The sequence below is a fragment of the Sphingobium sp. TomTYG46 genome, from assembly GCF_055396345.1.
Window position 1 is genome coordinate 110,094 of record NZ_AP027324.1, and the last position, 52,884, is coordinate 162,977.

At 62.2% G+C, this 52,884-nt stretch carries 61 protein-coding genes and 1 pseudogene (2 of these 62 running past the window's edge); 33 read left to right on the forward strand and 29 right to left on the reverse strand.

All coding sequences use genetic code 11. The annotated features are described in order from the left end of the window. The 3 genes from ACZ5YV_RS00550 to nadC form a co-directional block, all read left to right on the forward strand. Positions 1-430, forward strand: the final stretch of a protein-coding gene (locus ACZ5YV_RS00550; protein ID WP_464788119.1) for an MBL fold metallo-hydrolase. It extends 449 nt beyond the left edge of the window; only the last 430 of its 879 coding nucleotides appear in the window; its start codon lies beyond the left edge, outside the window; its stop codon occupies positions 428-430. A 73-nt stretch (positions 431-503) separates the two neighbouring features. Then, a complete protein-coding gene (gene nadA, locus ACZ5YV_RS00555; protein ID WP_464788120.1) occupies positions 504-1,490 on the forward strand; it encodes a quinolinate synthase NadA in 987 nt (328 codons plus the stop codon). A 157-nt stretch (positions 1,491-1,647) separates the two neighbouring features. Beyond that, positions 1,648-2,496, forward strand: a complete 849-nt coding sequence (gene nadC / locus ACZ5YV_RS00560; protein ID WP_464788121.1) for a carboxylating nicotinate-nucleotide diphosphorylase — start codon at positions 1,648-1,650, stop codon at positions 2,494-2,496. A 6-nt stretch (positions 2,497-2,502) separates the two neighbouring features. Here nadC and ACZ5YV_RS00565 read toward each other — a convergent pair whose 3' ends face one another. Both ACZ5YV_RS00565 and ACZ5YV_RS00570 read right to left on the reverse strand, forming a co-directional pair. Beyond that, complete coding sequence (locus tag ACZ5YV_RS00565; protein WP_464788122.1) at positions 2,503-2,925, reverse strand: DUF4112 domain-containing protein; 423 nt, start codon at positions 2,923-2,925, stop codon at positions 2,503-2,505. 18 nt (positions 2,926-2,943) lie between these two features. Continuing rightward, positions 2,944-4,425 carry an ABC transporter substrate-binding protein gene (locus ACZ5YV_RS00570; RefSeq protein WP_464788123.1) on the reverse strand — a complete coding sequence of 494 codons (1,482 nt, stop codon included), beginning with the start codon at positions 4,423-4,425 and terminating at the stop codon, positions 2,944-2,946. 334 nt (positions 4,426-4,759) lie between these two features. Between ACZ5YV_RS00570 and ACZ5YV_RS00575 the strand changes: the two genes are divergently transcribed. From ACZ5YV_RS00575 to ACZ5YV_RS00585, 3 genes are read left to right on the forward strand one after another with little or no spacing between them, the layout of a single operon-like run. Next, the gene (locus tag ACZ5YV_RS00575) at positions 4,760-5,698 is read left to right on the forward strand and encodes a right-handed parallel beta-helix repeat-containing protein (protein WP_464788124.1); all 939 of its coding nucleotides are present in this window, start codon (positions 4,760-4,762) and stop codon (positions 5,696-5,698) included. A gap of 45 nt (positions 5,699-5,743) precedes the next feature. Continuing rightward, a complete protein-coding gene (locus ACZ5YV_RS00580) occupies positions 5,744-5,947 on the forward strand; it encodes a hypothetical protein (protein WP_464788125.1) in 204 nt (67 codons plus the stop codon). 29 nt (positions 5,948-5,976) lie between these two features. Continuing rightward, the gene (locus tag ACZ5YV_RS00585; protein WP_464788126.1) at positions 5,977-6,387 is read left to right on the forward strand and encodes an STAS/SEC14 domain-containing protein; all 411 of its coding nucleotides are present in this window, start codon (positions 5,977-5,979) and stop codon (positions 6,385-6,387) included. 38 nt (positions 6,388-6,425) lie between these two features. Here ACZ5YV_RS00585 and ACZ5YV_RS00590 read toward each other — a convergent pair whose 3' ends face one another. Then, positions 6,426-7,826 (reverse strand): helix-turn-helix domain-containing protein, encoded by a 1,401-nt coding sequence (locus tag ACZ5YV_RS00590; RefSeq protein ID WP_464788127.1) that lies wholly within the window; start codon positions 7,824-7,826, stop codon positions 6,426-6,428. Between the two features lie 142 nt (positions 7,827-7,968). Between ACZ5YV_RS00590 and ACZ5YV_RS00595 the strand changes: the two genes are divergently transcribed. From ACZ5YV_RS00595 to grxD, 8 genes are all read left to right on the forward strand, one after another. Then, a complete protein-coding gene (locus tag ACZ5YV_RS00595) occupies positions 7,969-9,561 on the forward strand; it encodes an isocitrate lyase (RefSeq protein WP_464788128.1) in 1,593 nt (530 codons plus the stop codon). A 23-nt stretch (positions 9,562-9,584) separates the two neighbouring features. Continuing rightward, a complete protein-coding gene (locus tag ACZ5YV_RS00600) occupies positions 9,585-9,737 on the forward strand; it encodes a hypothetical protein (RefSeq protein ID WP_196225318.1) in 153 nt (50 codons plus the stop codon). Between the two features lie 157 nt (positions 9,738-9,894). Continuing rightward, a complete protein-coding gene (locus ACZ5YV_RS00605; RefSeq protein ID WP_464788129.1) occupies positions 9,895-10,581 on the forward strand; it encodes a glutathione S-transferase family protein in 687 nt (228 codons plus the stop codon). A gap of 95 nt (positions 10,582-10,676) precedes the next feature. Then, entirely contained in the window at positions 10,677-12,131 is a 1,455-nt protein-coding gene (gene leuC / locus ACZ5YV_RS00610; protein WP_464788130.1) for a 3-isopropylmalate dehydratase large subunit, read from the forward strand. 109 nt (positions 12,132-12,240) lie between these two features. Beyond that, positions 12,241-12,834, forward strand: coding sequence for a 3-isopropylmalate dehydratase small subunit (gene leuD, locus ACZ5YV_RS00615; RefSeq protein WP_449471147.1), 594 nt, complete (start codon positions 12,241-12,243; stop codon positions 12,832-12,834). Between the two features lie 58 nt (positions 12,835-12,892). Next, entirely contained in the window at positions 12,893-13,216 is a 324-nt protein-coding gene (locus ACZ5YV_RS00620; protein WP_196225322.1) for a DUF1476 domain-containing protein, read from the forward strand. Between the two features lie 18 nt (positions 13,217-13,234). Then, positions 13,235-13,468 carry a BolA/IbaG family iron-sulfur metabolism protein gene (locus tag ACZ5YV_RS00625; RefSeq protein WP_460987459.1) on the forward strand — a complete coding sequence of 78 codons (234 nt, stop codon included), beginning with the start codon at positions 13,235-13,237 and terminating at the stop codon, positions 13,466-13,468. 64 nt (positions 13,469-13,532) lie between these two features. After that, complete coding sequence (gene grxD, locus ACZ5YV_RS00630) at positions 13,533-13,865, forward strand: Grx4 family monothiol glutaredoxin (RefSeq protein ID WP_449471149.1); 333 nt, start codon at positions 13,533-13,535, stop codon at positions 13,863-13,865. A 17-nt stretch (positions 13,866-13,882) separates the two neighbouring features. On the opposite strand, the gene hemW is transcribed toward grxD, so the two are convergent. Next, complete coding sequence (hemW, locus tag ACZ5YV_RS00635) at positions 13,883-15,058, reverse strand: radical SAM family heme chaperone HemW (RefSeq protein WP_464788131.1); 1,176 nt, start codon at positions 15,056-15,058, stop codon at positions 13,883-13,885. On the opposite strand from hemW, the gene ACZ5YV_RS00640 reads away from it, so the two are divergent. Continuing rightward, positions 15,057-15,725, forward strand: coding sequence for a CAP domain-containing protein (locus ACZ5YV_RS00640; RefSeq protein WP_464788132.1), 669 nt, complete (start codon positions 15,057-15,059; stop codon positions 15,723-15,725). The genes hemW and ACZ5YV_RS00640 overlap by 2 nt on opposite strands. A 4-nt stretch (positions 15,726-15,729) precedes the next feature. Here the strand turns inward: ACZ5YV_RS00640 and rdgB are convergent, their stop codons facing one another. Next, positions 15,730-16,359: an RdgB/HAM1 family non-canonical purine NTP pyrophosphatase gene (gene rdgB / locus ACZ5YV_RS00645; protein ID WP_464788133.1), complete on the reverse strand. Its 630-nt coding sequence runs from the start codon at positions 16,357-16,359 to the stop codon at positions 15,730-15,732. 99 nt (positions 16,360-16,458) lie between these two features. Next, the gene (rph, locus tag ACZ5YV_RS00650) at positions 16,459-17,175 is read right to left on the reverse strand and encodes a ribonuclease PH (RefSeq protein WP_464788134.1); all 717 of its coding nucleotides are present in this window, start codon (positions 17,173-17,175) and stop codon (positions 16,459-16,461) included. Between the two features lie 96 nt (positions 17,176-17,271). On the opposite strand from rph, the gene ACZ5YV_RS00655 reads away from it, so the two are divergent. The 5 genes from ACZ5YV_RS00655 (at position 17,272) to ACZ5YV_RS00675 (ending at position 19,909) form a co-directional block, all read left to right on the forward strand. After that, positions 17,272-17,781, forward strand: coding sequence for a DUF6438 domain-containing protein (locus ACZ5YV_RS00655; protein WP_464788135.1), 510 nt, complete (start codon positions 17,272-17,274; stop codon positions 17,779-17,781). A gap of 43 nt (positions 17,782-17,824) precedes the next feature. Next, the gene (hrcA, locus tag ACZ5YV_RS00660; RefSeq protein WP_464788136.1) at positions 17,825-18,868 is read left to right on the forward strand and encodes a heat-inducible transcriptional repressor HrcA; all 1,044 of its coding nucleotides are present in this window, start codon (positions 17,825-17,827) and stop codon (positions 18,866-18,868) included. Next, entirely contained in the window at positions 18,865-19,419 is a 555-nt protein-coding gene (locus ACZ5YV_RS00665) for a nucleotide exchange factor GrpE (protein ID WP_464788137.1), read from the forward strand. Before hrcA ends, ACZ5YV_RS00665 begins: the two co-directional genes overlap by 4 nt. A gap of 89 nt (positions 19,420-19,508) precedes the next feature. Further along, entirely contained in the window at positions 19,509-19,634 is a 126-nt protein-coding gene (locus ACZ5YV_RS00670; RefSeq protein WP_464788138.1) for a hypothetical protein, read from the forward strand. Beyond that, positions 19,631-19,909 (forward strand): DUF2218 domain-containing protein, encoded by a 279-nt coding sequence (locus ACZ5YV_RS00675; RefSeq protein WP_464788139.1) that lies wholly within the window; start codon positions 19,631-19,633, stop codon positions 19,907-19,909. The genes ACZ5YV_RS00670 and ACZ5YV_RS00675 overlap by 4 nt, the downstream gene beginning before the upstream one ends. A gap of 67 nt (positions 19,910-19,976) precedes the next feature. Here the strand turns inward: ACZ5YV_RS00675 and ruvC are convergent, their stop codons facing one another. From ruvC to ACZ5YV_RS00700, 5 genes are all read right to left on the reverse strand, one after another. After that, positions 19,977-20,468 carry a crossover junction endodeoxyribonuclease RuvC gene (gene ruvC, locus ACZ5YV_RS00680; protein WP_464788140.1) on the reverse strand — a complete coding sequence of 164 codons (492 nt, stop codon included), beginning with the start codon at positions 20,466-20,468 and terminating at the stop codon, positions 19,977-19,979. Between the two features lie 142 nt (positions 20,469-20,610). Next, on the reverse strand, positions 20,611-21,354 hold the full coding sequence (locus ACZ5YV_RS00685) for a YebC/PmpR family DNA-binding transcriptional regulator (protein WP_449471164.1): 744 nt from the start codon (positions 21,352-21,354) through the stop codon (positions 20,611-20,613). A 64-nt stretch (positions 21,355-21,418) separates the two neighbouring features. Beyond that, positions 21,419-21,745 carry a heavy metal-binding domain-containing protein gene (locus ACZ5YV_RS00690; protein WP_174525906.1) on the reverse strand — a complete coding sequence of 109 codons (327 nt, stop codon included), beginning with the start codon at positions 21,743-21,745 and terminating at the stop codon, positions 21,419-21,421. 90 nt (positions 21,746-21,835) lie between these two features. Continuing rightward, positions 21,836-22,078 carry a DUF2312 domain-containing protein gene (locus ACZ5YV_RS00695; protein WP_449471166.1) on the reverse strand — a complete coding sequence of 81 codons (243 nt, stop codon included), beginning with the start codon at positions 22,076-22,078 and terminating at the stop codon, positions 21,836-21,838. 45 nt (positions 22,079-22,123) lie between these two features. Then, complete coding sequence (locus ACZ5YV_RS00700) at positions 22,124-22,411, reverse strand: DUF1244 domain-containing protein (RefSeq protein WP_464789114.1); 288 nt, start codon at positions 22,409-22,411, stop codon at positions 22,124-22,126. 119 nt (positions 22,412-22,530) lie between these two features. Here ACZ5YV_RS00700 and pyk point away from each other — a divergent pair, with 119 nt between their 5' ends. After that, the gene (gene pyk / locus ACZ5YV_RS00705; RefSeq protein WP_464788141.1) at positions 22,531-23,982 is read left to right on the forward strand and encodes a pyruvate kinase; all 1,452 of its coding nucleotides are present in this window, start codon (positions 22,531-22,533) and stop codon (positions 23,980-23,982) included. Here the strand turns inward: pyk and ACZ5YV_RS00710 are convergent. Then, the gene (locus tag ACZ5YV_RS00710; protein WP_464788142.1) at positions 23,966-24,598 is read right to left on the reverse strand and encodes an HAD family hydrolase; all 633 of its coding nucleotides are present in this window, start codon (positions 24,596-24,598) and stop codon (positions 23,966-23,968) included. The two genes, pyk and ACZ5YV_RS00710, sit on opposite strands and share 17 nt — an antisense overlap. After that, positions 24,599-24,724 carry a type B 50S ribosomal protein L36 gene (gene ykgO, locus ACZ5YV_RS00715; RefSeq protein WP_004210176.1) on the reverse strand — a complete coding sequence of 42 codons (126 nt, stop codon included), beginning with the start codon at positions 24,722-24,724 and terminating at the stop codon, positions 24,599-24,601. A gap of 200 nt (positions 24,725-24,924) precedes the next feature. On the opposite strand from ykgO, the gene ACZ5YV_RS00720 reads away from it, so the two are divergent. Next, the gene (locus tag ACZ5YV_RS00720) at positions 24,925-25,521 is read left to right on the forward strand and encodes a hypothetical protein (protein ID WP_464788143.1); all 597 of its coding nucleotides are present in this window, start codon (positions 24,925-24,927) and stop codon (positions 25,519-25,521) included. Next, positions 25,518-26,648, forward strand: coding sequence for a M14 family metallopeptidase (locus ACZ5YV_RS00725; protein WP_464788144.1), 1,131 nt, complete (start codon positions 25,518-25,520; stop codon positions 26,646-26,648). The genes ACZ5YV_RS00720 and ACZ5YV_RS00725 overlap by 4 nt, the downstream gene beginning before the upstream one ends. A 25-nt stretch (positions 26,649-26,673) precedes the next feature. Here ACZ5YV_RS00725 and ACZ5YV_RS00730 read toward each other — a convergent pair whose 3' ends face one another. The 4 genes from ACZ5YV_RS00730 to ACZ5YV_RS00745 form a co-directional block, all read right to left on the reverse strand. Continuing rightward, positions 26,674-27,393: a dienelactone hydrolase family protein gene (locus ACZ5YV_RS00730; RefSeq protein ID WP_464788145.1), complete on the reverse strand. Its 720-nt coding sequence runs from the start codon at positions 27,391-27,393 to the stop codon at positions 26,674-26,676. A 147-nt stretch (positions 27,394-27,540) separates the two neighbouring features. Beyond that, positions 27,541-28,068: a porin family protein gene (locus ACZ5YV_RS00735; RefSeq protein WP_464788146.1), complete on the reverse strand. Its 528-nt coding sequence runs from the start codon at positions 28,066-28,068 to the stop codon at positions 27,541-27,543. A 202-nt stretch (positions 28,069-28,270) separates the two neighbouring features. After that, on the reverse strand, positions 28,271-29,269 hold the full coding sequence (locus tag ACZ5YV_RS00740; protein WP_464788147.1) for a 50S ribosomal protein L11 methyltransferase: 999 nt from the start codon (positions 29,267-29,269) through the stop codon (positions 28,271-28,273). A gap of 81 nt (positions 29,270-29,350) precedes the next feature. Beyond that, positions 29,351-30,682 (reverse strand): methyl-accepting chemotaxis protein, encoded by a 1,332-nt coding sequence (locus ACZ5YV_RS00745; RefSeq protein WP_464788148.1) that lies wholly within the window; start codon positions 30,680-30,682, stop codon positions 29,351-29,353. 168 nt (positions 30,683-30,850) lie between these two features. On the opposite strand from ACZ5YV_RS00745, the gene sdhC reads away from it, so the two are divergent. The 5 genes from sdhC (at position 30,851) to ACZ5YV_RS00770 (ending at position 34,414) form a co-directional block, all read left to right on the forward strand. Then, on the forward strand, positions 30,851-31,246 hold the full coding sequence (gene sdhC, locus ACZ5YV_RS00750) for a succinate dehydrogenase, cytochrome b556 subunit (protein ID WP_464778948.1): 396 nt from the start codon (positions 30,851-30,853) through the stop codon (positions 31,244-31,246). Beyond that, a complete protein-coding gene (gene sdhD, locus ACZ5YV_RS00755; protein WP_464788149.1) occupies positions 31,246-31,635 on the forward strand; it encodes a succinate dehydrogenase, hydrophobic membrane anchor protein in 390 nt (129 codons plus the stop codon). The genes sdhC and sdhD overlap by 1 nt, the downstream gene beginning before the upstream one ends. Then, a complete protein-coding gene (sdhA, locus tag ACZ5YV_RS00760; protein WP_464788150.1) occupies positions 31,635-33,449 on the forward strand; it encodes a succinate dehydrogenase flavoprotein subunit in 1,815 nt (604 codons plus the stop codon). The genes sdhD and sdhA overlap by 1 nt, the downstream gene beginning before the upstream one ends. A 91-nt stretch (positions 33,450-33,540) precedes the next feature. Next, a complete protein-coding gene (locus ACZ5YV_RS00765; protein ID WP_464788151.1) occupies positions 33,541-33,963 on the forward strand; it encodes a GFA family protein in 423 nt (140 codons plus the stop codon). A gap of 43 nt (positions 33,964-34,006) precedes the next feature. Continuing rightward, positions 34,007-34,414, forward strand: a complete 408-nt coding sequence (locus ACZ5YV_RS00770) for a VOC family protein (protein WP_464789115.1) — start codon at positions 34,007-34,009, stop codon at positions 34,412-34,414. Between the two features lie 27 nt (positions 34,415-34,441). Here the strand turns inward: ACZ5YV_RS00770 and ACZ5YV_RS00775 are convergent, their stop codons facing one another. After that, the gene (locus tag ACZ5YV_RS00775; RefSeq protein ID WP_464788152.1) at positions 34,442-35,107 is read right to left on the reverse strand and encodes an FMN-binding negative transcriptional regulator; all 666 of its coding nucleotides are present in this window, start codon (positions 35,105-35,107) and stop codon (positions 34,442-34,444) included. A gap of 172 nt (positions 35,108-35,279) precedes the next feature. Between ACZ5YV_RS00775 and aat the strand changes: the two genes are divergently transcribed. Beyond that, a complete protein-coding gene (aat, locus tag ACZ5YV_RS00780) occupies positions 35,280-36,035 on the forward strand; it encodes a leucyl/phenylalanyl-tRNA--protein transferase (protein ID WP_464788153.1) in 756 nt (251 codons plus the stop codon). Between the two features lie 35 nt (positions 36,036-36,070). Here aat and ACZ5YV_RS00785 read toward each other — a convergent pair. From ACZ5YV_RS00785 to ACZ5YV_RS00800, 4 genes and pseudogenes are all read right to left on the reverse strand, one after another. Next, a pseudogene (locus tag ACZ5YV_RS00785) lies at positions 36,071-36,478 on the reverse strand (DUF2155 domain-containing protein); the annotation flags it as partial. Further along, on the reverse strand, positions 36,475-36,873 hold the full coding sequence (locus tag ACZ5YV_RS00790) for an NADH:ubiquinone oxidoreductase subunit NDUFA12 (protein ID WP_464788154.1): 399 nt from the start codon (positions 36,871-36,873) through the stop codon (positions 36,475-36,477). The gene ACZ5YV_RS00790 and the pseudogene ACZ5YV_RS00785, both read right to left, overlap by 4 nt. A 51-nt stretch (positions 36,874-36,924) precedes the next feature. Then, complete coding sequence (locus tag ACZ5YV_RS00795) at positions 36,925-37,452, reverse strand: DUF192 domain-containing protein (RefSeq protein WP_464788155.1); 528 nt, start codon at positions 37,450-37,452, stop codon at positions 36,925-36,927. A 65-nt stretch (positions 37,453-37,517) separates the two neighbouring features. Then, positions 37,518-38,042, reverse strand: coding sequence for a regulatory protein RecX (locus ACZ5YV_RS00800; RefSeq protein WP_464788156.1), 525 nt, complete (start codon positions 38,040-38,042; stop codon positions 37,518-37,520). Positions 38,043-38,243: 201 nt separating this feature from the next. On the opposite strand from ACZ5YV_RS00800, the gene ACZ5YV_RS00805 reads away from it, so the two are divergent. Further along, positions 38,244-39,965, forward strand: coding sequence for a fatty acyl-AMP ligase (locus tag ACZ5YV_RS00805; RefSeq protein WP_464788157.1), 1,722 nt, complete (start codon positions 38,244-38,246; stop codon positions 39,963-39,965). Between the two features lie 116 nt (positions 39,966-40,081). Here ACZ5YV_RS00805 and ACZ5YV_RS00810 read toward each other — a convergent pair whose 3' ends face one another. From ACZ5YV_RS00810 to cysS, 4 genes are all read right to left on the reverse strand, one after another. Then, the gene (locus ACZ5YV_RS00810) at positions 40,082-40,843 is read right to left on the reverse strand and encodes a ParA family protein (protein WP_464788158.1); all 762 of its coding nucleotides are present in this window, start codon (positions 40,841-40,843) and stop codon (positions 40,082-40,084) included. Between the two features lie 160 nt (positions 40,844-41,003). Beyond that, positions 41,004-42,374, reverse strand: coding sequence for a class II 3-deoxy-7-phosphoheptulonate synthase (locus tag ACZ5YV_RS00815; RefSeq protein ID WP_460987484.1), 1,371 nt, complete (start codon positions 42,372-42,374; stop codon positions 41,004-41,006). 155 nt (positions 42,375-42,529) lie between these two features. Next, complete coding sequence (locus ACZ5YV_RS00820; protein WP_464788159.1) at positions 42,530-42,886, reverse strand: Rap1a/Tai family immunity protein; 357 nt, start codon at positions 42,884-42,886, stop codon at positions 42,530-42,532. A 107-nt stretch (positions 42,887-42,993) separates the two neighbouring features. After that, the gene (gene cysS / locus ACZ5YV_RS00825; protein ID WP_464788160.1) at positions 42,994-44,511 is read right to left on the reverse strand and encodes a cysteine--tRNA ligase; all 1,518 of its coding nucleotides are present in this window, start codon (positions 44,509-44,511) and stop codon (positions 42,994-42,996) included. A gap of 286 nt (positions 44,512-44,797) precedes the next feature. On the opposite strand from cysS, the gene ACZ5YV_RS00830 reads away from it, so the two are divergent. The 3 genes from ACZ5YV_RS00830 (at position 44,798) to ACZ5YV_RS00840 (ending at position 47,342) form a co-directional block, all read left to right on the forward strand. Then, positions 44,798-45,508: a Bax inhibitor-1/YccA family protein gene (locus tag ACZ5YV_RS00830; RefSeq protein ID WP_464788161.1), complete on the forward strand. Its 711-nt coding sequence runs from the start codon at positions 44,798-44,800 to the stop codon at positions 45,506-45,508. 2 nt (positions 45,509-45,510) lie between these two features. Then, a complete protein-coding gene (locus ACZ5YV_RS00835) occupies positions 45,511-45,792 on the forward strand; it encodes a TFIIB-type zinc ribbon-containing protein (protein ID WP_464788162.1) in 282 nt (93 codons plus the stop codon). Between the two features lie 92 nt (positions 45,793-45,884). After that, positions 45,885-47,342, forward strand: coding sequence for a mannose-1-phosphate guanylyltransferase/mannose-6-phosphate isomerase (locus tag ACZ5YV_RS00840; RefSeq protein ID WP_464788163.1), 1,458 nt, complete (start codon positions 45,885-45,887; stop codon positions 47,340-47,342). 116 nt (positions 47,343-47,458) lie between these two features. Here the strand turns inward: ACZ5YV_RS00840 and polA are convergent, their stop codons facing one another. From polA to accC, 3 genes are all read right to left on the reverse strand, one after another. After that, on the reverse strand, positions 47,459-50,245 hold the full coding sequence (gene polA / locus ACZ5YV_RS00845; protein ID WP_464788164.1) for a DNA polymerase I: 2,787 nt from the start codon (positions 50,243-50,245) through the stop codon (positions 47,459-47,461). Between the two features lie 1,289 nt (positions 50,246-51,534). After that, positions 51,535-51,882 (reverse strand): arsenate reductase (glutaredoxin), encoded by a 348-nt coding sequence (gene arsC, locus ACZ5YV_RS00850; protein WP_464788165.1) that lies wholly within the window; start codon positions 51,880-51,882, stop codon positions 51,535-51,537. Continuing rightward, on the reverse strand, positions 51,879-52,884 hold the 3' portion of the coding sequence (accC, locus tag ACZ5YV_RS00855) for an acetyl-CoA carboxylase biotin carboxylase subunit (protein WP_464788166.1). It continues 347 nt past the right edge of the window; 1,006 of the gene's 1,353 nt are visible here — the last part of the coding sequence; the start codon falls outside the window, past its right edge; its stop codon occupies positions 51,879-51,881. Before accC ends, arsC begins: the two co-directional genes overlap by 4 nt.

Below are 52,884 nucleotides of genomic sequence, written 5' to 3' on the forward strand. Positions count from 1 at the left end.
CACCTCCAACCATCTCTGCTTCGCCTTGGCGGAGGAAAACGCCCTTTTCACCGGCGATCATGTTATGGGCTGGTCCACCAGCGTCATCTCGCCCCCGGACGGGGACATGGCCGACTATATGCGCTCGATGCAGCGGCTGCTCGATCGGCACGATGCCATCTATTATCCCGCCCATGGCGATCCGGTGCCCAATCCGCGCCGTCTGGTGCGTGGCATGATGGGGCATCGCAAGCAGCGGGAAGGGCAGATCATGCGCTTCCTTGAGCGCAACGGCGCATCCGAAATCCCGGCGATGGTGGCGGAGATGTACAAGGGCATCGATCCGCGCCTTCATCCCGCCGCCGGGCGATCGGTCCTTGCCCACCTTATCGACCTGGATGGGCGGGGCATGGCGGAGGTCGCAGGGGATGGCCGCTGGCAATTGCGCTAGCGGGAAACAGTTACTGGCCAACCGCGGCGCAGCCCGCTAGGGGCGCGGTCAAAGGCCGTGAGGAGTTAGGGACATGAACGCCATCACCGGAATCCCGCAGGGGACCGACCTGCGTGCGGAGATCGACCGGCTGCGCAAGGAACGCAACGCCGTCATCCTCGGCCATTATTATCAAAAGCCAGAGATTCAGGACCTGTCCGATTTCGTGGGCGACAGCCTGGAATTGTCGCGCAAGGCGGCGGAAACCGACGCCGACGTCATCGCCTTTTGCGGCGTCCGCTTCATGGCCGAAACCGCCAAGATATTGAGCCCGGAAAAGATCGTCGTCCTGCCCGACATGGACGCCGGCTGCTCGCTGGAAGACAGCTGCCCGCCAGCCCAGTTCAAGGCGTTCCGCGAAGCCCATCCCGATCATATCGCCTTGAGCTACATCAACTGCTCGGCCGAAGTGAAGGCGCTCTCCGACATCATCGTCACCAGCTCGTCCGCCGAAACGATCCTCAGCCAGATTCCCCGCGGCCAGAAGATCATCTTCGGTCCCGACAAGCATCTGGGCGGTTACCTCAAGCGCAAGTTCAACCGCGACATGCTGCTGTGGCCCGGCGTCTGCATCGTCCACGAAGCCTTCAGCGAGACGGAGTTGCTGAAGCTCAAGGCCCAGCACCCCGACGCGCCCATCGCCGCGCACCCCGAATGCCCGCCCTATATCGTGGATCATGCCGATTATGTCGGATCGACCAGCGGTATCCTGCAATATGCCAAGACGATGACCGGCGACACGCTGATCGTCGCCACCGAACCGCACATCATCCACCAGATGCGCAAGTCGGTGCCGGACAAGAATTTCATCGGCGCCCCCGGGGCGGACGGCAACTGCAACTGCAACGTCTGCCCCTATATGGCGCTCAACACGCTGGAAAAACTTTACCTCGCCCTCCGCGACCTCCAGCCCCGCATCGAAATGGAAGAAGGCCTGCGCCTCGCCGCGAAAAAGAGCCTCGACCGCATGCTGGAACTCGCCAGCGGCACGGTGGGGAAGGGCGACGTCGGCAACCGCTGACGTATAACCGCATCCTTCCGTCACCCCGGGCTTGACCCGGGTCCCGCTCCAGCTCCAACCGCTCAGAAGCGGGATCCCGGCTCAAGGCCGGGATGACGAGGGGGTGAGGTTCATCACCAGCTTCGCTATTCCGTCTCGATCAATATAAAGAGGGCCAATGACCTTCACCTTGCCCGGCTTCGACCTCGAGGCCTTCATCGCCTCCACCCTCGCCGAAGACCTTGGCCCGGATGGCCGCGACGTCACCAGTGAAGCGGTGATCCCCGCCGATGCGATCTTCGAAGGCGCGATGGACAGCCGCGACGCGGTGACGCTGGCGGGCCTTCCCATCGCCGCCGCCTTCTTCCGCGCCCTTGACCCGGATGTGGAGGTCGAATTGCTCAAGCAGGACGGCGACCGCGTCCCCGCTGGCACCGACATCATGCGCATCCGGGGCAAGGCCCGCGCGATGCTGACGGCGGAGCGATCCGCCCTTAACACCGTCCAGCATCTGACCGGCATCGCCACCATGACCCGTGCCTATGTCGACGCGATTCTGGGCACCGGCGCGACTCTGCTCGACACGCGCAAGACGATCCCCGGCCTGCGCACCCTGGAGAAATATGCGACGCGGCAGGGCGGCGCGACCAATCACCGCATGGGCCTGTGGGATGCAGCGATGATCAAGGACAATCACGTCGCGGTCGCAGGGTCGGTAGAGGAAGCCGTCCGCCGCGCCGCCGCCGCCGGGATCGCAAGCATCATCGTCGAGGTCGACCGCATCGACCAGATCGAACCCGCTCTCGCCGCCGGGGCCACGCACCTGCTGCTCGACAATATGGACGCACCCACCTTGCGCGGGGCCGTGACACTGGTGGGAGGACGGGTGCCGACCGAAGCCTCGGGCGGCGTCACGCTTCAGACCATCCGTGCCAAGGCGGAAACCGGCGTCACCTATATCAGCGTCGGTCGCCTCACCCAGTCCGCCCCCGCTGCCGACATCGGCCTGGACTTCGCCTTTGCGTAAAGCCTCTTAACCCTCGATCGTCACGGTCGAAGGATGATGCTTGTCCAGATGCTTGCGGATGATCCGCAGGTTCTTCGTATTGGACTTGAACAGAAAGTCGAACACATCGCCCGCGAAGGGAATCGCGCCCACGACCGTGTCGAACCCCACATTGGCCGCCATACGCGTCAGCTGCCATTTCGACATGCCCAGATTACGCGCTTCCCACACGATCCAGGCGCCCATAGCCGCGGTCGCCAGATCACCGACCACCGGGATCAGCCCGACCAGACTGTCCAGCCCCACGCGCCGGTTGGTGCCGGGAATGACGAACAGTCCTTCCAGCATCGCCTCCATCGCTTCGATCCGCCGTCGCACCGAAGCGGGATCGCGGCCGAAACCCGGCATGTCACGCACCACACGGTCAAACTGGTCTTGCGATAACGCCATGCTGTTCCTCCTGCCCCCTTAATTGGGGCTGCGGAACAGATGGTTCAATGGATGCCGCGCGCGGGGCGAAGGCATGAATCCGGTCAACCGACGCGATACCAGCGACCAGCGCACCGGCGCGCCCAAGGCGATATAGCCGTTATGCGCCTGCATCAGCGCCTCGGCCTGCGCCACCCGCGCCATCCGCTCGGCCGCGCTGCCCGCCATGCTCGCCGCCCGCAATTGGGCGTCGGCCTCTGCCGAACAATGCACCTTGCGCGCGCATCCGGCGCGGCCGAGATACCAGAGCACGCTGTCATAAGCGGCGACTTCATCGATCAACCGCAGGTCGGCATCATCCTTCATGCCCACCCGATCGACCCGCAATCCGATCAACGCCAGGTCATGGCGGACCAGCGCGAACAGGCTCGTCGCGCCCGGCCCTTGCGGCAAAGCCACCCGCAGCACCGGAGCGTCGCCATTGTCGCTGCGCCACCGCGCGATGACCGCACTGGCAGCCGCCCGCCGGTCCTCCAGCGACATGGCGGACCAGTCCGGCGCGGTCGGCGGCCGTGGCAGGTCCAGCTGCGCGGGCACAATCTGGTCGGTAATCGCCCACCCTCCCAGTGGGAACAATATGGGCAACTGGCTGCGATCGATCGCCATGTTGATCGCCCGCCGCACGCCGTCATCGTCCAGCAGCTTGCTCTTGCCGGTCACCGCAAATCCCAACAGGCCCTGCACCGGGTCGATCCGCACCGCATCGCGATCAACCCCGGCCGGCACCAGCAGCGGCAGGTCGGCGAACCGTCCACCCAGCACCGCCGCCGCCTTGCCCTCACGAAAGCGAATGATCGCCAACGCGGCTCTGTCCGCGCGCAGGATGCGTGTTTCCCACGCCGCGGCCTTCGCCTCTTCCCCATCGTCGTCCCTGGGTGCCTTATCGACCGGCGTCAGCGTCAGCGCCTTGCCCCAAGCCTCGCGCCGGTAAGGCCCGGTGCCGCCCTGCCGCGACAACAGCGCCATTTGTGGCTGTGCCAGCATCTGCAACAAATAGGGACGGGGATAGGCAAGGCGGATTTCGATCACCTCGCCGGTCATCGGCACGACCGCCTCCACCGCGTCCAGCGGCCCGTCCGGGTCCAGCCGCCGCAACGTCTCGATCCGCGCCATCAACAGCGCCGCGACATCCTTCGCCGTCACCTTCGTCCCATCGGCCCACTGCGCGCGCCGCAGGCGAAAGATATAGCTGCGCCCATCCTCCTCGACGATCCAGCGTTGGGCGAGCGCGGGCAATATCTCACCGCTGGCGTCAAAGGCGACCAGCCCCTGCGCCGTGGCCTCCAGGATCAGCTTGGCGCCCGGATTGGGCAGGTTCTCGATCGGTTTGGCGAAATCGCCGGGTGATCCGATAACGCTCACCACCACCGGCCCGCTTGCCTCCTGCGAACAGCCCGCGATCATCGCGGCCGCGCCCAGCAGGACAGCCATCGATCGAAGCAGGGGAGCAGCCACGGTCATGCGTATGACAGGCTTAGGGTTTATCAGGCTCAAGTTGAAGCTTTTAGAGCGTGATCGTCTTACATGGAAGCATTGGTACTAAGGTTGATCTTCCGTCACCCCGGGCTCGACCCGGGGTCCCGCTGCCTCAGCAGCGTCGGAAAAGAAGCGGGACCCCGGATCAAGTCCGGGGTGACGATTACTCGAACATGACCATGCTCTAAAATCGAGCCTCCGCCAGATCGTTTCAGCAGGGCGAGCGAGGGGAAGGGCGATCGCATCTGTCCCGGAACAGGATTTCATTAACCACGACTCCGCATTGGCCGCCCTTTCCCAACCGTCTATGTCTTTAGTTATGCGTATCCTTTCGACGATCCTGCTCGTTTCCGCCGCCGCTGGCGCGGCTGCCCTGGCACAGGGGATGCCGACGCCCTTCACCGTGGTCGAAAGCGGACGCGGCTACACCTCGCTGAAAGATGCGGTGGCGGCGATCGGCAATGGCAAGGGCACGGTCCTGATCGCGCCCGGCACCTATGCGCAATGCGCGGTGCAGCAGGGCGGGGACGTCGCCTTCCGCGCCCAGACGGCGGGCAGCGTCATCCTCGACGGCATGCCGTGTGAGGGCAAGGCGGCGCTGGTCTTGCGCGGCCGGTCCAGCAGCGTGGACGGTATCGTGTTCCAGAATCTGCGCGTGCCCGATGGCAATGGCGCGGGCATCCGGCTGGAAGGCGGCAACCTCACCGTCACCAACAGTCTCTTCCGCAATAGCGAAGAAGGGATTTTGAGCGGCGATGCGCCGGGCAACAGCGTCACCATCGACAAATCCACCTTTCGCCATCTTGGCCGGTGCGACCGCGATCTGGATTGCGCCCATGGCATCTATATCGGTCGATATGGCAAACTTACCGTCACGCGGTCGCGATTCGATCAGGGCGATGGCGGCCATTATCTGAAAACGCGCACGCCCCGCGTCACCATCACCGGTAACAGCTTCGACGACAGCCACGGCCGCCTCACCAATTATATGATCGACCTGTCCAACGGGGCGAGCGGAGAGATCAGCGGCAATGAAATGGTGCAGGGCCGGGACAAGGATAATTACAGCGCCTTCATAACCGTCGCCCCGGAAGGGCGCGAACATGACAGCAGCGGCCTGTCGATCGCTGGCAACAGCGCCTCTTTCGTGCCGGGCCTGCAACGCAACAGCAGCTTCGTCGCCAATTTCACCGGCGACGCGGTGAAGATCGGCGCGAATCGCCTGGGCGCCGGTATCAAGGTCGCCGATCGTCGCTGACGGCCCCCGCTTGCGCGCGCGTCTGCCCCGCCCGATAATGGCGTCATGCGCAGCACCTATGATTCCGCCACCGTCCGCCTTTATCATCTAAGCGACAGCGAAGAAGGCGGCGCCGCGACTACCCTCTTTTACGGCCCGTTAAGCGAAGCTGTGCATATAGCGCGGCAACAGCCCCAGGAAATCCAGGACGGGCTGTTCATCGCCACCGACAATGACGTGGTTGCCTGGCTGGATTTGCAGGAGGACTGAACCTGGCCCTCCTGGATTAGGAGGGGTTTGTGCAGAAGTTGGAAGGCTTTTTCGAGGTCGGCTATGACCGCGATCGCAAGCTCCTACGTATCACCACTTACGGCTTCTGGAATCTGGATGCGGTCGGTCAGTTCGGCCGCGCGCTCGAGGAAGAAGTCCGCGAGGCGGATCCGTCGTGCGACGTCCTGGTCAATACCTGCCGCACGGAAATCCACACCCCCGAAGTCAGCGAAGCGCTCGGTCGCCTCTCCTACAGGCACAAGGATTCCGATACTGGCCGCATCGCCGTAGTTTCGCCTTCGGTGCTCCTGCGCATGCAGACGAGACGGCTGCAAAATATGAACACAACCTACGGCTATTTCGAAACCGAGCAGGAGGCTCTCGACTGGCTCGCGACTCCTGCCGATTCGTCGGCACCGCAGACGCGCGCCGCTGGCTGAAGCGACCGGGATCGCTCGTGCGGCGGTTGCGGCGCTGCTCAACCGTCCGCAAAGCCGAAAGGCGCATAGCCCCGGCGATAGTCCTCGGGCAGCATTTCACGGCCGATGGGCGGCGCGGATCGCGCCATGCACTGGCTCCGGTGGCACAGGCGGCATGTCAGTCCGATCGGCGTAGGCTCGGACGGCCCCAATCCCTGCGTATAAATCAGCCGATGGGCATGTTCGGCCGCGCAGGCGAGCGCGATCGCCCGCTCCACACGCGGCGCGCCCCAGCCGCCGCCGCCCGCCGTCACCCTCCGCGCGATCGAGAAAAACCGTTGTCCGTCGGGCAGTTCCAGCCATTGCGGCACCACCTCGCCGGGGCGCTCGAACACATGATGGATCGACCAGAGCGGGCATGATCCGCCATGCCGCGCAAAGGGAAAGCCCGCGCCGTCCAGCCGCTTGCTGACATTGCCCGCCTTGTCGACGCGCAGGAAGAAGAAGGGCACGCGTTCGTGCCCCGGCTTTTGCAGCGTGGTCAGCCGGTGCGCCGTCTGTTCAAAACTTGTCCCGAACTGCCGGGCCAACGCTTCGACATCATAGCGCCGCGCCTCCACCGCCTTGGCAAAGGCGCCATAGGGCATCAGGATGGCGGCGGCGCCATAATTGGCGAGGCCTTGGCGGGCCAGCTGGCGTCCGCTCGCGCTGGAAAACTGCCCGTCCTTCAGCAGCGACTCCATCTCGCTGCGCATTTCCAGATAGGCGATCTGTATTGCCAACTGAAAGGCGGTACTCGCGCCGTCCAGCGCATCGTCGATCAGTACCGCGTCGCGATGCCGGTCCAGCCGCCGCATTGACCCCGCCATGACATCGGGCGGCAGGCGCCGGACGCGCAGGCCATGCTTGCTTTTCAGCCATGCCGCCGTGCCGCCTGCTTGTTCGATTTGCGCGGCGATCCTTTCTCCCGCATCGTCCAGCGGCGGAAAACTATTGCGTCGCGCGCCCAGGAACCGGCGCGCCTCGGCTGCCGGGTCGGGCGCTTCGTCGGGTGCGTCGGCGCGATCGCCGCTCCGATCCGCGAGCGCCAACTGCTCCTCGCGATAGGCGGTATGCAGCCGCAATAACGCTTCGCTGAAGCCCGGATAATTGATCGCGACGTCCTGCATCGCCAGCGCGGGAAGGTCGATGTCGGTAAACATCGGGTCTTTCAGCGCCGCCTGCAACCGGGCCGTCTGCTCCGCCCCGCCGTCGCCCGCCAGCTCGCTCATGTCCATGCGATAGGTGCGCGCCAGCCGCAGCAGCATGTCGGCGGTCAAGGGCCGTTGGTTCCGCTCCAGCAGCGCGACATAGGAAGCGGAAATCTCCAGGTCAGCCGCCATGTCCGACTGCGTCAGCCCCAATTCCCGCCGCAACCGCCGCAAGCGGGGGCCCATATAGACGGGACGATCCTTGGCCATGTTCGCGTGCGCTCCTGTGCAGACATTACAACTATACAGAGAAAGTTTGTAAAGATCGACAATTGAACCTCACACCCCCTCCCGCCACAGGTCATCCTCCCCCAAAACGTTTTTAATTCGCCAATTCATTCAGGGGATTTCCATGACCTACGCCCAACAAATCACCCGCGCCTCCACCCTGCTGGGGGAAGAACCCAACTGGAACGGCATCGCCGCCGATTCGGTCGCCAGAATGCGCCTCCAGAACCGTTTCCCCACCGGCCTCGACATCGCCCGCTACACCGCCGCGATCATGCGCCGCGACATGGCCGCCTATGATGCTAACCCGGCGAACTACACCCAGTCGCTAGGTTGCTGGCACGGCTTCATCGGTCAGCAGAAGATGATCAGCATCAAGAAGCATTTCGGCACGACCAAAGGCAAATATCTCTATCTCTCCGGCTGGATGATCGCGGCGCTGCGTTCCGAATTCGGCCCTCTGCCCGACCAGTCGATGCACGAAAAGACCAGTGTTCCCGCGCTGATCGAGGAACTCTACACTTTCCTGCGTCAGGCAGACGCCCGTGAACTGGGCATGCTGTTCCGCGACCTCGACAAAGCGCGCGACGCCGGCAACGAGGTTGAGGTTCATCGCCTGACCAGCGCGATCGACAATCACGAAACCCACATCGTCCCGATCATCGCCGACATCGACGCAGGCTTCGGCAATGCCGAAGCGACCTATCTGCTCGCCAAGAAGATGATCGAGGCAGGCGCCTGCGCACTCCAGATCGAGAATCAGGTCTCGGACGAAAAGCAGTGCGGCCATCAGGACGGCAAGGTCACCGTTCCGCACGAGGACTTCCTCGCGAAGATCCGCGCCTGCCGTTATGCCTTCCTCGAACTGGGTATCGATGACGGCATCATCGTCGCGCGTACCGATTCGCTGGGCGCGGGCCTAACCAAGCAGATCGCCTTCAGCCGCGAGCCGGGCGACCTTGGCGACCAGTATAACAGCTTCCTTGATGTCGAAGAGGTCGCCGATCCGTCGCTTCTGCGCGGCGATGTCGTCATCGCCCGCGACGGCAAGCTGCTGCGGCCCAAGCGCCTGGCGTCCAACCTCTTCCAGTTCCGTCCCGGCACGGGCGAGGACCGGGTCGTCCTGGACTGCATCACCTCGCTTCAGAACGGCGCCGACCTACTGTGGATCGAAACCGAAAAGCCCCATGTCGAACAAATTGCGGGCATGGTGGACCGTGTCCGCGAGGTCATTCCGAACGCCAAGCTTGTCTACAATAACTCGCCGAGCTTCAACTGGACGCTGAACTTCCGTCAGCAGGTATTCGACAACTGGCAGGCCGAGGGCAGGGACGTTTCCACCTATGATCGCGCCCGGTTGATGAGCGCGGACTATGACGCGACCGAACTCGGCCGCGAGGCTGATGAAAAGATTCGCACCTTCCAGAAGGACGCCGCGGCGCGGGCGGGCATCTTCCATCACCTCATCACGCTGCCGACCTATCACACGGCCGCCTTGTCCACGGACAATCTGGCGCGGGAATATTTCGGCGACGCCGGGATGCTCGGCTATGTTGAGGGCGTCCAGCGCCGCGAAATCCGCGAGGGTATCGCCTGCGTGAAGCACCAGAATATGGCGGGCAGCGACATTGGCGATGATCACAAGGAATATTTCGCCGGTGAGGCCGCACTTAAGGCGGGTGGCTCACATAATACGATGAACCAGTTTGCAGCTTGAAGAACCAAGGAAAGGAGGACGAAATGACTGAACCTGCAAGGTCCCGCGCGGTTTTCTCGACCGAGGATTTCTCGCTGCTCAGGACGGCGGTGGCTGATTATCTGCAGAAGGTGAAGGACACGCCGGATTCGGTGAAGTTCGCCAACCTCTATCATCGGCTCGGCCGCCTGCGCTGATTGCCTGCACCGATGACAGGAAGCCCCGCCGCCGACGGCCCCCGGCGGCGGGCTTTTTGTCGATCGCCTTAGCAAGCGCATACAAGCCCGCTTTGCGCTTTCGCCCGAACGGCCGGGCGCTTATCCTGGAGGTGTCAGACCCGACGGGAGAGCCTCCATGCCCTACACGCTCATTACCGCGAACCGGAATTATTCCAGCTGGTCCTTGCGTCCCTGGGTATTGATGAAGGCGCTCGGCATTCCCTTCACGGATAGGCTTGAGCCATTTGTGCAGAGCATAAATTACTCTGCCTTCCGCAACTTTTCACCGACCGGGCAGGTGCCTGCCTTGATCGACGGCGATCGAACGGTGTGGGATTCGCTCGGCATCACCCTCTATCTCGCCGATCGCCACCCTGCCGTATGGCCACAGGAGGAATCCGCCCGCGCCTTCGCCCAAAGCGCCGTCGCGGAAATGCACAGCGGTTTTGCGACCTTGCGCAGCGAATGCCCCATGAATGTCGGCGTGCGAGTCGAAGGCGACCTGCCCTCGCCACAGCTGAACCGCGACATAGCGCGCCTTTCGGAATTATGGGGGGAGGGGCTGAAGCACTTTGGCGGTCCCTTCCTCGCCGGGCCAGCCTTCACCGCGATCGACGCCTTTTACGCGCCCGTCGCATTCCGGGTACGGACCTATGACCTGAATGTCGGGCCAGTGGCACATGGATGGGTCGATCACATGCTGGCCCACCCCGCAATGCAGGAATGGGAGGCCGCTGCCCTTGCCGAAACCTGGCGCGAGGAAAGCCATGAGGCGGATGTCGGCGCCGCTGGCCGCATCATAAAGGATTACCGCGCGTCCTGACCTGCCTTTGGCAAGCATGCTATCGGCGTAGACAGCAAATATTGGTCCCATGCCCCCTTTCGCCGCGCCCGCTCTGGGTCTAGGGGGAGAGGGTTATGGTCAAGCCCCGCACGCTGTACGAGAAGATTTGGGACGCGCATGTCGTTGAACGCCGTCCCGATGGAACCTGCCTCATCTATATCGACCGCCACCTCGTTCATGAGGTGACGAGTCCTCAGGCTTTCGAGGGTCTAAGGATAGCGGGCCGCCCGGTGCGTCGCCCCGATCTTACGCTTGCGGTGCCGGATCACAATCTGCCCACGACGCCCCGCCGCGACGCGCAGGGCAATCGCATCCCCATCGCCGATCCCGAAAGCGCGCAGCAGCTTGCCGCGCTGGAGCGGAACGCACCGGAGTTCGGCGTTCGCCTGATCGGCGACGCTGACCGGGAACAGGGGATCGTCCATGTCGTGGGACCCGAGCAGGGCTTTACCCTGCCGGGCACAACGCTGGTCTGTGGCGACAGCCACACCAGCTCGCACGGGGCGCTAGGCGCGCTGGCCTTCGGCATCGGCACGTCGGAGGTTGAGCATGTGCTCGCCACGCAGACACTGCTGCTGAAGCAATCGAAAACGATGGAAGTGGTCGTCGAAGGCGAATTGGGCTTTGGCGTTACGCCCAAGGATGTGGCGCTGGCGATCTGCGGCCGTATCGGCACGGCGGGCGGCACCGGCTATGTCATGGAATATCGCGGCTCTGTCTTCCGCGACATGTCGATCGAAGGCCGTCTGACCGTCGCCAACATGTCGATCGAGGCGGGCGCGCGCTCCGGTCTTTTCGCGCCGGACGAAAAGACTTTCGCTTACCTGAAGGGCCGTCCCATGGCACCCAAGGGTGCCGATTGGGATGCCGCCGTCGCCTATTGGAAGACGCTGGCGACGGACGAAGGCGCGCAGTTCGACAAGACGGTCGTCATTGATGCTGCCGATATCGTACCCAACGTGACTTGGGGCACGAGCCCCGAGGACGTCGTGCCGGTGACCGGCGTCGTCCCCGATCCAGAAAGCTTCGCCGACGCGTCCAAGCGCGCCGCCGCGCAAAAGTCCCTCGACTATATGGGCCTCACCGCCGGACAGCGGATGGAGGATGTAGCCGTCGAGCATATCTTCATCGGCAGTTGCACCAACAGCCGGATCGAGGATTTGCGCGCCGCCGCTGCCCTGCTGAAGGACAAGCATATCGCCAGCGGCATCAAGCAGGCGCTGGTCGTTCCCGGATCGGGCCTTGTGAAGCAGCAGGCGGAGGCCGAAGGGCTCGACCGCATCTTCACCCAGGCGGGCTTCGAATGGCGCGAACCGGGGTGTTCGGCGTGTCTGGGCATGAATCCCGACAAGGTGCCAGCCGGAGAACGCTGCGCATCCACCAGCAACCGCAACTTCATGGGCCGTCAGGGACCGGGGTCGCGCACTCATCTCGTCTCCCCAGCCATGGCAGCCGCTGCCGCCATTACGGGGCATTTGACCGACGTGCGGGAATTGCTGAACGAAAAACAGGGAGAGGTGGTCGCATGAAGAAGGTATTCTGGGTGCTGGCGCTCGGCGCGCTGGCCAGTGCCGCCATGGCGGCGACCCTCGGGCGTGCGGAAGATAGCCGCCGCCTGGAGACCAAGCGGGCGCATTGATGGACAAGCTGAATATCGTTGAGGGCAAGGCCTATCCGTTCGGGATGAAGAATGTCGATACCGACATCGTCATTCCGGCGCATTGGCTGAAGACCATTTCGCGCTCGGGCCTTGGCAAGGGCGCGTTCGAGGTGCTGCGCAAGGAGCCGGGCAACGTCTTTGACGATCCGGAATATGCTGGCAGCCCCATCCTGATCGCGGGCGACAATTTCGGCTGCGGCTCGAGCCGCGAACATGCCGCCTGGGCGCTTGCTGACCTTGGCATCAAGGTCGTGATCGCGCCGAGCTTCTCTGACATTTTTTCCGGCAACGCGTTCAAGAACGGCATCCTTACCGTGGTTCTGCCGCAGGAAGCGATCGACCGGCTGATGGAGGTCGCGAAGACCGATCCCATCCATGTCGATCTGGAGCATCAGACCGTTACCACGCAGTTTCAGGACCGGTTCCAGTTCGAAATTGATCCGTTCCGCAAGCATTGCCTGCTTGGCGGGCTGGACGAGATCGGGCTGACTTTGGGGCAGGCCGATACGATCAGCCAGTTCGAGGCGAAGGATGCCGGGCTGCGGCCCTGGCTCGTTCCCGCCGTTGCGTAACCGTCCCGATCTTCCTATCTCATCCCAGACTTCAGCTTCTTTTTGACAAGGCACAGGCATGACGACTTTCGACGACCGCGAAAAGGCCTTTGAAAATATGTTCGCCCATGACCAGGAAATGCAGTTCCGCATCCAGGCGCGGCGGAACCGGCTGCTTGGCGAATGGGCCGCGGTCAAGATGGGCCTGACCCCGGAAGAAACCGATGCCTACGCAAAATCCGTAGTGCAGGCCGATTTCGAGGAAGCGGGCGACGAGGATGTCATTCGCAAGCTGGTGGGCGACATGACCCAGGCGGGCGTAGACATTGACGAGCCCGGCGTGCGAGCGGCTCTGGAAGAGCAGCAGGTGATCGCGCGCCGCCAGTTCATCGAAGCCCAGTAAGCAGGACGGACACGCCCCATGCCGATGGCTGCGCAAGACATTGCGGACATGATCCGGGCGGCTATTCCGGACGCGGAGGTGGAAATTACCGACCTCGCCGGGGATGGCGATCATTATGCGGCGCGCGTCGTGGCGGAAAGCTTCCGGGGCATGAGCCGGGTCGCCCAGCAGCGCGCGGTCTATGCTGCGCTTGGCGGTCGGATGGGTGGGGTGCTCCACGCCTTGCAACTGACGACTGCCGTTCCCAACTAACCGCTATCATTTTTCATGCGCGCTGCTTGCCATTTTTACAGCGCCCGACAGGACTGGACCGACCATGACCGACGCCGTGCATCAGCGGATTGCCGATATTGTGAACAGCAATGACGTCGTGCTTTTCATGAAGGGGACGCCCCTGTTCCCCCAATGTGGTTTTTCCAGTCGTGCGATTGCCATCCTCGATCATCTGGGCGTTGCCTATGAGTCGGTGGACGTGTTGCAGGATCAGCTGGTGCGGCAGGGCATCAAGGCTTTTTCGGATTGGCCGACCATCCCTCAGCTCTATGTGAAGGGTGAATTTGTCGGGGGCAGCGACATCATGATGGAAATGTATGAAGCCGGTGAGCTTCAGCAGTTGATGACCGACGAAGGTGTCGCAGCGGCCAACTGACTTCCGGCCCGCTCCAACTAGACCCTGACGATCTCGGGAAGGATGGCGTCCAGCAGCAGCATGGCTGCTGGCGTGATCCGCAGATGTTGCCCTTTGCGCTCGATCAGGTCCAGCTGGGCGAGCCGCGCAATGGCAGCTTCATCGATCAACTGCTCGACGGGGATACCGGATAGCGCCGAGATGCGATCAAGGTCGACGCCCTCCGCAAGCCGCAATCCCATCAGCAGCGCTTCACGCCCGCGATCCTCTGGCGTCAACGCTTCCTCGCTCTGAAGTCCATGGCCGTTGCGCTGCACGGCGCCCATCCAGTTTTCCGGCTTCTTATGCCTTAGCGTTGCCATCCCCTCGCGCCGCCCATGCGCGCCGGGACCGATCCCGGCATAGGTGCCATATCGCCAATAGGTAAGGTTGTGGCGGCTTTCCTGACCGGGCTTCGCATGGTTGCTGATTTCATAAGCGGGCAAACCGGCGGCAACGGTCATGTCCTGTGTCTGCTCGTACAGGGTTGCGGCATGGTCCGGGTCGGCAGGCGTCAGCTTGCCTTGAGCAACGAGCGTGGCGAACCGCGTGCCCGGTTCGATCGTCAACTGATAAAGCGACAGGTGATCGGTGCCAAAGGACAGGCCGCGCGCCAGTTCCGCCTCCCAGTCCGCCTCACTCTGCTCAGGACGGGCATAGATGAGATCGAGGTTTACCCGCCCGAATACCGATTGGGCGACATCCAGCGCGGCCAGCGCCTCGCCCACATCATGCGCCCGGCCCAGAAAATGCAGCGCCTGATTATCCAGCGCCTGCACCCCCAGTGACACCCGGTTCACCCCCGCACGCGCCAGATCGGCAAACCGCGCCGCTTCCACTGAACTCGGATTGGCCTCCAACGTGATTTCCATGTCCGCCGTGGGCCGCCAGTAGCTGGCAGCAGCGTCGATGATGTTCGAGACGATCTCCGGCGGCATCAGCGATGGCGTGCCACCGCCGAAAAAGATGGATGAGAGTGGTCTCCCGCCAGTCAGCCCCGCTTCATGAGCCAGGTCGTCCAGCAGCGCCGCCCGCCACGCATCGATATCGATCTCCGCACGGACATGGCTGTTAAAATCGCAATAAGGACATTTGGAAACGCAAAATGGCCAATGCACATATAAGGCCATAGGTTCAGGCGCGGGGGCCGGGGAATCGATCAGGGGAAGGGGCATGAGTGGGGGCGTCCTTAGACGGCTTTGGGCCGAACGGCTAGCAATGGCAGCTCTGGCGATCACGGGTATTATCGCCGTGCAGCCCGTCAAAGCCTCCCCGTCGAGCCGGACGGCGCCCACCCAGACGATCATGCCCGCCGCCTATTACGGCATGGAGGAGGCGGAACGTGGCAACATATTGCTGCGCGACGTGGTGCTGGGCATGCACAATGACGAGCGCGAATCGCTGGGCCTTACGCCGCTCGCATGGGACAGTGACCTCGCGCAGGACGCTGCTCGATATGCCCGGCAGATGGCCGTGACCAACCGCTTCCAACATTCCCCGCGTGCATCCCGCGCTGTTACCAGCGGTGAAAATCTCTGGATGGGTCCGCGACGCCTCTACGGGTATGAGACGATGATCGGCGCTTTCCTCGATGAAAAGCGCTTGTTCCGGCGTGGAGGCAAGCTGCCGGACATCAGCATGTCTGGCCGCTGGGAAGATGTCGGCCATTACACGCAGATGATCTGGCGCGGCACGCAAAAGGTCGGCTGCGCCCTCGCTGAAGGGCAGAATTACGATTATCTCGTCTGCCGCTATTTCCCAGCGGGCAACGCTTTCGGAAAAGGCCCGCTGGACGCAGACGACAGCCCCTTCGGCTCCCGTCTGGCCAGCATCGGCGAATAAGCCTTTAGAAAACCGCCGCGACCAGCTGCGCGAAGGCATCCGCGCGATGGCTCATCGCATGTTTCTTTTCAGGCTCCATCTCGCCAAAGCTGATCGTGTGGCCCAAGGGCTGGAACATCGGGTCATAGCCAAAGCCCTTGTCCCCGCGCGGCGGCCAGCTGAGGATGCCGTCAACCCGCCCCTCAAACGCCTCGACATGACCATCGGGCCAAGCCACCGCCAGCGCGCAGATGAAATGCGCGCCATGCCCGGCGTCAGGCCCCTTGGCCTCGATCGCATCCCATACGCGCTGCATCGCGATGTTGAAATCCTTCGTCTCGCCTGCCCAGCGAGCGGAGAAGATGCCCGGATCGCCATTCAGCGCCTCGACGCACAGCCCGCTATCGTCGGCCAGCGCGGGGAGCCCCGACAGGTCGGCCGCCTGCATCGCCTTCAGCTCTGCATTGGCGATGAACGTCGTGCCGGTTTCTTCCGGCTCAGGCAGGTCCAGCGCCGCCGCTGACACAGTCTCGATCCCGAAGGGCGCCAGCAGTTCGCCGATTTCCCGCACCTTGCCCGGGTTATGGCTGGCGATCACCAGCTTGCCCGGCCCCAGCTTGCGGATCGCCTGTTCCTGTCCGAAATCGTCGCTCATGATTATGTCATTCTCCCCGTTCGCTTCGAGCATAGTCGAGAAGCGCGTAGTGCATAGATAGCATTTCTCGAAACGCTCGAAACGAACAGACGAATGCGCTTAGCGGCCCGTCGCCTTGTCCTGCGCGGCGAAGATCTGCGAGCAACCGATGCGCGCCAGACGCAGCAGGCGCAGCAGCTCTTCCTCGTCATAGGCGGCGCCCTCGGCCGTCGCCTGCACTTCGGCAAACTTGCCGTCGCCGGTCAGGATCAGGTTGGCGTCAGTCTCGGCATTGCTGTCCTCGGCATAGTCGAGGTCCAGCACGGGTGTGCCATTATAGATGCCGCAGCTGATCGCGGCGACCTTCTGGATGATCGGGTCTTCAGCCAGCGCGCCCGAAGCGATCAGCTTGTCGATGGCAATGCGCAGCGCCACCCAGCTACCGGAAATCGCGGCAGTACGCGTCCCGCCATCGGCCTGGATCACGTCGCAATCGACGACGATCTGCCTTTCGCCCAGTTTTTTGAGATCCACGACGGTGCGGAGCGACCGGCCGATCAACCGCTGGATTTCCTGCGTGCGCCCCGACTGCTTGCCCTTGGCTGCCTCACGGCTGCCGCGCGTGTGGGTGGCGCGGGGCAGCATGCCATATTCGGCCGTGACCCATCCCGACCCCTTGCCGCGCAGGAAGGGCGGCACCTTCTCCTCGACCGAAGCGGTGCACAGCACCCGCGTATCGCCGAAGCTGATCAGGCAGCTGCCCTCGGCATGAATGGTGAAGCCGGGCTCCATGGTGATGTCGCGCATCTGGTCGGGCGCGCGGCCGGAAGGACGCATAAAATTATTTCTCCGAAGCGTTCAGTCGGTGGGGCTTAGCGCCGGGCGCGGCGTCATGCCAGTGGCGATACGCGTGAAAGATGATAGGAAGCCTGCATGCAGTTGCGTTGGATGATGATTTTGGCGGGCGTTGCCCTGACGGCTGGTTGTGCGGCGGAAAGGGCCGAACTTGAAAAGCCCACCGCCGCCGGAGACACGATCCGTTTTTCGGCGGGTCCCTGTTTCGGCATTTGCCCCAGTTACAGTCTGCAGGTGACGCCTGATGGTTCGGGCCTGCTGGAGCCGGAGCGGTTCACCACCGTTCCGGGCGCGACGCGCTTCACTGTCACCCCAGCGCAATATCGCCGTTTCCGCGCCGCGCTGGCGCAGTTCCGGCCTCCCGCAGGAACAGTCCGGCGCATCACCCATGGGGAGAATTGCACCCGATTCGCGACCGACATGCCCGGCTACACCATCGAATGGACCAGGGATCAGCAGCCGACCACCCGACTGGAGTTTCAGTCGGGGTGCATGGACGCCAGCTATGGCAAGCTGCGTGCTACCATTGCGGCCGTTCCCCGGATGCTGGACATCGACGCGATGGTGAAGCCGTCCGCCGTCAGATAGCCCCGGCTTGAGTACGGCCCTTCGCTCGCCTAGATAGGGGCGCATGGCGGTCACACCGGTTACCGAACTCAATGAGCGGGCGCGCGACGTTTTCCGGGTGGTGGTCGAAAGCTATCTCGGCACCGGCCTGCCTGTGGGTTCGCGCACCATCAGCAAGATCGCCTCGCTCAGCCTGTCGCCCGCATCGATCCGCAACGTCATGCAGGATCTGGAGGAGCTGGGATTGCTGGCCGCCCCGCACACTTCGGCAGGGCGCATGCCGACCGAAACCGGTTTGCGCCTTTTTGTCGATGGCATGATGCAGGCAGCCGAACCCTCGGTCGAGGAACGCCGTGCGATAGAGGCAGGCATTGCCGAGGGTGGCCCGATCGAGGAAGCATTGTCCGCAGCGACTGCCGCGCTATCGGGCCTCTCTGCCTGCGCGGGCATCGTCATGGTGCCCAAGCGCGAGCCGGTTATGCGCCAGTTCGGCTTTGTGCCGCTCAATGGTCGTCAGGCGCTGGCCGTGCTGGTGGGACAGGACGGCTCTGTAGAAAACCGCGTGCTCGACATGCCGGCGGGGGTGACGCCCGGCATGCTGAACGAGGCCGCCAACTTCATGTCGGCGCGCTTCGCGGGCCTGACGCTCAGGGAAGCGGGCGAAGCGTTGCGCCGCGAGATGGAGGGCGAGCGAACCGCGCTTCAGGGTGCGGCGCGGGAACTAGTGGCGCGCGGCATTGCTGTCTGGTCGCAGGATGCGGATGACCGTCCGGTACTGATCGTTCGCGGTCAGGCGCATCTGCTGGATGACGGCACTGCCGCCGATCTTGAACGGGTGCGCCAGTTGCTCGAACAACTGGAAGGCAAGCAGGAGATTTCGCGCCTGCTGGAAGGTGCGTTGGCGGGCAGCGCGACGAAAATCTTCATCGGGTCGGAAAACAAGCTCTTTTCCCTCTCCGGTTCTTCGGTCATAGCCGCGCCTTACCGTGGCGGCGATGGCCGTGTTGTCGGCGTGGTCGGCGTCATTGGCCCAACGCGCTTGAACTACGCGCGGGTGATCCCCATGGTGGATTTCACTGCGCAGACGTTATCGAGATTGATGAGATGAGCGAAGACAAGCTGAATATCGAAAATACTGAAGTCGTTGACGAACTGCCCGAGGACGCAGCGCCTGCGGGCGATGCGGCTGCCGAACGCCTTGCCGCCCTGGAAGGTGAGCTGGCGGCGGCGAAGCAGGACGCGCTCTACGCCCATGCCGAAACGCAGAATGTCCGTCGGCGGCTTGAAAAGGAACTGGCCGACACGCGCGCCTATGCGGCAACCTCGTTCGCGCGCGATATGCTGTCGGTCGCGGACAATCTGGGCCGCGCGCTGCAAGCTATCCCGGCGGAACTGCGTGACGATGAAAAGTTCAAGGGACTGGTCGCTGGCCTCGAAGCGACGGGCCGCGAACTGGAAGGCGTCTTTGGTCGCAACGGCATCGAAAAGCTCGTGTCGGTTGGACAGCTGCTCGATCCCAATAAGCATCAGGCGATGATGGAAGTGCCGTCGGATGATGTTGAGCCGGGGACCGTGCTGGTAGAAATGCAGGCGGGATATACGATCCGCGATCGCCTGCTGCGTCCGGCCTTGGTGAGCGTTGCCAAGAAACCCGACTGACGACCATTCGTTAGCCAATCCAAAAACCCGCCGGGCTTGATCCGGCGGGTTTTTTCACATGCGGAAGGGCAGAAGGCTCTGCTGAGGTGATGCACAATCCTTCCATGGACGTGGGTGGGCGGCTTGAAAGGGAAGGCGCCGGTTCCCAAAGCATGTTCGACGTCGCCGCGCTGATCGACGAAGCGGCCAGCAAAATCGAAAGGCTCGACCCATGACCCTGACCGCCAATGTGCCGACCCAAAATGCCAGTCGCTATCTCCAGCGGCTTTGCAAGCATTGGAGCCACAAGTTTGAAGCCGACTTCGATGCGCAGCAGGGCGTGATCGCCTTTCCTATGGGTCCGATCCGAATGGCGGCCGGTGACGAGGCGTTGACGGTGACTATCGACCCGGCGGAGGGTGCTGACGTGGATCGTTTCAAGAAAGTTGTGGCCGACCATCTCGACCGCTTTGCCTTTCGGGAAGCGCCGCTGCCCTTCGACTGGCAGTGACCGCCTTATAACACATCCGTCATCCCGGACTTGATCCGGAATCCCGCTTCCAGGCCTATCTGCTCTCTCAGCGGCGCGGAATGCGACGGGCGCTGGCAAGGTGATGGGCATGCGTTATCGCCACGGCGAGCGCATCGGACGCATCCGGCCCGGCCACCTTGGCTCCCGGCAACAGCCGCGAAACCATGGCGTGGACCTGATCCTTCGATGCGTTGCCAACGCCGACGACGGATTTTTTGACAAGCCGCGCCGCATATTCGCCAACCTCCATCCCCGACCGGGATGCCGCAAGCAGCACGACGCCGCGCGCTTGCCCCAGCTTCAGCGTTGATTGCGGGTTCACATTAACGAACACTTCCTCGACCGCTGCGCCATTGGGCTGATGTTCAAGGATGAGGTCGGTCAGTGCAAGATCAAGTGCGAGCAACCGCGTTGCCAGTGCCATGTCGGCGTCGGTCTTGATCTGCCCGTTGGCGATGTGCGTGAGGCGATTGCCGTCAGCCGCGATCAAGCCCCAGCCAGTGGTGCCAAGCCCGGGGTCGAGTCCAAGGATGATCATGGATTTGTCCTCGCCCCTTCAGGGGAGAGGATAGGGAGGCTTACTGGCTTGCCGGTTAGCCGGACTTGGAGAGGGGAAGGTAGCAGCCGTATTCTCGACGCCGAGCAACCCTCTCCCCGCCGGGGAGAGGGGAGGGTGTTTATCAACCCAGCTTCTCCATGACCTCGTCGGACACTTCATAATTGCCCCAGACGGTCTGAACGTCGTCATCATCTTCCAGAGTATCGACCAGCTTCATCAGGGTCGCAGCGCTGCCTTCATCGACTTCGACGGTCGTCTGCGGCTTCCAGGCGAGCTTCGCGCCTTCGGCCGGGCCAAGCTTGCCTTCCAGCGCCTTGGCGACTTCGTGCAGCGCGTCCATGGCGGTCCAGATTTCATGTTCGTCTTCGTTCGACGACACATCGTCCGCGCCCGCTTCCAGAGCGGCTTCAAAGATCGCATCGGCATCGCCAGCGCTCGCCGGATAGGTGATCAGGCCCATGCGGTCGAAGCCATGGCTGACCGCGCCAGACGCGCCCAGATTGCCGCCATTCTTGGAAAAGGCGGTGCGGACGTTGGTCGCGGTACGGTTGCGGTTGTCGGTCAGCGCCTCGACGATGATCGCCACGCCGCCCGGGCCGTAGCCTTCATAGCGGATTTCTTCGTAATTTTCCGTGTCGCCGCCGATCGCCTTGTCGATGGCGCGCTGGATATTGTCCTTGGGCATGGACTGCGCCTTGGCCGCGTTGATCGCGAGGCGGAGGCGGGGGTTCATGTCCGGGTCGGGCATGCCCATCTTCGCCGCCACGGTGATTTCGCGGCTGAGCTTGGAGAACATCGAGGAACGCTTTTTGTCCTGCGCGCCCTTGCGATGCATGATGTTCTTGAATTTGCTATGGCCGGCCACGGCCTGCTCCTAATCTTGTCTGATCCGAAGCGCGCTCTCTAGCGGGCGTCCTGCCCAAGCGCAACTAGACGAGGATCGCGGTGCCGGATGCCGACACCATCAGCATCGACCCGTTCGAACCCAGCACTTCATAATCGAGGTCGACCCCGACCACGGCATTGGCGCCCAGCGTCGCCGCCCGCATCCGCATCTCCCCGATTGCCTGTTCACGGGCGCGTTGGAGGACATCCTCATAAGCGCCCGAACGGCCCCCGACGATATCCCGCACGCTGGCGAACAGGTCACGGAAGAGGTTGGCGCCGACGATCACCTCACCAGTGACGATGCCGAGATATTCCTTTGCCGGACGCCCTTCGAGGCGGCTGGTGGTGCTGACGATGATCTCGGACATGATGTGTCTCCCGCGCCTTGCTTGTCGAAGGTCCTTCTTGAAGAAAGAAGGGGCCTTCGACAAGCTGAGGGCGAACGGAAGACGAGCGCGTTATTCCATGCCCAGGGCGGACAGGTAGGTCTGGAGGATGGCTTCCATTTCCTGCCGGTCATGCTGCGGCATTTTGCGCAGGCGGACGATCTGGCGCATGATCTTCGGATCGTAGCCGGTGGCCTTGGCCTCCAGATACACGTCCTTGATATCGTCGCCGATGCCTTTCTTCTCTTCCTCGAGCCGCTCGATGCGTTCGATAAGAAGGCGTAGCTGATCGGCGGCGACGTTGCCCTCGCTCATATAATGTATCTCCGGATAGAATGTGAATCGGGTTGGCGCACGCTCCTAATGATTGTCAGCGTTCTTCGCCACACTCTCCTGCATCTTTGCGATCTGTTCCGGCGTCGCCTCGCTCTGATGGCGCTGCTTCCAGTCCGAAAAGGGCATGCCGTGGATGATTTCCCGCGCTTGGTCCTTGCTCAGATTGCCGTCGGCTTCCGCAATCCAGTCGGCGAGGCAATTGCGGCAGAAGCCCGCCGTTCCCATCAGATCGATGTTCTGGACGTCGGTCCTGTGCTGCAAATGCGCAATCAGGCGGCGGAAGGCGGTTGCGGCAACCGCATCGTTGAGCATATTGTCGGCCAAGGCGAACCTTTCGCTGATCTACATCATCCTGTCGTGCAGTAGGGATAATCGAAAACGGCGCTCTGGCAAGCCAGGGCGCGACCATGACGGCCAGGAGCTTTTTGAGAATGACGAAACTGCCGCCCCGTTCGCGCAAGGTCCGGATTTTGGCTACCCTTGGCCCCGCGAGCGACACGCCGGAAGTGATCCGCGCGCTGTTCATCGCCGGGGCAGACGCTTTCCGCATCAACATGAGCCATGGAGCGCATGAAGAGCATGCGGCGCGTATCGCGTCCATTCGGGCGCTGGAAAAGGAATTCGGGCGGCCGACGACCATATTGGGCGACTTGCAGGGGCCAAAGCTGCGCGTCGGTACGTTCAAGAGCGGCCTTGCCGTTCTGGAGGTGGGTGCATCCTTCATACTCGACCGCGACGAAACGCCGGGGGATGCACGGCGCGTGAACTTGCCGCATCCGGAAATCTACGCGGCGTTGGTGCCTGAAACGCGGCTGCTGCTGGACGACGGCAAGCTGGTGCTCCGGGTGAAGAATGTGTCCGATGACCGGATCGAAACGGTGGTAGAGGTCGGCGGCACCCTGTCGAACCGCAAGGGCGTCAACGTGCCCGATGTGGTTGTGCCCGTCCCCGCCTTGACGGAAAAGGACCGGCGCGACCTCAGCTTCGCGGTGGAGCAGGGCTGCGATTGGATCGCATTGAGCTTCGTCCAGCGTCCTGAAGACCTTGCGGAAGCGCGCAAGCTGATGGGCGGCCATGGCGCGCTGATGGCCAAGATCGAGAAGCCTGCCGCGGTCCAGCGGCTGGAGGAGATATTGGAACTGGCCGATGGCGTGATGGTCGCGCGCGGCGACCTGGGCGTCGAACTGCCGCCCCAAGCCGTGCCGCCGCTTCAGAAGCAGATCGTCGCGACGGCGCGGCGCATGGGGCGGCCCGTGGTGGTCGCGACGCAGATGCTCGAATCCATGATCAAGGCGCCGACGCCCACCCGCGCGGAAGTGTCGGACGTCGCCACTGCCGTCTATGATGGCGCGGACGCGATCATGTTGTCGGCGGAAACGGCGGCGGGCGATTGGCCTGAAGAGGCGGTCGCGATGATGGACAGCATCGCCCACAGCGTCGAGCGTGACCCCGGCTATGTCGCGCGGCTGCATTTCACCGAAACAAAGCCCGACGCGACCACCGCCGACGCGCTGGCGGAAGGGGCGGCGGGTATCGTCTCGGTCGTTGGGGCCAGCGCGATCACCTGCTTCACTTCATCAGGCAGCACGGTTCGCCGTGTGGCGCGCGAGCGTCCACTGACGCCAATCCTGGCGCTCACCCCTCGGCTGGACACGGCGCGCAAGTTGGGCCTGACCTGGGGCGTGCATGCGGTGCGCACCAAGGATATCGACACGTTCGAGGAAATGGTCGGCAAGGCCCGGCGCATGGCGCTGCGGCATAACATGACCCAGAAGGGCAGCAAGATCGTGGTGCTGGCAGGCGTCCCCTTCGGCACTCCGGGGTCGACCAACGTGCTGCATGTCACCGCCATTCGCGGTGATGAGCTTACAGGGCGGGATTAAGCTGTAGCAGGCCTTGCGCTGCCAGATCGCGGCGCAAGGTCTTTGCGTCGCGAAAGAGGTGGCTGCGAATGCCCAGCGCTTCCGCCGCCGCGACATTTTCTTCCCGATCATCGATGAAGAATGTTTCCTCGGCGCGCAGGCCAAACCGGCTGAGCGCCAGGCGGTAGATGGCAGGGTCGGGCTTCACTAACCCTTCAGCGCCAGAAACCAGAATGTCGCGGAAGTTAGCGAAGAAGTCCGCCTCCCGCGCATGGAATGGCTTCCAGAATTCGGCGCTGAAATTGGTGAGGCCGTAGAGCACTACGCCCCGCGCACGTAATTCGCCGACCAATTCCGCCATGCCCGCAACGGCGGGCTGGACGCTATCGTTGAAACGCTCGCCCCATATCCGAATCAGCGCTTCATGTTCCGGATGGCGGTCGATCAGTTCAGCGCTGGTTTCCGCGAAGGGGCGGCCCATGTCGTGCTGGCAATGCCATTCCATCGACACGACATCGCGCAGAAACGCGTCGAGCGCCCGATCATCATCGATCAGGCGCTCGTAGAGGAGCCGGGGCTCCCAATGGTACAGAACCTGTCCGACGTCGAATATGACGGCGGAGATCGGCTCGCTCAATCAGCCCTGGCGGGCCTTGAAGCGGCGATTGGTCTTGTTGATAACATAGGTACGGCCGCGACGGCGGATCACGCGGTTGTCCCGGTGACGGCCCTTAAGCGACTTGAGCGAGTTGCGGATCTTCATGGAAGTCAGCCTTCTAAGAATCTTGCGTGATCGGAAAATCGAAGCGCAGCCCCTATGGGTGGGGCGGCTGAAAGTCAAGGGCGGCTGGCCGCACTTTTGCCCCGTTCATGCCATATGCAGCAAAGACATGGCTTCAACTGTTGAAGGAATATCCGGTTCGGCATCGTCTATGGACTGCGGCATCTTTGTCGGAGATTAGCATGATCAAGCAGATACTCCTTCCCTCATTCCTTGCCCTGTCACTCGCCGGATGCGCAACGGCGGTGCCGCCCGTCGAGGTAACCCGCTTCCATGTCGGAAATCCGGCGCAAAGCGGAACGTTGGCGGTGGAAGAAATGGCCGCGAATCCCGATGCAGGGCTGGAGTTCCGGACCTATGCCGCCGCTGTCGAGCAGGAGTTGCAGCGTGCGGGCTTCAGTGCCCCACCTGCTGGAGCGCGCAGCGACTATGTCGCATCGGTCGGCTTCCGCCGATCTTTCCGTCCGACCGGTTACGGCAATGACGGCAGGCCCGTGAGTGTAGGCGTTGGCGGTGCGGTGGGCAGCGGCGGCTATTCGGGGCTGGGCCTGGGCATCGGCATCAACCTCTCGGGGCGGCCGAAGGATATGGTGACGACGGAGTTGCAGGTGCAGATCCGCAGGCGATCCGATTCGACGACGATCTGGGAGGGGAGGGCACTGACCCAGGCGCGCGAGGGTACGCCCGCCGCTCAGCCCGGTATCGCCGCGCAAAAGCTCGCCAGTGCGTTGATCGGGGGCTATCCGGGGGAATCGGGGCGCACTATAACCGTGAAATGACCATCTCGATCAGTAATGCCTTCGACAGCGGCAATATTCGCGTTCTTTCCATAATCGATACTGGCGATCGGGTCCGGGCCGAGCTGGAGATCGTCAAGGACAGGCAAAGCGATTTCTACCAATGGTTCCACTTTCGCATCGCGGGCGTTGCCGGGCGCGAAGTGGAACTGGCTATCGTCAATGGCGGGACCTCCGCCTATCCCGATGGCTGGCCGGGCTATAAGGCGCGGATCAGCGAGGATCGGGAAGTCTGGACGCAGGCGGATACCAGCTATGCCGACGGCGTCCTCACCATCAGCCTCTCTCCGGATCGCAACGTGCTGTGGGTCGCCTATTTCGCGCCCTATTCGATGGAGCGGCATCATGACCTGATCGCCTGGGCGGGTTGCCAGCTCGGGGTCGAGCATCGGGAATTGGGCCTGACGCTCGACAAGCAGCCACTCGACCTTCTGACGCTGGGCGACGGGCCAAAGCAGGTCTGGCTCTACGCCCGCCAGCATCCCGGCGAGACGATGGCCGAATGGTGGATGGAAGGCGCGCTGGAACGGCTTTGCGACGAGGAGGATGCCGTCGCCCGGCTGCTCCGCGCCAAGGCGACATTCCACATCGTTCCCAACATCAACCCTGATGGCAGCCGCCGGGGGCATCTGCGCACCAATGCGGCGGGCGTGAACCTCAACCGTGAATGGCACGAACCGTCGATGGACCGCAGTCCGGAGGTCTACCTTGTCCGGCAGGAGATGGACCGGACGGGTGTCGATTTCGCCATGGACGTGCATGGCGACGAAGCCATAGCCGCAGTCTTCCTGGCGGGCTTTGAAGGCATCCCTTCACTCAGCGAGCGGCAACTCGCCCTCTATAATCGCTTTCGGGATACGCTCGCGGCCCGGACGCCTGATTTCCAGACGACGCGCGGCTATCCTTCATCGGCGCCGGGCAAGGGCAATCTGACCATGTCCACCAATCAGGTCGCCGAACGTTTCGGCGCGGTCGCGATGACGCTGGAAATGCCCTTCAAGGACAATGACGATTTGCCCGATCCCGAATTTGGCTGGTCCCCCGCACGGTCGAAGCAGCTTGCCAAGGACTGCCTTGCGGTTTTGGCGGAGATGATCGGGGAGCTTTGAGCTGGATGCCCTGAAGGGGGTCAGCCTAGTTAAACAGGTCGGCGAGAAAGTCTCTCATCGACCGGAAGCTGCGGTGGTCTGCGTCAGGGTTGTAGACGAGGCCCTTGTCCGGCATGTTGACCGCATGATCGGTGAATGCGTGCCCGGTATGGCCATAGGCATGGATCTGCCAGTCGCATCCGGATTTCGTCAGTTCGTCGGCCAAGGCCACCGTGGCTGCTGGAGGAGCCAAGGGATCGTCCCAACCGTGGCACACCAACAGCTTCGCCCTGATGGCGGCGTTGGGAAAAGGTGGCGCGTCATAAATTCCATGGAAGCTGACGCCGCCGACGATGTCGGCTCCGCTGCGCGCAAGGTCTAGCACGCATTTGCCGCCGAAGCAGAAGCCGATCGCGGCCGTCCGGCTCGCGTCCGCTTCGGGAAGTGATTTGAGGACGGAATGAGCCGCGTTGAGCCGGTCGCGCAGCAGGGCGCGGTCGGCGTTCACCTCGTTCATGTAGCGCCCCATGTCGGGGTCATCGCGGCTGGCTCGCTTGCCCTGACCATAGATGTCCGCGACGAATAGCGTGTATCCCAGTTCCGCGACCTTCTCGGCGTAGGCGAAGTCCGCTTCTTTGGTCCCCAGTGCATTAGGGAAAAGCAGGATGCCGGGCCGGGGTGCGCCTGCGGCTTTGTCGAAGACGGCCATGCTCTCGAAGGTTCCACCGGGGCCTTCATGAACCGTGACGCGGCGAGTGATAGTCATGGCAAGCCTCGCTGATGAGAGTGGCAAGGCAACATTAGGCCGCTGGGAGTGCGTGGCAAGCGTTGCCCTGCCCAACACTCCGAGCGCATAAGAAAAGGGCGCCCCTGATGAGAGGGACGCCCTTCTTTTTTCTGCTACAGCCGTGTCTTAGAAACGGTAGCCGAGGATCAGTGCGCCCTGATGACGCTCGGGGTTCACGCCACCGATCTGCTCGTAACGCGAATAGCGATATTCAGCGCGAACGATGAAGCCCTGGACCGTCGTTTCCAGACCGGCGCCCAGACGGTAGCCGTCCAGCTTGATGCTGTTGTCCAGAGTGTCTTCCAGACGGGCGTTGGTGTAGCCGCCCTTGGCATAGGCCAAGACGTTCGGCACCACTTCGCCGCCGATGCGGACGCCGGCATAGAGGTCACGGTCAGTGCGGACGATGCCTTCCTTGACGTCGGAATCGGCATATTCGCCTTCGATGCCGAACACGGCGCCGTTGACGTTGACGTCATAGCCGATCACGCCGCCATACAGCAGGCCGCTGTCATGGTTGACCGAGTCGAAATCGACATGGTCCACACCGACGACTGCGCCGACATAGGGACCGGAAAAGGGCACGGCGTCCTGAGCGAAGGCCGGTGCGGAAACGCTGGCAAGCAGTAACGCCGAAGCGATCAGTTTTTTCATGGGGGACTCCTTTTCTGGGGTAACCGGATGTTGTCTGAGCGCGCTTTAGGGAGCCTGAGCGGGAAGAGTAAAGCATCACAAACAACGACATACCGCATTGCACAACGCGCTGTGACAATGTTGCATCACGTCTTGAAATGGATTCGCGGCGCCCTAGTCAGTCGGATGACCGCGCCAGGGCCATCCGTTGCTCCGTCCGGTTTTAGAGGCTGCCGAACCCCGGCGCCTCACCGCGCGCCTGCCTGTCCAGCCGGGTTGGGCGTTTCCAGCCGATGCGCGGACGCTTGCGCAGCCGCAGCGTCGGCCAGTCGCCATTGTCCATGCGCTCGGCCAGCCGCACGCCCTGAGCGCGGTAGGCTGACAGAACGGCATACGCTTGTTCCTTCAGCAATCCGGCGAGCAGGATCGTGCCCCCTTCCTCCACTAATGCGCAAAGTGAGGGCGCGAGTTCGATCAACGGGCCAGCGAGTATGTTCGCGATCAGCAGATCATAAGGCGCGCGCGTCGCGATGGCGGGGTGATCAACGCCCGCCGCGACATACAGCGCCAGTTGGCCTTGACCCTTGCCAACCGCGATGTCGTTGGCCGCGGCATTTTCCGCGCTGATGTCGACGGCGACCGGGTCGATGTCCGAAGCGGTGGCATAGGCGTGGGGCCACAAATGGAGCGCTGCGAAGGCGAGCAATCCGGTGCCAGTGCCAATATCCGTCACATTGCCAAAGCGCATGCCGACGCGCCGCATGCGGTCCAGCATCAGAAGGCAGCCTGCGGTGGTCTCATGCTGCCCGGTGCCAAAGGCGCGGCTCGCTTCGATCAGGAAATTGACGTGGCCCGGCTGCTCCGCATCGCTGGCAAGATTGCGGATGTGGAAGCGTCCGGCCGTGACTGGCTCCAGTCCCTGCTGGCTCAGGGTTACCCAATCCTCATCGGGCAACTGTTCGATCTGCGGCTTGGTCCCACTCGCGCTGGGGACGAGGGTACGGAGCAGCTTGATCGCGGCTGGGCTGGGCTTGCCTTCAAAATAGGCATCAAGCTGCCATGCATTTTCATCATCCGGCGCTGCTTCGCTGGTCATCAGCACCGGCGGCTTGTCCATGAGCGCGAAGCCCGCGATGTCACCGTCCAACGCCTCCGCCTCCGCACGTGTGCAGGGCAAGGTCACTTTCCAGCTTTGGACGGAAGAGGGCGCGGCATCAGTCATGCCGCGCCCTTTAGAAGCTTCAAGCGGGAAGGGGAAGTCGAGAGGGCATCAGTCGCTCTCCGGCTGCCTTTTCCCTGAAATTCAGGCCACCTGTCGTCCAAAATCGGAGGATGCGGCCCGCAGGCTGGCAAGCTTGCCCTCGACGCTCATGAAGCCGCGCTCCAGCTGGTCGATTTCGGAAGCAACGACTTCCGTATCCTGACGGATGGCGGAAATGGTGCTCGACATGGAGTCGGCTGCCAGCGCCGTCTCATCGACAGCGGCGGTGATCATGGTGACCGTCTGCGCCTGGGCGTCCATGGCATGACGGATGCGATCGGCGCTCGACTGCACTTCCCCAACCGTATCGCGGATTCGTTCATTGGTTTCCACCGACTGCCGCGTCGAAGCCTGAATATCCGCGATCTTGCCCGCGATTTCATCGGTCGCACGTGCGGTCTGGTTCGCAAGGCTCTTCACTTCCTGCGCCACGACGGCAAAGCCGCGTCCCGCGTCGCCCGCGCGCGCCGCTTCGATGGTGGCGTTGAGAGCGAGCAGGTTCGTCTGGCCCGCGATGTCGCGGATCAGGCCCAGGATCGACTCGATCGATTTCGCATGTTCAGTCAGAGTTGCCGACATCGTCACCGCATCGCCCGACTGCCGGGCGGCACGCTGGGCGACATCTGCGGCGCTTTCGACTTCCGTGCGGGCATCCTCGATTGCCCGGATCAGCCCTGCCGACGTGCGGGCTGCTTCGCGCATCGCGATTGCCGATTGTTCGGCGGCGGCGGCGACTTCCGAAGCCTTGCCCAACATGCCGCGTGTGGCGGCAGAGGCATCCTTCGCCTGTTCGCGCAGCGATTCGCCGAGCTGGGAGGCGCCGTCGATCTCGCCCATGATGCGCTGTTCGAACAGGGTGCCGATGCGCTGGCGTTCGTTGCGCTGCGCTTCTGCCTCGTCGCCCGCGAAGGCGTTGGTCATCATGCTGGCATCGACCATGCTGACCATGGTGATGATGTTCACAAGCCGCTGGCGGGTGGTATCGTCCGCCGCCTTTTGCCAGACGAGGTTGGTCAGCTGCTTGTTGGCTTCCGATACCGCCGTCAGGACGAGGCCCAGGGGCAAGCCGCGTTTGCGGGCCAACCGGACGCAGGCGATGGAGCTGCCCGCCCAACTGCCTGCCTCATAGAAGCTGAGCTTCTGCCGCACATATTCATGGGCTTCGGTTTCGATCTTGGCGATCGTGGAGGCGGCCAGGACGCTGCGCAGATGAGATTGATCCATGTAGCTGTCGAAGAAGGTACGGGCCGCGATCGACGCGCCGTCGCCTATCATGTCCCGAATCTCGCGAAGCCCCGCAGCCAATTCGCCGGTGGGATCTATTTCCGCCATGCTGGCGATCATTGCGCTCTTCGCTGGTGCGACGGACGTCATATGCGGCAAACCTCAATTCTCTTGTTTGTCCGTCGGGTCATAGCGCTATCTGGTTAATCAGTTCTTAGCCGTGATCGCCCGGCCCCTCTGCCAGCGCGGCTTGCCCTCTTGACCGATCGCTCTTAAGGGGACGGGAATCAGGGACAAGCATCAGGGACGTAGGTAGATATGGCGCGAACCACGAGCCGGCCGCTCTCGCCGCATTTGACGATCTGGAAATGGGGGCCAGCGATGGCCGTTTCCATCATGCACCGCGTGACGGGCAATGGCCTGGCGACGGCGGGTGCATTGGGTCTGGTCTGGTGGCTGATGGCCGCAGCATCGGGGCCGGAAGCCTATGCGACGTTCGTGGCATGCGCGACCTCGCCGATCGGTTATCTGGTTATGGCGGGCCTGAGCTGGTTCTTTTTCCAGCATCTGACGTCGGGCCTGCGCCACTTCGTGCTCGACATGGGCGCTGGCTATGAACTGAAGAACAACCGGACCTGGTCCGTGCTGACCTTCGTCATCTCGACGCTCCTCACCATCGCCTTCTGGGCCGCTATCTGCACGGGGAAATTCTGATGGGAACGGGAACCGGAATCGGCCGCGTTCGTGGACTGGGCTCTGCCCGTCACGGTGCGCATCACTGGCTGGCGCAGCGTTATACCGCGATCGGCAACCTGCTGCTGGTGCTGTGGCTGCTGTTCAGCCTGATCGCGCTGCCGGGGCTGGATTATCAGAGCGTCCATAACTGGATCGCCAACCCGCTGGTCGCGGTGCCGATGATGCTGATGATCGTCAGCATCTTCTGGCACCTGCGCCTCGGCATGCAGGTGATGCTGGAAGACTATGTCCACGACAAGGGCCTGGCGTTCCTCTCCATGCTGCTCCTGAACTTCTATGCCTTTGGCGGCGCGGCCGCGGGCGTCTTCGCGATCGCCAAGATCGCCTTCACGGGGATCGTCAAGTAATGAGCGAAGCCTATAAGATCATCGATCACACCTACGACACGGTCGTTGTGGGGGCTGGCGGCTCCGGCCTGCGCGCCACCATGGGCAGCGCCGAAGCGGGCCTGAAGACCGCCTGCATCACCAAGCTGTTCCCGACTCGGTCGCACACCGTTGCTGCTCAGGGGGGCATTGCGGCCAGCCTCGGCAACAACTCGCCCGACCACTGGACCTGGCATATGTACGACACCGTCAAGGGATCGGACTGGCTGGGCGACCAGGATGCGATCGAATATATGGTGCGTGAAGCGCCTGCGGCCGTGATCGAGCTGGAACATGCGGGCGTACCGTTCAGCCGCAACGAGAATGGCACCATCTATCAGCGTCCGTTCGGCGGCCACATGCAGAATATGGGCGCTGGCCCGCCGGTGCAGCGCACCTGCGCGGCGGCCGACCGTACCGGTCACGCTATGCTACATGCTCTGTATCAGCAGAGCCTAAAGTATGATGCGGACTTCTACATCGAATATTTCGCCATCGACCTGATCATGGAAGATGGCCCGAACGGCAAGGAATGCCGCGGCGTCATCGCCATCTGCATGGAGGATGGTTCGATCCATCGCTTCCGCAGCAAGGCGGTCGTGCTGGCGACGGGTGGTTATGGCCGCGCCTATTTCTCTGCCACGTCGGCGCATAGCTGCACCGGCGACGGCGGCGGCATGGTGCTGCGCGCCGGCCTGCCGCTTCAGGATCTGGAGTTCGTGCAGTTCCACCCGACCGGCATCTACGGCGCGGGCGTCCTGATTACCGAAGGCGCACGCGGCGAAGGCGGCTACCTCACCAACTCCGAGGGCGAGCGCTTCATGGAGCGTTATGCGCCTTCCGCGAAGGATCTGGCGTCGCGTGACGTCGTGTCGCGTTCGATGGCGATGGAAATGCGCGAAGGGCGCGGCGTGGGTCCGAACAAGGATCACATCTTCCTGCACCTCGACCATATCGATCCCAAGGTGTTGGCCGAGCGTCTGCCGGGTATCACCGAGAGCGGAAAGATCTTCGCTGGCGTTGACCTGACCCGCCAGCCGCTGCCGGTGACGCCGACCGTCCATTATAATATGGGCGGCATCCCCTGTAACTATCATGGGCAGGTGGTGACGAAGGTCGGCGACGATCCGGAAGTCGTGGTGCCGGGCCTTTATGCAGTCGGTGAAGCGGCTTGCGTGTCGGTCCACGGCGCGAACCGCCTGGGCTCCAACTCGCTGATCGACCTTGTCGTGTTCGGCCGCGCCACCGGCCTGCACCTCAAGGAAACGATCAAGCCCAATGGCTCGCATCGTCCGCTCCCCGCCGATGCGGCCGATCTGGCGCTGTCGCGCCTCGACCATTATCGCAACGCCAAGGGCGGCTCGCCGACGGCGAAGATCCGTTTGGAGATGCAGCACACGATGCAGAAGCATGCGGCCGTGTTTCGCGACAGCGCGCTGCTGTCCGAGGGCGTCACCAAGATGGCGCAGGTCAATGCGAGCATGCAGGATGTGGGGGTTTCGGATCGCTCGCTGATCTGGAACACCGACCTGATCGAGACGCTGGAGCTGGACAACCTGATGTCTCAGGCTGTCTGCACCATGGTCAGCGCGGAAAACCGCAAGGAAAGCCGCGGCGCCCATGCGCATGAGGATTTCCCCAATCGCGATGACGATAATTGGATGAAGCACACCATCAGCTGGTTCGACGGCTGGGGCGGAAAGGGCGGCAATGTCTCGCTCGATTACCGCCCGGTGCATGATTATACGCTCACCGACGAGGCGGAATATATCAAGCCCAAGGCGCGCGTTTACTAAGGTTTTCCGTCAGGCGAGATAGGTAAGAGGGCGGGCTGCAAGGCTCGCCCTTTTTGTTTATGGTTCAGTTCATGTCGAAGGAGGTGGAGCGATGGCGGATGCAAGCAGGCATGGCGGCCAGTGTCATTGTGGCGCCGTCCGTTTTGAGGTGGAATTGAGTGAAGGCCTCGACAGCGCCCGCCGGTGCAACTGTTCATTTTGCCGTATGCGGGGCGCCGTAACTGTTTCGGCGAAGCTGGACGGCCTTCATGTTGTGGGCGGCGCGAATATGCTCACGAGCTATCGGTTCAATACCGGAGCGGCGCAGCACTTCTTCTGTTCGCGGTGCGGCATCTACACGCACCACCAGCGCCGCTCCAATGCAAACGAATATGGGGTGAATGTCGCTTGCCTTGAGGGAATGAGCCCCTTCGATTTCGCCGAGGTGCCCGTGTTGGATGGTGAAAATCATCCCAGCGACAATGCGGGCCGGGCGCGGATTGCCGGGGTGTTGCGCTTTATTCGTGGGGATTGAGGAACGGGTCCGTCTTCGAAGGAGTACGAAGTTGGGAAGGGGCATAACCGGATTAAACCATGTGACAGTGGCGGTTGCAGACGTTGAACGGTCACTGGCCTTTTATCGCGATGTCCTTGGCTGTACCGTCCGGGCGGTGTGGAGCGATGGCGCTTATCTTGAAGCGGGGACGCTTTGGCTGTGCCTATTCCGGGACGACAAGGTGAGAACGTCGCCGCATTCAGACTACACGCATCTGGCGTTCAATGTTGTGGAGGCGGACTATTACAGCTTGAGCGAACGCTTAGCCGCCGAGTGCATCATTTGGAAAAGCGATAGTAGCGAAGGTGCGTCCACTTACTTCCTCGATCCCGACGGGCATAAATTGGAAATACATGTGGGCTCTCTTGAAACGAGGCTGTCACATTACCGACTGGAGGCGGCCAAAGGGGTGACGGTTTTCGATTATTGATGGCACGGCGCACGGGGATGTTGCGCTTTATTTCTGCTGATCGATTATAGCGGCCATGGACGAAGTCGGATCGATTTCTCTCAATCCGGCGACAACGCCCGCCCTGTTAATGGCAGGCTGATTCTGACTGACTTTCCATTTTCCTTCGATCCGCTCGATCGGTATTTCAAAGCCGATTATGTTTTTCAGCAGCGCATCGATGTAGTCCTCCGGGGCGTCGTTGACAGACCATGGTGCTGAACGATCCGCCTCCTGCAGCGTGGTCAGAGCATCGATCTGCGTTCGCAGCCAATTGGCATCTTCGATTATGCGAGGATTTCCCCGGCCCTGAACGACAATATAGTTCCAGGTTGGAACTACCTTTTCATGCTCCTTCTTCGTCGCGTACCAGGATGGGGTGATGTAGGCTTGCGGACCCTGGAAAATGACCAAAGCTTCGGCGCCGGTCAGAAGGTCTTCTATCTGACCATTCGCCCGTGCCATATGTGCACGCAAGGTATCGCGACCATCTTCATTGGTCAGCGTGAACGGGATGAAATTGGCGGTAAGACCCTTCGCCCCATGGGTCACGAGCGTGGCCAGCGGGTGAGAACGGATTATGGCGTGCAATTGCTCCAAACGATCTTCCCGAAAGACGGGTGGCCTGTACATGGTCGCTCCTGAAATGCTTTTGCCGCTTCCATGAGGATGCATCGCGGATTGCGGCTGGTCCAGCCTTCCTTATCCTTCAACCTCTTTTCGCCGACGCAGATAAAGCGGGATCCCGGCTCAAGGCCGGGATGACGGAGGATATAGGGACAATAGGCGGAATGGCCTGCACAGCCCCTCTGGCGCAGCGTCGCGGCTGTCGCTAAGCCTTCATTCAATGACGATCGATCCCCTGGTCCTTTTGCAGGCCTATTCCATCGGCGTGTTTCCCATGTCCGATGACCGGGATGCGGAGGAGGTTTATTGGATTGAGCCCAAGCGGCGAGCGATCATGCCGCTCCATGGCTTTCGCATGTCCCATTCGCTGGCCAAAACGATCCGGCAGGAGCGTTTCCGTGTGACTGCCAACCACGATTTTGGCGGCATTGTTTCGCTATGCGCGCAGGCGGCGGAGGATCGGCCGTCGACCTGGATCAACAAGGAGATCGAGCAGACATACCGGCATCTGCACGAAATCGGCTTTGCGCATTCGATCGAGGTTTGGGATGGCGATGAGCTGGCGGGCGGACTCTATGGGGTCGCTTTGGGCCAAGCCTTTTTCGGCGAAAGCATGGTGTCTCGAAAAACCGATGCTTCTAAGGTCGCTCTGGCCTGGCTCACCGCCCGCATGCTTTTTGCAGGCTTCACCTTGCTCGACTGCCAATTCATGACCGACCATCTTCGGTCATTGGGAGCGATAGAAATCAGCCAGAAGGATTATCTGGGATTGCTCGCGGGTGCGCTAGGGGACGTCCCGCTAGGTGCGGGCCGTTCCTCGGCATTGGCCGGAGGTTCGGGGGGCTGGGCCGAGCTGGCATTTGCGCCGCTCGGCGGAGAGGCGTCCGCTGGGGGTTCGCCTTTGCCGCCAAGCTTGACCGTGTCGGGGCCGCTTTCTGGCCAGGACATCGTGCAGCTTCTTACCCATACATCGTAGATCGGATGCTGCACCACGTTGCGGTCGGGTCGTTCCTTGAACAGCCAGCCCGAAAAGTTGCGGCGCCACTTATTGTCGGCGGTGCTGCGCACGTCGAGTTGAATGAAGGCTCCGGTTTCCTTCACATTTTCCCAAGGAGCAGTCGTCTCACACGCTTGCAGGCGGACGATCGCATCGCCTACGCGTAAGGCGTCGCCGGGCTTCATCGTGAGGTCAGTGGTGATCCCGTTGCGCTTGTTGAGCAGGCCGATCACCGCGACGCGATCCGCCATGGGCGTGCCGGGCAAGGCCGAAGAACCGCCATTGCGAATCTTTTGCCCCTCGATCTTCACGGGGCCGGTCTGGTTCGCAGTGGGAAGTTCATCGCCGCCACAGGCCGCAAGCGACAGCAGCAGGGCGAGGGGCAGGATCGGCAGGACCGTCCCCGCCGGGCGCAGGGTCATGATGCGTCGGGGCTCCACGCTTCATAATCGCCGGTCGCGCGCTGGCGCTGCGCACCCTTTTCCAGCGCACCCGTCGGCCGGTAAGCATTGGGGGTGCCAGTCGCGTTGGGCGTGAAATCCCGTTCCCAGATACGGGGCGGGGGGAGGAAGCTTTCCGGTGTTCCTTCGATCGTGTGATGCAGCCACCCGTGCCATTCGGCAGGTACGCGGCTAGCGTCATTATTACCGTTGTAGATTACCCAGCGGCGGGTGCGGCCGTGCACGTCCGTGCCGCCTTCATAATAGATATTGCCCTGATGGTCCTCGCCCACTTTCTTGCCCTTGCGGGAGGTATAAAGTGCGGTGCCGATGGTCGCGCCATTCCACCAGGTGAAGATCTTGGCCAGGATTCCCATGCGCCAAGCGCTTAGCGCCTGCCGTGGGGGATTGGCAAGGCGGATATGGCGTCAGCGGGTGCGCGCTGGGCAGAAATCGAGGTCGACGGGACTTTTGACCGCAGGATCGACGCAGCTGCCCCAAGATACACTGTTGCCCTCAACGATGCCGAGTTCAGCCGCCCGCCCGCCGCGCAGCTCAAGGACGGCCGCCACGGGAACGCCAGCAGAAACCGGCACGCGTGAATAGGGTGCGGCATTGGCGGCGATGAAGGCGATCACCCCGTCGGTGCGGATGAAGAGCATGTCGAGCGGGATCAGGGTGTCCTTCATCCAGAAGCTGGCGGTGCGGGGCGGCGACATGGGAAAGAGCATGCCGCTGTCCGCGGCCAAGGACTTGCGGAGCATCAGGCCCTTTTCCTGCTCCTTTTCGGTGATGGCGGTTTCCACCGCAAAACGGTGCTTGCCCGAGTCCGTACGGATTTCAAGAGGGAGCAGATTGGTCTGCTGGTTTGTAGGGCTGGCGGTCTTTTCCGCCTTGGGCTGGGTGGGAGAACAGGCGGCTAAAACCGCGACCAGGAAGGGAAAGGCGATCCGCATCCTGTTGTGCTAGCCTATCCGGGAGTGGTGGCGCCACAGATTTTGCGAGGCCCCATGGCGCGTCGTCACTGGTCGGGTTCTGGCGGCTCACCGGGGGCAGCGTCCGTCCAGCGGCGGGCGGTGTCGAAACTGTGGCCCGCGCGCAGGAAAGCGGCGATCGCCTTTTCACGCTGCTTTGGATCTGCCGCCGCCGTGGCATAGGGGCCGAGGCGTTTGCGGCGAGCAAAACGATCGGCCGCAGCCCAGCTATCGTTGTCGACCTGAGCGTCCGCTTCTTCCCGATCAGTGTCCGCTATTCCATCGGCCCGCAAGGTCTGCGCAACGCGGCGTGCCCCATAACCGCGACGGGTAAGCGCCGCGCTTTTCATGACGGCAAAGCTGCGATCATCGACATAGCGCAGTTCGGCCAGCCGCTCGACAAGCCGTTCCGGCGCGGGCGGACCTTCGTCGGCCCATCCGCGTTCCTGCAATTTGCGGTTGAGATAGGCGAGCAGCTTCGCCCGGCTTGTTGCGAAACGGCCGACGTAACGCAGGGCCAGATCGCGCAGGCTGTCACCATCCAGCGGCGGTCGGGGGCGTTTGCCGGTCATATGAGCGCCTTCATGGCAATGGTTTATGCGACGGGCGCCTTGATTATGCCACAGTGGGGCCGGAATTTTACCGCGCCTCATGCTGTAGAAGGCCAAGCTGGAATGCAACTATCCGGTGCATTGCTGCTTCAAAGATGATAGCGGCGCGCCCGGATGACAAGATTGAAATTGGGTGAAACCAATATGACGGGTTCGCAAAGCATGATGGCACCGACGCCGACCAATGACGCCCTTCCCAGGCGCTTCTCGGATTTCGAGACGCTGGGCGAGGCGCTCGACTATGCGGCGCAGGGGCAGCGCGGGCTGAATTTCCATGATGCGCGTGGCAATCTGGCGCGACCCTATCCCTTTGCCGAACTACGCGCCGATGCGATCGCATGCGCACACCGCCTGATCGCCCATGGTGTGAAGCCGGAGCATCGCGTGGCTCTGGTGGCCGAAACGGGCACGGACTTCGCGCAACTGTTCTTCGGCATCATCTATGCGGGTGCCTGGCCGGTGCCGCTGCCGCTGCCCACCAGCTTTGGCGGCAAGGAAAGCTATATCGACCAGCTGAATGTCCAGTTGGACAGCTGCGATCCGATGCTGTTCCTCTTCCCCAAGGAACTGGAAGAGATGGCGGGAGAGTCTGGCCGCCAGAAAAATGTCGAGAGCATTGCGTTCGAGGACTTCATCGCGCGGGAGGCCGTCCCCGTCGAACTGCCGCAGGCGAAGGGCGAGGAAATCGCCTATCTGCAATATTCGAGCGGTTCGACCCGCTTTCCCCATGGCGTTGCGGTGACGCACCATGCGTTGCTGAGCAACCTCGCCGCGCACAGCCATGGCATGCAGGTGCAGGACAGCGATCGCTGCATCAGTTGGCTGCCTTGGTATCATGACATGGGGCTGGTCGGCTGCTTCCTGTCGGTCGTCGCTAACCAGGTGTCGACGGACTATATGAAGACAGAGGATTTTGCCCGCCGTCCGCTGGCGTGGCTGGACCTCATCAGCCGGAACGAGGGCACCTCGATCAGCTATTCGCCGACCTTCGGCTACGACATTTGCGCGCGGCGCATGTCGAGCCAGACCAAGGCGCAGGACCGGTTCGACCTGTCGCGCTGGCGGCTTGCAGGCAATGGGGCGGACATGATCCGGCCCGACGTGATGCAGAGCTTCGTCGACGCGTTCGCTGATGCGGGTTTCTCGCCCAAGGCTTTCCTGCCGAGCTATGGCCTGGCCGAAGCTACGTTGGCGGTCACCATCATGCCGCCAGGTGAGGGTATCATTGTCGAGCTGGTCGAGGAAACCGACCTGTCTGGCGGCGATGCAACCGAGGGACGTCCGCAACGTTTTCGCTCTATCGTCAACTGCGGCAAGCCCGCGCGCGACATGATCGTGGAAATCCGTGACGAGGACGGCGGGCTGCTGAATGAGCGGCAGATCGGCAAGGTCTGGACGACCGGCCCGTCGCTGATGGTCGGCTATTTTCGCGATCAGGAAGCTACCGACGCCTGCATGGCGGATGGTTGGCTGGACACCGGCGACATGGGCTATCTGAGCGATGGCTATCTCTACATTGTCGGCCGCGCCAAGGACATGATCATTATCAACGGCAAGAATCACTGGCCGCAGGATATTGAGTGGGCCGTTGAGCAACTGCCGGGCTTTAAGCAGGGCGACATCGCGGCCTTCGCGATCACCACGCCGGGTGGCGAGGAAGCGCCTGCGGTGCTGGTGCATTGCCGCACGTCCGACAATGACGAACGCACGCGCCTGCGTGACCAGATCCGCGAGCGGGTGCGGGCGATCACCGGCATGAACTGCGTCGTGGAGCTGGTGCCGCCGCGCACCTTGCCGCGCACGAGTTCGGGTAAATTGAGCCGGTCGAAGGCGCGGAACCTATATCTGACGGGTGAGATCAGGCCCTACGATATCGCGGCTTGATGGATGCTATTGGAATAGTTTTATTCCGTTCGCCCTGAGCCTGTCGAAGGGTTCTCCTTTAATGAAGAGAAATAGTGGGCTTCGACAAGCTCAGCCCGAACGGGTTGGGGGTGGTCTTACCCGCTCTTTTGATCTTTCAATACCTGCCGTTCGATCGTGGTCCACAGGCTCGCGAAAGCCTGCGCCGGGGGTGAAGACGCCGCGAAGGCACCGAGGGGCTTCCTCTTCACCGCCATCTGCTCGACCATGCTGGCCATCGGGACAGCGGGCCAGCCGGGCTGCTCCTCCAACGCCTTGCGGTGCAGGGCGCGGCGCCGATCCACCATGGAATAGACGGGCAGGATCGGCGGATGCGATCCGCCGCGCTGGACGAGGTAGCGTGCTACTTCGCCCATTGCGCGTTGCGACAGGGGCGAGGGGATGACCGGAATCACGATCATGTCAGCGGCGCGGAGCACTTGCTCGCTGGTTTCAGTGAGGCCAGGTGGGCAATCCAGGATGATGCGGTCATAATCCTTGCCCAGATTTTCAATCAGCTTGGCGAGCCGCTTCTTCTTGTCCATCTCACGAAAGAGGTGGTCGAGGCTGCGCAGAGAGGTGTCGGCGGCGATCAGGTCGAGGCCGAGCACTGTCGAAGGCTGGATGAGCTTGCGCACCTCCACATCCTTGCTGAAGATCGCTTGCGCCGCGTCGCGGCTCTGCTTGTCAGTGGAGATGAGCCAGCTAGCGGCAGCCTGCGGATCAAGATCCCACAGCAATGTCCGTCGCCGCGAGATGGATGCAGATGCCCAAGCCAGATTGATCGCGAAGGTGGTTTTGCCAACGCCACCTTTAAGGCTGTAGACGGCGACGGTCGCCAATGCCGGTTCCTTTGCCATGGGGTGAAAGCTACGGCTTTGACCTGCCAAAGCAAGCGGACAATCATAAGTTAATGACGCTGTCGTGACAGGCGTGGCTTTCTCGCTCTGCCAGCGCGGCAGGCCCATGAAAAATCCCGCCGGAATATCCGGCGGGATTCTCTTCGATCGTTCCGAGGGATCAAGCCGCCGCGCGGCGTTCCTTCAGTTCCTCGTTCAGCATCTCCGCGAGCAGGAATGCCAGTTCCAGGCTCTGTGCTGCGTTGAGGCGCGGGTCGCAATGGGTATGGTAGCGATCGGCAAGGCCCTCGTCCGTGATGGCGATGGCGCCGCCGGTGCATTCCGTCACATTCTGCCCGGTCATTTCGGCATGGATGCCGCCGCCAAAGCTGCCCTCGGCGCGGTGCACGGCGAAGAAGCCACGCACTTCGGCAAGGATGCGGTCGAACGGCCGCGTCTTGTAACCATTTGCCGCCTTGATCACGTTGCCGTGCATCGGGTCGCAGGACCACACCACCGGATGGCCTTCGCGCATCACCGCGCGGACCAGCTTGGGCAGGCCCGCTTCGATCTTGTCGTGACCGTAGCGGGTGATCAGCGTGATGCGGCCCGCCTCGCGCGAGGGATTCAGGATGTCGAGCAGGCGGATCAGCGCGTCGGGCTCCAGGCTCGGGCCGCACTTCATGCCGATCGGATTGCCGATGCCGCGGAGATATTCAACATGCGCCGAACCTTCGAACCGCGTGCGGTCGCCGATCCAGAGCATGTGCGCGGACGTGTCATACCAGTCGCCGGTCAGCGAATCCTGACGGGTCAGCGCCTCTTCATAGGGAAGGAGCAGCGCTTCATGGCTGGTGTAGAAGCTGGTTCCACCCAGCTGCGGCACAGTCTCCGGCGACAGGCCGCAGGCGCGCATGAAGTCGAGCGCCGCGCCGATCTGGTCGGCGACAGCGTCGAACTTCGCCGCGAGCGGGCTGCGGCCCATGAAATCCAGCATCCAGCCATGCACACGATCCAGGCTGGCATAGCCGCCGGTCGAGAAGGCGCGCAGCAGGTTCAGCGTCGCCGCCGACTGGTTGTAGGCGCGGATCATGCGCTGGGCATCGGGCTCACGCGATTCAGGCGTGAAGGCGATGTCGTTGACATTATCGCCGCGATAGCTGGGCAGTTCCACGCCACCGATCGTCTCGGTATCGGCCGAACGCGGCTTGGCGAACTGGCCTGCCATGCGGCCGACCTTTACGATCGGCAGCTTGGACGCGAAGGTCAGCACCACCGCCATCTGCAACAGCACGCGGAACGTGTCGCGGATGTTGTTCGGGTGGAACTCCGCAAAGCTTTCGGCGCAATCGCCGCCTTGCAGCAGGAATGCTTCGCCGGTCGTGACCTTGGCGAGTTCGGCCTTCAGGTTGCGCGCTTCGCCGGCAAAGACGAGCGGGGGAAATTGGCTGAGCTGACCTTCTACGGCGGCCAGCGCCTGTGCGTCACGATAGAAGGGCATCTGAATGCCCTTATGCTCCCGCCAGCTTTCCGGCGTCCACTTCGCCGTCACGTCATGTCTCCCAATGCTAAAAATAGTGGCCGCCCCTACGCTCATGTAGGAATCAAAGCAAGTTTATACCATCCCCATCCGGGACGCAGCGCGGAGAAGGCGAGTTTCAGGTGCAGCGGATTGGCCACGTGCTGCGCGAACCAACTTCCACAGCTTCACTTCTTGCAAGGATAATGCTCGTTCAGCGCAATGCTGACGATGACCGAGGCAGGGGCGTTGCGCTGGTCGGGATAGCGTTCCAGATAGGCGACGACGATGCGTCGCACTTCTTCCGCCTGCATCCGGTCAGGCCAGCAATTTGGCTGGGCGCGACCAATGAACACATCCTTCTTGATGCCGTCCACCGCGCCGACGATGTACGCGGTGCAGGCCAGTGCATATTCCGGTGCCTTGTTGCGGCACTTTGCGCGCAGCGTGGTGCCGGTTTCGAACATGAAATGCTGGGCGGCGGCAGGCGGAGTGGCCACCGGGCTCCCCAACAGGAGCAGAGCCGTCAGAATGTGCCATTTCATGAGCGAATGGTGCGCTTCCTGCACTGACCTGTCCAGCCGGGCAGGCGCGCGCGCAGCACGGACTGGCGCATTGTTGCGTTACCGTAACATAATGGTAAATAACGGGTTTACCCTAGCCTTGGCCGCCATTCCCAGCGCAGTGGGTCACCGTCCATGACGTCGATGCCACGTTCGACGAGTGCATCTCTGATCTGGTCCGAAAGGGCGAAATCCTTCTCCGCGCGAGCATTCTGGCGGCGGTCGAGTTCCATCTCCACCTCCGCGGGCGTGATCTGCACGTCCTTGGGCATGATGCGAAGGTCTGCGCGGCTCAGTTGAAGGAGGTTGAGCCCCAACCCCTGATCGAACGCGGCGATCAGGCACAGCTTCTCATCGACCGACACCTTCTTGATGGCAATCGCCTCTTCCAGCAGCGGTAGAGCGCGGGGCGTCATCAGGTCGTCGCTGATCGCCGCGTCGAACTGTTCGAGCAGCGGCGCGAGCTTGGGGTGAAGATTGGCGCGAAGGTAATCAAGGCGGGGCGACTGCCAGGTTATGCCTTCGGCGCGGCTTTTCAGCCCTTCTACGCCCATGATCAGGCGCTTGAGGCGAGTGAGGGCCGCGCCGACGCTGTCCGTGCTGAACTCCAGTTCGCTGCGATAATGGGCGCCCAGGCACAGCAGGCGATAGGCCAGCGGATGCACGCCCGCGTCGATCAGCGAGAAGAGGGTGGTGAAGCCGCCCTTCGACTTGCTCATCTTGCCTTGGCGATCGACGAGAAAGTTGTTGTGCATCCACCAGCGGGCGCCGGTGAAGCCCGGCTGGGCATCGGTGCAGCCGCAATAGGCTTGGTTCTGCGCGATTTCGTTGGGATGATGGATTTCGCGATGGTCGATGCCGCCGGTGTGGATGTCGAAGGGATGGCCAAGGCGTGCTTCACTCATGACCGAACATTCGAGATGCCAGCCCGGCGCTCCCTTGCCCCAAGGGGAATCCCATTCCATCTGGCGCTGCTCGCCCGGCGGCGACTTTCGCCAGATGGCGAAGTCGGACGGGTTGCGCTTGCCTGCCACGGGGTCGATGCGGGCATGGGCCGCGTCGTCGCGGCCTCCGGCAAGCGCACCATAATCGGGCACGCTACTGCTGTCGAAATAGAGGCCGGTTTCCAGTTCGTAGCAATGGGCGGGCGCGATCTTCTCCGCAAAGGCGATCATCTGCGGGACATAATCAGTGGCGACCGTCCATTCGCTGGGGGCAATGATGTTGAGGTCGGCGATATTGCGCTTGAAGGCGTCCGTATAATGGGCCGCTATATCCCAGATGCTTTTCGCCTGGGCACGGGCGGCAGCCTCCATCTTGTCATCGCCCGCGTCGGCGTCGCTGGTGAGATGGCCGACATCGGTGATGTTGATAATGTGGGTGACGTCCAAACCCTTCCACAGCAGCGTGCGGCGCAGCGTGTCGGTAAAGACATAGGCACGAAGATTGCCGAGATGGGCATAATTATAGACGGTAGGGCCGCAGCTGTAGACGCGCGCGTGGTTTGCGTCGATCGGAGCGAAAGGTTCGACCGTACGGGTCAGGCTGTTGAAGAGGCGCAAGGGCGCGTCGGCATGCTGCTCGGCAGGGGTGAACTGGTCGCTCATGGAGCGAAGCCATGCGGCGGTTCAACTGACCCGTCAACTCTCGCGTGGACTTGTAACAAATTGTTGCTGGCGGGCCGATGGGTTGCGTTCCTGCGTTCTACTTCCGATATTGCTTGTGCGGGCCGGGCCCCTCTGGCGGTTGGAGTTGATCCAGCTGTGATGTCGGACCGCATCGAGTGCGCTCGGTGCAGGTTCGTTGGGCTGTCCCCCCTCTAGCCTTGCGAAGACCGCGCCGGGCCGCTCGATCCACATGATGTTTGTTGTTGAAGGATGGAGTTTTAACGCCGTGAACAATCCCGTTCGTACACCCAATTATGGGACGACACAGGCGGCGCAACACGACGCCGGGCTGCGTAGTCACATGCTGGGCGTCTTCCATAATATGGGGATCGGCCTGGTCATCACTGGCTTGGTCGCTGCCTTCATCGGCAATACGCCTTCGTTGGCCGCCGCGATTTTCAACACGCCGCTGAAATGGGTCGCGATCTTCGCGCCGCTGGCGTTTGTGTTGGTCTTCAGCTTTCGCATCGAGAAAATGACGACGGCTGGCGCGCGGATGGCCTTTTGGGCCTTTTCCGCCGTTATGGGCGTGTCGCTGGCCAGCATCTTCCTGGTCTTCACCGGGGCGAGCATAGCGCAGGCCTTCTTCTCCGCGGCGGTGATGTTCCTTGCCATGGCGCTGTGGGGTTATACCACCGGCCGTGACCTGTCGAAGTTGGGCTCATTCCTGATCATGGGTCTGATCGGCATATTGGTCGCGAGCCTCATCAACATATTCATCGGCTCCTCTGCCATGCAGATGGTGATTTCGATCATCGGCGTGGTGGTCTTCACTGGCCTGACCGCCTGGGACGTGCAGCGCATCAAGTCGGAATATTTCGCCTATGCCGGCCATGAAGTGGCGCAGAAGATGCAGGTGATGGGCGCGCTTTCGCTGTACCTGAACTTCGTGAACCTGTTTCAGATGCTGCTCAGCCTGTCCGGTGAACGGGAATAATGATGCGCACTCCCGAAGCCGTGTCGGCCATGCTCTGCCCGGTCTGTCATGTCGGACTTTCGATGACGGACCGGCAGGGGGTGGAGATTGATTATTGCCCGCAATGCCGGGGCGTTTGGCTGGACCGGGGCGAACTCGACAAGATCATCGAGCGTTCCGGAACCGCAGCTGCCGCGCCGCCACCCCAGCAGGTGAACTATCGGCCGGATCGCGATTATCGCGACGAGGGCCGATATCATCAAAAGAAGCGCAAGAAGAGCTTCCTTGAAGAACTGTTCGATTAGGACGGCCATCGTGCCGTCCCTTTTTGAAGCGCTTGCCTCTGGCGGCTGATCCATTAGAGCTTGGCCAACTTCACCTTAACGGCCAGGATTTCATGTCGACAAGCAATGCACCTCATGCCGAGGTCACGCCCGTCATTCTTGCGGGAGGGTCAGGTACTCGGCTCTGGCCGCTGTCGCGCAAATCCTATCCCAAGCAATTCGTGCCGCTTCTGGGCGAGACGACATTGTTCCAGTCGGTGGCGCGGCGTCTTTCCGGCAAGGCCGAGCGATTTTCCTTTGACCGGCCGCTGGTCCTCACCAATTCGTTGTTCCGCTTCATCATAGCTGAGCAGTTGGCGAAGGAGAATATCGACCCGCAGGCGATCCTGATCGAACCGGAAGGTCGCAACACCGCCCCGGCCATATTGGCCGCTGCGCTGCATCTGGTGGCGCGCAAGCCCGACGCGATCATGCTTGTCGCGCCTTCCGACCATGTCGTGCCTGACGTGGCGGCGTTTCATGCAGCGGTGGGGAAGGGGCTGGGCGCGGCGCAGGGTGGCGACCTCGTGACGTTCGGGATCAAGCCGACGCGCCCAGAAACAGGCTATGGCTATCTTCAGGCACAGAACAAGCCGGATGGTTCGGGTGCGCCGATCAAGCTCGCCAGCTTCGTTGAAAAGCCCAATGCGGCGCGGGCGGAAGAGATGCTAGCGACGGGCGATTATCTGTGGAACGCGGGCATCTTCCTCTTTGCTGCGAAGGATCTGATCGCCGCTTTCGAGCATCATGCGCCTGCAATCCTGTCGGCTGTGCGCGGAGCCGTTGAGCAGGCGGAGAGCGATCTGGGCTTCCTGCGGTTGGCGGCGGAGCCTTGGGGGCAGGCGGAAAGCGTCGCCATCGACTATGCGATCATGGAGCGGGCGGACAATCTGTCGGTGGTGCCGTTCGATGCCGAATGGTCTGATCTGGGCGGCTGGGATGCGGTGTGGAGCCATTCGCAGCCGGATGAAAATGGCGTGGCTCTATCGGGCGCGGCGACGGCGCTGGATTGCCGCGACACATTGCTGCGGTCGGAGAGCGAGGGATTGGAGTTGGTCGGGCTCGGTCTCAACAATATCGTTGCGGTAGCGATGAATGATGCGGTGCTGATCGCCGACAAATCGCGCACGCAGGATGTGAAGCTGGTCGTCGAAGCGTTGCAGCGTAAGGGCGCGCCGCAGGCGGAGGCTTTCCCGAAAGATCACCGGCCTTGGGGCTGGTATGAGAGCCTGGTCGTGGGATCGCGCTTCCAGGTTAAGCGCATCACCGTGTTACCCGGCGCATCGCTCAGCTTGCAGAGCCATTTTCACCGGTCGGAACATTGGATCGTCGTCGAGGGCACGGCCAAGGTGACGGTGGGCGAGGATGTCCAGCTGCTGTCGGAAAACCAGTCCGTCTATGTGCCGGTAGGCGCGGTTCACCGGATCGAAAATCCGGGCCGCATTCCGATGGTGTTTATCGAGGTGCAGACCGGGTCCTATGTGGGTGAGGATGACATCGTGCGGTATGAGGACCGATACGCACGGAATTGATGCGGACCCAGACCGTCATCCCAGCGGAAGCTGGGATCGCATGAGGCTATGCCGTGCCCCATCGCTTGAGATTCCGGCCTCCGCTGGGATGATGGTTTTGGGTTGAGTTGAAACCTTCAATGTGCCGCTCCCCAGCTTGGGCCGTGACCGATTTCAACGCCTAGCGGTACGCTGAGCTTCACGATCGGTTCGGCGGCAGTCTCCATCACGTGGCGGATAACGGTGCTGGCCTGTTCCACGTCCGCTTCCGGCAGTTCGAAGACCAGTTCGTCATGGACCTGGAGCAGCATCTTCACATTGTGCAGCCCTTGCGCCGCCAGCGCAGGTCCCATGCGGGCCATGGCGCGCTTGATGATGTCGGCACTGGTGCCCTGGATGGGGGCGTTGATGGCGGCGCGTTCGGCGCCCTGGCGTTCGTGCTGAATCGGTGCCTTGATGCGCGGGAACCAGGTTTTGCGGCCGAAGAGCGTCTCGGTATAGCCGCGCGCGCGCGCCTTTTCGAGGGTTTCGGTGATGTAGAGGCTGATGCCGGGGAAGCGCTCATAATAGCGGCTGATCATCTCCTGCGCTTCGTCGGCGGTGATTTCCAGCCGACCGGCGAGGCCCCAGCGGGAAATGCCGTAGAGGATGGCAAAGTTGATCGTCTTGGCACGCCCGCGCGTGTCGCGGTTCACTTCACCGAACAGCTGCTGGGCCGTGGCGGCGTGAATGTCTTCGCCCGCGAGGAAGGCTTCGCGGAGCGCCGGGACATCCGCGATGTGCGCGGCAAGGCGCAGTTCGATCTGGCTGTAGTCTGCCGCGAGGATGACGTTGCCCGGTTCGGCGACGAAGGCGTGGCGGATCTGTCGGCCCACTTCGGTGCGGATCGGGATGTTTTGCAGGTTGGGATCAGTCGAGGACAGGCGGCCGGTCTGCGCGCCGGACAGCGAATAGCTGGTATGGACGCGGGCGCTGTCCCTATTGATCTGCGCCTGAAGCGCGTCGGTATAGGTTGATTTGAGCTTGGATAGCTGGCGCCAGTCGAGGATTTTACCGGCGATCTCGGCGCCTTGGGCCTTCAACTGTTCGAGGATGGTGACGTCGGTGGAATAGGCGCCGGACTTGCCTTTCTTGCCGCCCTTATAGCCCATTTTGTCGAACAGGATCGCGCCCAGTTGCTGGGTCGAGCCAATGGCAAAGGGCTGGCCTGCCAAGCCATGGATTTCCGTTTCCAGCGCGGCGATCCCTGTCGTGAATTCGGCGGAGAGGCGGGAGAGGGCTTCGCGATCGACCTTGATGCCCTCATGCTCCATCCTGGCTATGACCGAGACGAGCGGGCGGTCCACCAGTTCATAGACGCGGGTCGCGCCTTCATTGGCTATGCGGTTTTTATAGATTTTCCACAGGCGCAGCGTGACGTCCGCGTCCTCAGCGGCATATTCGGTTGCCTTGTCGAGCGGGACTTCGGCGAAGCTGATCTGGCTCTTGCCGGTGCCGCACACGTCCTTGAAGCTGATGCAGATGTGATTGAGGTGGACCTTGGCCGCTTCGTCCATGCCGTGACCTGCGAGGCTTTGCCCGGCGTCGAGGTCGAAGCTCATGACGATGGTGTCGTCATAGGGCGCGATTTCGATGCCGTGGCGGCGCATGACAGTCAGGTCATATTTGAGGTTCTGACCGATCTTGAGGACGCTGTCGTCCTCCAGCAGCGGCTTGAGCTTCGCAAGGACGAGGTCCTTGGCAAGCTGTTCGGGTTTCTCCGCGAACATGTCCTTCCCGCCATGACCGACCGGAATGTAGCAGGCCGCGTTCGGTCCTACGGCCAGGCTCACCCCGACGAGCGCGCAGGATACGCAGTCGAGCATGTCCGTTTCGGTATCGACGGCGACGAAACCCTCGGCATGGGCGGCGGCGATCCAGCGGTCTAGCGCTTCCTCCGTCACGACCGTTTCGTAGAGGCTGCGGTCGATGGGCGGCTCTTCTTCGAGGACAGGGGCAGACGGGGGCGTGCTTTCCGTGACGGCGAGCGCGGCGGTCGCAACCGCAACGGCGGCGGCGGGCGCGCCGAGGCGGGTCAGGAGCGACTTGAAGCCGTGATGCTCCAGGAAGTTCTGCAGCGGCTCGGTCGGGATGCCCTTGAGCGTCAGGTCGTCGAGCGGTTCGGGCAGGTCCATCGCGTCATGCAGCGCCACCAGGCGGCGCGACAGGCGCGCCATGTCGGCATGGGCGATGAGGTTTTCCTGCATCTTCGATTTCTTCATCGAAGGCGCGGCCTCTAGCGCGGCTTCCAACCCTCCATATTCGGTGATGAGTTTCGCTGCGGTCTTGGGGCCGATGCCGGGGATGCCGGGGACATTGTCGACGCTGTCACCCATCAGCGCGAGAACATCGCCCAGCTGTTCGGGCTGGACGCCGAACTTTGTCATCACATAGTCCGCGCCGCGCCGCTCATTCTTCATCGTGTCGTACATGTCGACGCCGGGTTGAATGAGCTGCATCAGGTCCTTGTCGGAGCTGACGATGGTGACGTGCCAGCCTGCGGCGACGGCGGCTTTCGTATAGCTGGCGATGATGTCGTCAGCTTCGAAGCCCGCTTCCTCGATACAGGGGAGGGAGAAGGCGCGGGTCGCGTCGCGGATCATCGGGAATTGCGGGACCAGATCCTCCGGCGCGGGCGGGCGGTTCGCCTTATACTGGTCGTACATGTCGTTGCGGAAGGTGTGGCTGCCCTTGTCCAGCACTACCGCGAGATGGGTGGGGCCTTCGGCCTTGCCCAGTTCCTCGGCCAGCTTCCAGAGCATCGTGGTGTAACCATAGACCGCGCCGACGGGCTGGCCATGCTTGTTGGTGAGCGGGGGAAGCTGGTGATAGGCGCGGAAGATATAGCCGCTGCCGTCGACGAGGTAGAGATGATTCTGGGCCATGGGCGCAGGGGATAGCGGGTTATGCGGGGTGGCTCCAGTGGGGTTGGTTGAGGTGGCGGTCCCCATGATTGGGCTCGCTGTCCGGAGGGGCAGATGAAAATAGGAGCTGCTTTTGCGGACTGGCGAACGGAGTGGCGAAAAATGGCGGTTTTCCGCCGAAGTTCACACCATATGCGCGCGCGAGCCTGAGCGCGCGTGTGCGCGAGGGCAGATGTGCCGGACATTTCAAAGACGGATCGAGGATAAGCGCGCCGATGCGGAATAGGACAGGCTGAAATCGCGCTGTGTTGGAGAAATAGGATGGTTTTTGGAGATGGTGTGGCAATCGGGGCACGCGTGAAACTGAGGCAGTGGGAGGGCTGTCTGCTAACGACCACAAGCGGGCATTTACGACGCTGCAGCATCCTGCCAAAATCAGACTTCACGGAGGGAGGCACGGGCCGCGTCATGTTCCGATTTTTGTTTGGCGAGATGGTCCGGAGAGTGATGTTACCACTCCTTCCGTTTCAATTTCTGATCGTTGCACTCAATCTCGTGGGGTACGTGGAGAACGAAACGTTGATATCGTCGATAAGGATGATAGCGTTTGCCTACATCATCTCCGTCTTATTGGAAGCGGTGTACGGCGTACGGAAATAGTGAGACTACTTATCGGTGCTCGTCACGGGCACTTTACGCTTTCGTAACGCAACGGTGAACACCGACCATTAGATGCCGTCAGATTTGCAGGCTTCCTAATCCGGCAGCGGACTATCGGCTAATGATGCGACGCCGCAGTTTGTGCGCGATTGAAACCGCCAAAGCGGCTGGTAAACCACCGACAAGGCAACCTACTGCGACCCAAAACACAAGCATGGCAAGCATGACTATGAACATGCCGAAATGCTCCCAAGTCGATATTCTCCATGGCTGCATGAAGATCACGCCTAATCCATAGGAGAGTAGAAACGGCGAGCGGAAGCTGGGGCCTCGCTTCGAAATGAGGGCCGCACCCACAGTCCAGACAGCAGTAATTGCTGCCGCTATTGGGATCAGGAGGAAGCCCGAGAAATCCATGAGAGAATGGTAACGTCAGCTTTGGCCTATTACCAGCTTATAACCTGACAGGCCGCTCTCCACCCATCTCTGTCGGGCTAATGTCGCGCCAGCCCACCCCCTACCCCCTCCCGCTTGCGGGAGGGGGTACGACTGCAACCTGGCCAATCTCCGTCATGCCAGCGAAGGCTGGCATCCCGGGAGGTGGCGCGCGATATGGCCTGAGACCCCAGCTTTCGCTGGGGTGACGGCTTTTAGAAAACTTCGCTTGCCCGTTCGGGTGGGCGTGCCACCACTGCGCCCTTGTCCGTGATGACGATGGCGCGTTCGATCAGGATCGGGTGCTGTGCCATGGCGTCGAGGACGGCCTTGTCATCCGTCACATCGAGGCCGATTTCCTTCACGACGGCTTCGCCCTTGCGGAGCGCCTCAGAAGGACGGACGCCCGCCTTGGCCAGCACCGCTTCGATTTCGGCGCGGCTGGGCGGAGTTTTTAAATACTCTACTATCTCGATCTCAACCCCCGGCGTGCCCTCAAGAAGCGCGAGCGCGGCGCGCGACTTGGAGCAGCGGGGATTGTGCCAGATGGTGGCCTTCGTCACGCCTGTTCGTCCTTCGCCAACCACTCTTCCAGCCACTTGATTGTATAGTCGCCATTGAGGAAGTCCGGGTCCGTCAGCAGTTTCTGGTGAAGCGGGATCGTGGTTTTCATGCCTTCGATCACATATTCTTCCAGCGCGCGGCGCAGCCGCATGATGCAGCCTTCGCGGGTGCGGCCATATACGATCAGCTTGCCGATCATGCTGTCGTAATAGGGCGGGACGCGGTAGCCCTGATAGAGGCCGCTATCGACGCGGACATGCATGCCGCCGGGAACATGATAGCTGGTGACGGTGCCCGGCGACGGCGCGAAGGTGCGCGGATCTTCGGCATTGATGCGGCATTCGATGGCGTGGCCTTTGAACTCGATATCCGCCTGCTCGACCGAAAGCGGCTTGCCTTCGGCGACGCGGATCTGTTCGCGGACAAGGTCGATGCCGGTGATCATTTCAGTCACCGGATGTTCCACCTGAAGGCGAGTGTTCATTTCGATGAAATAGAATTCGCCGTCTTCCCAAAGGAATTCGATCGTGCCCGCGCCGCGATAGCCCATGTCGGCCATCGCCTTACGCACGACTTCGCCCATCTTGTCGCGTTCGGCGGTCGAGAGGACTGGGGAGGGCGCCTCCTCCAATACCTTCTGGTGGCGGCGCTGGAGCGAGCAGTCGCGTTCGCCAAGGTGGATGGCCTGGCCATTGCCGTCGCCGAAGACCTGGAATTCAATATGCCGGGGGTTGCCCAGATATTTTTCCATATAGACGGTGTCGTCACCGAAGGCGGCCTTGGCTTCGCTGCCCGCCTGCTTCATCGAGGTTTCGAGCAGGTCTTCGGACGGCACGACCTTCATGCCGCGCCCGCCGCCGCCCGATGCCGCCTTGATGAGGACAGGATAGCCGATCTTCGCGGCCACTTCCTTGGCTTCCTCAACGCTGGAGAGCGCGCCATCGGAGCCGGGGACCAGCGGCAGGCCAAGCGCGCCAGCGGTGCGCTTTGCCTCGACCTTG

Excerpts from the sequence above, each read along its gene's own strand:
- nadA (WP_464788120.1), top strand. The coding sequence starts at position 504 with ATGAACGCCATCACCGGAATCCCGCAGGGGACCGACCTGCGTGCGGAG.
- nadC (WP_464788121.1), top strand. The coding sequence starts at position 1,648 with ATGACCTTCACCTTGCCCGGCTTCGACCTCGAGGCCTTCATCGCCTCC.
- ACZ5YV_RS00565 (WP_464788122.1), bottom strand. The coding sequence starts at position 2,925 with ATGGCGTTATCGCAAGACCAGTTTGACCGTGTGGTGCGTGACATGCCG.
- ACZ5YV_RS00570 (WP_464788123.1), bottom strand. The coding sequence starts at position 4,425 with ATGACCGTGGCTGCTCCCCTGCTTCGATCGATGGCTGTCCTGCTGGGC.
- ACZ5YV_RS00575 (WP_464788124.1), top strand. The coding sequence starts at position 4,760 with ATGCGTATCCTTTCGACGATCCTGCTCGTTTCCGCCGCCGCTGGCGCG.
- ACZ5YV_RS00580 (WP_464788125.1), top strand. The coding sequence starts at position 5,744 with ATGCGCAGCACCTATGATTCCGCCACCGTCCGCCTTTATCATCTAAGC.
- ACZ5YV_RS00590 (WP_464788127.1), bottom strand. The coding sequence starts at position 7,826 with ATGGCCAAGGATCGTCCCGTCTATATGGGCCCCCGCTTGCGGCGGTTG.
- ACZ5YV_RS00595 (WP_464788128.1), top strand. The coding sequence starts at position 7,969 with ATGACCTACGCCCAACAAATCACCCGCGCCTCCACCCTGCTGGGGGAA.
- ACZ5YV_RS00600 (WP_196225318.1), top strand. The coding sequence starts at position 9,585 with ATGACTGAACCTGCAAGGTCCCGCGCGGTTTTCTCGACCGAGGATTTC.
- ACZ5YV_RS00605 (WP_464788129.1), top strand. The coding sequence starts at position 9,895 with ATGCCCTACACGCTCATTACCGCGAACCGGAATTATTCCAGCTGGTCC.
- leuC (WP_464788130.1), top strand. The coding sequence starts at position 10,677 with ATGGTCAAGCCCCGCACGCTGTACGAGAAGATTTGGGACGCGCATGTC.
- leuD (WP_449471147.1), top strand. The coding sequence starts at position 12,241 with ATGGACAAGCTGAATATCGTTGAGGGCAAGGCCTATCCGTTCGGGATG.
- ACZ5YV_RS00620 (WP_196225322.1), top strand. The coding sequence starts at position 12,893 with ATGACGACTTTCGACGACCGCGAAAAGGCCTTTGAAAATATGTTCGCC.
- ACZ5YV_RS00625 (WP_460987459.1), top strand. The coding sequence starts at position 13,235 with ATGCCGATGGCTGCGCAAGACATTGCGGACATGATCCGGGCGGCTATT.
- grxD (WP_449471149.1), top strand. The coding sequence starts at position 13,533 with ATGACCGACGCCGTGCATCAGCGGATTGCCGATATTGTGAACAGCAAT.
- ACZ5YV_RS00640 (WP_464788132.1), top strand. The coding sequence starts at position 15,057 with ATGAGTGGGGGCGTCCTTAGACGGCTTTGGGCCGAACGGCTAGCAATG.
- hemW (WP_464788131.1), bottom strand. The coding sequence starts at position 15,058 with ATGCCCCTTCCCCTGATCGATTCCCCGGCCCCCGCGCCTGAACCTATG.
- rdgB (WP_464788133.1), bottom strand. The coding sequence starts at position 16,359 with ATGAGCGACGATTTCGGACAGGAACAGGCGATCCGCAAGCTGGGGCCG.
- rph (WP_464788134.1), bottom strand. The coding sequence starts at position 17,175 with ATGCGTCCTTCCGGCCGCGCGCCCGACCAGATGCGCGACATCACCATG.
- ACZ5YV_RS00655 (WP_464788135.1), top strand. The coding sequence starts at position 17,272 with ATGCAGTTGCGTTGGATGATGATTTTGGCGGGCGTTGCCCTGACGGCT.
- hrcA (WP_464788136.1), top strand. The coding sequence starts at position 17,825 with ATGGCGGTCACACCGGTTACCGAACTCAATGAGCGGGCGCGCGACGTT.
- ACZ5YV_RS00665 (WP_464788137.1), top strand. The coding sequence starts at position 18,865 with ATGAGCGAAGACAAGCTGAATATCGAAAATACTGAAGTCGTTGACGAA.
- ACZ5YV_RS00670 (WP_464788138.1), top strand. The coding sequence starts at position 19,509 with ATGCACAATCCTTCCATGGACGTGGGTGGGCGGCTTGAAAGGGAAGGC.
- ACZ5YV_RS00675 (WP_464788139.1), top strand. The coding sequence starts at position 19,631 with ATGACCCTGACCGCCAATGTGCCGACCCAAAATGCCAGTCGCTATCTC.
- ruvC (WP_464788140.1), bottom strand. The coding sequence starts at position 20,468 with ATGATCATCCTTGGACTCGACCCCGGGCTTGGCACCACTGGCTGGGGC.
- ACZ5YV_RS00690 (WP_174525906.1), bottom strand. The coding sequence starts at position 21,745 with ATGTCCGAGATCATCGTCAGCACCACCAGCCGCCTCGAAGGGCGTCCG.
- ACZ5YV_RS00695 (WP_449471166.1), bottom strand. The coding sequence starts at position 22,078 with ATGAGCGAGGGCAACGTCGCCGCCGATCAGCTACGCCTTCTTATCGAA.
- ACZ5YV_RS00700 (WP_464789114.1), bottom strand. The coding sequence starts at position 22,411 with ATGCTCAACGATGCGGTTGCCGCAACCGCCTTCCGCCGCCTGATTGCG.
- pyk (WP_464788141.1), top strand. The coding sequence starts at position 22,531 with ATGACGAAACTGCCGCCCCGTTCGCGCAAGGTCCGGATTTTGGCTACC.
- ykgO (WP_004210176.1), bottom strand. The coding sequence starts at position 24,724 with ATGAAGATCCGCAACTCGCTCAAGTCGCTTAAGGGCCGTCACCGGGAC.
- ACZ5YV_RS00720 (WP_464788143.1), top strand. The coding sequence starts at position 24,925 with ATGATCAAGCAGATACTCCTTCCCTCATTCCTTGCCCTGTCACTCGCC.
- ACZ5YV_RS00725 (WP_464788144.1), top strand. The coding sequence starts at position 25,518 with ATGACCATCTCGATCAGTAATGCCTTCGACAGCGGCAATATTCGCGTT.
- ACZ5YV_RS00730 (WP_464788145.1), bottom strand. The coding sequence starts at position 27,393 with ATGACTATCACTCGCCGCGTCACGGTTCATGAAGGCCCCGGTGGAACC.
- ACZ5YV_RS00735 (WP_464788146.1), bottom strand. The coding sequence starts at position 28,068 with ATGAAAAAACTGATCGCTTCGGCGTTACTGCTTGCCAGCGTTTCCGCA.
- ACZ5YV_RS00740 (WP_464788147.1), bottom strand. The coding sequence starts at position 29,269 with ATGACTGATGCCGCGCCCTCTTCCGTCCAAAGCTGGAAAGTGACCTTG.
- ACZ5YV_RS00745 (WP_464788148.1), bottom strand. The coding sequence starts at position 30,682 with ATGACGTCCGTCGCACCAGCGAAGAGCGCAATGATCGCCAGCATGGCG.
- sdhC (WP_464778948.1), top strand. The coding sequence starts at position 30,851 with ATGGCGCGAACCACGAGCCGGCCGCTCTCGCCGCATTTGACGATCTGG.
- sdhD (WP_464788149.1), top strand. The coding sequence starts at position 31,246 with ATGGGAACGGGAACCGGAATCGGCCGCGTTCGTGGACTGGGCTCTGCC.
- sdhA (WP_464788150.1), top strand. The coding sequence starts at position 31,635 with ATGAGCGAAGCCTATAAGATCATCGATCACACCTACGACACGGTCGTT.
- ACZ5YV_RS00765 (WP_464788151.1), top strand. The coding sequence starts at position 33,541 with ATGGCGGATGCAAGCAGGCATGGCGGCCAGTGTCATTGTGGCGCCGTC.
- ACZ5YV_RS00775 (WP_464788152.1), bottom strand. The coding sequence starts at position 35,107 with ATGCATCCTCATGGAAGCGGCAAAAGCATTTCAGGAGCGACCATGTAC.
- aat (WP_464788153.1), top strand. The coding sequence starts at position 35,280 with ATGACGATCGATCCCCTGGTCCTTTTGCAGGCCTATTCCATCGGCGTG.
- ACZ5YV_RS00790 (WP_464788154.1), bottom strand. The coding sequence starts at position 36,873 with ATGGGAATCCTGGCCAAGATCTTCACCTGGTGGAATGGCGCGACCATC.
- ACZ5YV_RS00795 (WP_464788155.1), bottom strand. The coding sequence starts at position 37,452 with ATGCGGATCGCCTTTCCCTTCCTGGTCGCGGTTTTAGCCGCCTGTTCT.
- ACZ5YV_RS00800 (WP_464788156.1), bottom strand. The coding sequence starts at position 38,042 with ATGACCGGCAAACGCCCCCGACCGCCGCTGGATGGTGACAGCCTGCGC.
- ACZ5YV_RS00805 (WP_464788157.1), top strand. The coding sequence starts at position 38,244 with ATGATGGCACCGACGCCGACCAATGACGCCCTTCCCAGGCGCTTCTCG.
- ACZ5YV_RS00810 (WP_464788158.1), bottom strand. The coding sequence starts at position 40,843 with ATGGCAAAGGAACCGGCATTGGCGACCGTCGCCGTCTACAGCCTTAAA.
- ACZ5YV_RS00820 (WP_464788159.1), bottom strand. The coding sequence starts at position 42,886 with ATGAAATGGCACATTCTGACGGCTCTGCTCCTGTTGGGGAGCCCGGTG.
- cysS (WP_464788160.1), bottom strand. The coding sequence starts at position 44,511 with ATGAGCGACCAGTTCACCCCTGCCGAGCAGCATGCCGACGCGCCCTTG.
- ACZ5YV_RS00835 (WP_464788162.1), top strand. The coding sequence starts at position 45,511 with ATGCGCACTCCCGAAGCCGTGTCGGCCATGCTCTGCCCGGTCTGTCAT.
- ACZ5YV_RS00840 (WP_464788163.1), top strand. The coding sequence starts at position 45,885 with ATGTCGACAAGCAATGCACCTCATGCCGAGGTCACGCCCGTCATTCTT.
- polA (WP_464788164.1), bottom strand. The coding sequence starts at position 50,245 with ATGGCCCAGAATCATCTCTACCTCGTCGACGGCAGCGGCTATATCTTC.